A 56,882-nucleotide genomic window follows, 5' to 3' on the forward strand; every position below is an offset into this window, starting at 1 on the left:
TTCTTTTCAAGTCGATTAAGTTGTCCTTGAAAAATTTCTTTACGCTCATCGTAGTCTTCCTTTGTTTTCGACATAGTCATTGAATACCATGAAGAAGTTAGTGTGCTTGTAAATTCAATCCATGCTCTTATTTGAGCTTTTTTCAGAGGATCCTTTGGAAGGAATTCTCCTCCGGTGGTCTCATCTAAGTATTCATTAATGACGGAGCTCTCAAAGAGAATATCGTCACCAACTTTTAAGCAGGGTACTTTTCCTAGTGGAGAAATATTTAGAAACCACTGAGGCTTATTCTTTAAATCAATATTAGTGACCTTGTGATCCACTTGCTTTTTTAATAACGTTATTCTTGAACGTTGAACAAATGGACATAAGTCAAAGCTGATTAATTCTAAAGTTTTCATGTGACCTCCAAGTCATTTCCTAAATCCAGTATAGGCGAATCAATTTAAAAGATTGTTATGTCGAAGTGATTCGTTTGTTAAGATTGTGCAAAGTTTTTAATCAATGATACAAATAATCTATGAAGGCCCGTTTGACGCAAGGGGATATCTCAAAGCAACTCATAGATTTAGCAATTCCTATGATCTTGGGAGTCTTTTCAATCATTATTTTTAATATTGTTGATACTTACTTTATTGGTAAGTTGGGCACGCGCGAACTCGCCGCAATAGCATTCACTTTTCCTATTCCACTTATTGTTGGTTCTGTAGCATTTGGTATAGGAATCGCTGCTACATCCTTTGTTTCAATGGCCCTTGGGTCAGGAAGAGCGGACCAAGTTGCAAACTTCGCAACAGATAGCCTCTCGATGGTTGTTATATTAGGAATAATTCTACTTATAATTGGTGAGCTAACAATCAGACCACTATTTCTCTTTATGGGAGCAAGTGAAGACTTAATACCACTTATCAAAGAATATATGATGATTTGGTACGCTTCTATTCCTCTAATAGTTGTTCCAATGACAGGTAATAGTATTATTAGAGCAATGGGAAATACTAAATTTCCTGCAATTGTGATGACTGTGGCAGGCGTTGTTAACTTTATCTTTGATCCGCTTTTAATTTTTGGTATCGGACCATTTCCTGCTCTAGGACTTAAAGGTGCCGCCATTGCAACTGCAATAGCTCGCTTTTTTACTTTCTTAGCAGCAATGTATTTCTTGCACTACAAGTATAAGGTTCTTGTAAATCCATTTAGAGGTTTCAATAAAGTGATCGGCAACTGGATAAGAATTTCTCAAGTGGCCATACCAGCCTTTTTAAATAATTTGATAAATCCTATTGCGATGTTTGTTCTTACTAAGTTAGTGGCAAAGCATGGGGAAAATGTTGTTGCTGGTTTTGGAGTTGGAACTAAGGTTGAGTCTCTCTTTGCAATTGTTCTTATTGGAATTGCCGCCTCTCTTTCTCCATTTGTAGGGCAAAACTATGGTGCACGAAAATATTCACGTATAACTAAGGCACTATCTCTGGCCAATAAGTATTCGACTGCTTGGATTTTTATTTGCTCTGTTATGATGATTTTCTTTGCCGATAATGTCGCGGCGATCTTTAATGATGACCCTACGATAGTTAAGGTCGCAGGAACTTATTTGAAGATTATGATCTTCTCGATTATGGGGCTGGCCATATTACAAAATACTGTCTCTACACATAATGCCATAGGAAGATCTAAGACTTCTCTACTATTAAATATTTTAAGAATATTTATTATTCATATTCCTCTGGCCCTCATCTTAGGAGAGTTGTATTCCTACCAAGGAATTTATTGGGCAGGGTTTATTGCAAACTTCTTGGGGGGAGCAATTGGATTTTACTTTTTAAGAAAGCTCAATAAGAGCTTCCCTAAAGACGTGGAGAGTTCTTCTTAGTTCTTTCAAAACTCGAAAAAGAATTTCTAAAATTTTCTAAATTCTTAAACTCTTCCAGTGAAACCAATTCTCGATATGCAATCCAATCAAGTAGACAGAAAAGACAAACTTGAACATAATCCGACTCATCTAATTCAAAGAGAGTGATCTCTTTTTCAAAGAACCTTAGAGTGTCTTTGATTCTCTTATATTGATTGCGCATGAAAGTATTTTGAATATCATTAAAGCCAGATGAATTAAGAAGTCTTACGGAGACAAGAGAGTCGTTTACCTCATCGATGAAGGTAAGTAAGTTCTCTTGATGAATTGTAAGCGCTTTTAATGAGAGCTTCTTTGCCAGATAATTATAAATCTGTCTTGAGTCATAGATAATTGTGTCTTGGTCTTTTAGAATAGGAATTCTTCTTACTGGTGAAATCTTTAAGAGTTTCACTTGGTCCTCATTATTCATCAGATCAATAACTTCAAAGTGAAAATCAACGTCATGTAAAAGGATTCGAATTCTTCTTACATAAGGTGAAGGAATCGATCCGTAGAGTGTTAAGCTCATATAATTTGTCTCGAAAATGTTGCGCAACCTTGTGAACTGTTTAAGAAAACAGCTTTAGAACTTACTCATTCGTTGCTTCTAAAAATTCTTTCACGCTCAAAAGCAGATGGCAAATCTCAGAGTAATCTATAAGTGGTTGATTTTAAATATCTATAAATTATGTTTTCTATAGAAAAGTTACACTTTTAATGAAGATTTTTTTAAAACTGCTATAACTAGTGCCTTAACAGGGAAAACCTTTGAAATTAGTAATATTGCTCACATTTATTTTAGTATTAGCTTCTTGTGGATCCAAAAAAGAGGAAACTCATTCGAATGAATTATTTTCTGGTGGAATCTACGGAGGGGTTGAAGTTAGTGCAAATAAATGGAGCAATGTTATTGGTTTTGCAAAGAAAGACTCTGATGGAAAATTAGAAAGTACTTTCTGTAGTGGTACGCTAATCTCTAAGACACGAGTCCTCAGTGCTGCTCATTGTTTCAAAAAAAGTCCTTACTACTATATTAATAAAGTTGTTGTTACTAGGGACAGTATTAGCGCAGAAGCGCCACGAGTGAGAAAGATTAAATCTATTACTAAACACCCTTTCTATAAGGGAGCGGATAGTGGATTTGATTTTGCTGTTGTAGAGCTTGCTGGTGAATTTGATATTGAAGAAGATCAATTAGTTCCAAATTCTAAGATGACAAATTTCTCAATTGGTCAGGATGTTGAAATTGTTGGTTTTGGAAAAAGAGAAAATGGTGAATCTGGAATTAAGTATGAGGCGCTTACTCGAGTGAGAGAGAATCAGAAAATAGAGTTCGTTGCTGGTGGAGAAGGTAAAGATACTTGCTCTGGAGATTCAGGAGGCCCTGTCTTTACTAAGAATGAAGATGGTCGTTATGAATTTGTCGGTATCACTTCGAGAACTCCAGATGAGGCCACGGCCTATTGTGGAGATAAGACTATTTATGGAAAAGTTGCTGTTGCAATGAAATGGGTTAAGGCCTACGAGTTAAATCTTAAGGCCAAAGAGTTGAATAACCTTGAGTCCATTGAGATTTTAAAGCAGTCGCAATTACTTTTTAGCAATTATTACGATACATATATGTTGATAGGTAAAATATCTTTTGAAAATGATCTCTATGCTGAGGCGAAGAGGGCCTTTCAAACGGCGAATCAGTTAAGACCTAAGCTTAATACTCCTTTAGAATATTTGCTAAAGATCGTTCAAGCACAGGGAGATATTGATCATGAAAGACTTGTTCTAGGAAGGCTACTTGTTTTAAATCCTGCCCAGTACAAATACTTTGAAAGACTTAGTGAGATAAGCTCTACTGAAAGTGCTCTTTTAAATAGAGGTGTTGGATATTTCAAAAAGGATAGACTAGCATTTGCTTATCTTGATCTGGAAAACTTAGGGACAACTTCTGCAAAATTTCTTTTAAGTTTTATATCATTAAAAATGGAAAACCCTGAAGATGCACTTAAGCATATGATGTCTATTACAGATGATAATGTCATTATTGTTGATATAGCCGATAGAAATAATGATACTTACTTAATTGCCGCAATTTATAAGGGAAATCTTCAGCTTGTTAAAGAAGTTCTAAGACTGGGGGCCAATAGAAATGTCTTCGATGCTTATAATAATTCTCCAACGGCACTTGCGTGGTGGTCTCGAAATCTTGAGATCTTAGACTATCTTATTGAGCAGGGATTTGATTTCAAAGTTGAGGACTACTTCGAGCAGTTCCTAAGTCTTGTAAGCTCACAGAAGATTAAGGAAGTTCGATTTCTTCTTAAGCACGGAATGGACCCAACAATTGTTGGGCCAGATGGTGTTTCCGCAGTTGAACTGGCAAAAGAGACGCGAAATCAGGAACTTATAGACCTGATCAGTCTCTATACATCATTGAATTAATTACACTTTTGGCGATATTTATTCTGTATTCACGTATCTTAGTCATATGTATTTATTAAGAATTCTTATTCTATCTTTACTTTGCATAAGTAGCTTCAGTGCTGAAATTGATAGCTATACTTATATCTCCTCTCATAAAAGTAGTGGAGTTAGCTTCATGAATCGATCGATTAATAAATGGCTAGAAGAAGCGACTAATCAATTAAATGCACAAGAGATCTCATGTCCTGAGAATGTTGAACAAGCACAAGACTTTTATGAAATTGTTAGAAAGAGTATTTCAAGACCGTTTGTAGGTCATAGTGTTGCTGTCTATTTTGATGAAAACCTAGCTGAAAATCAAATTACGAGAACTCCTATGTGGAGGTCTATTTATAATCAAATGACTTGGTATGAGGGCTTCTCTTTAAACTTGAAAGGACTCTTAGGAGTTACTGTAGATCGAGGACGAAAAATTGGTGTAGATAAATTAGGACACTTCTTTGTAGAGGGGTGGGGATTTTATAAGAGGGCCTATTTAAAAGGTGAGAGTGGCGAAGTTAATATTGATAATGCTCTTAGATGGGGAAAGTTTACTGAGAGAACCTATTTTGGAATGACTACTACTGGAGTTTATTCAAATGCAGATCTCGTTGCAAATTATAATGGCATGAGATTTTGGAATCAGCTTCTACTCTTTAATCCAGATCCAGTATTTAATCGTGGATCGCAAGAAATCAAAAGCCCTCTTTTTAGTTGTAGGGAAGGTAAGTGGAAAAGAAATAGATACTTCAGTCTCTATCCTTATTTAGATAATGGTTGGGATGAACAACGAAATTGCAATAGCTATGATTCTTACGAAATAGAAGAGCATGTTAAAATTCAAGCTGCAATGAAAATGGGATTTCATGAATTATCAAAGAGAGAAGGAAGGATATGCCCTCTTAAAGCAAATGACTGCAGTTATGAAATCAGAAAGTACGGAAAGTATGCTAAAGATATTCTTCATGAATCGTGTTTTGATGACTCTAAAGCTTATATTGTTGAGGTTCCAGAAATTAATCCTATGCACATTTTAGGAAATGGCCTTATCGGTAACTCTCAAATTTTATCACTTGAGGAATTTATCCTTCAAGAGTCTTCAAGACCATCTCTATAAAGGAAGATTTCCCTGCTTGGTAAGCTTTCGGATCATCTTTGAATTTATCTCTTAATTCAATTTTTAACTTTTCATACTCTTTGGCAATTTTAGGTTCTGCTTTTAAGTAATCTCTAAAATCAAGATGATCGTTTATTCTTTCATTTCCTTTTTCAAAAATATGAATATGGCTTAGGTGAGTGAGCCCGTCTTTAGCCTTTCTTACAAAGTAGAGCCTTTGGGGAATACCAAATTCTCCCTTCCATTCAAGTCCAAGTCTTTCGAATTCATCTTTAAAATGAGAAATTTCATCTAAGGTATGAACAACGCAGAGAATATCAATTATTGGCTTGGCCATAATTGTAGGAATTGATGTGGAGCCGATATGATAGACTTCAATACAATTTGATCGAAGAACCTTTTCAAGGGCCTTACATTCCTTTAAATAGAACTCCTTATACATTGGGGTATAAGGCATCAACTCAATAGTTCTCTTCTGTTCACTCACTCAAGGCTCACTTTTTAATACCATTTTTACAAGTATCTTTAACTCTATCATCTTCAGGTGGAAAACATACATGAATATGATCATTATGTCCTTTCATATAAGTTGCCTTTGTTGTTTTTCTAATCTTCGGATCATTAAAGAATAAGTTCTTTCCTCCTGCTTTGCTTAGCAGTTCAATGAAGCGCTTGGTCTTATCTTCGCTATACCTTTCCCATCCATAGCGTAGACCATTGATCGTTTCATCATCATTACTTCTCATTGGTCTGATATCAATACATTCTCCGCTACCATGAGAGCTGTGGGCCCTCCAACTGACTGGGTGATAGAGATCTCCAAATTGAACTTGGCAGCCAACTTCTTTACATTCTTTTGACCACTGCTCTAGTACTTTGTTGAAAACACAAAGAGGTGTTGCCTTTAAGAACGCATCGGAGTGCGCTTTATCATCATTTCTATAGTGAAAGGAATTGAATGGTCCTTTGCCAGTTTCAAGATCAATAGGAACCTTTATCAATTCACTTCGTATAACTGTTTTATTAGAACCTCTCCAACTTTGATTTGGAGGAAGTCTTTCGAGATCATCGATATCTAAAGACGGATCATCTCTTTTTAGTGTTTGCAGTATTTCTGAGACGGCATCAATCGATTCATTAGAAATAGGAGTCAGGGAGCTTGTAAATGAACAGGCATTAATATTTACATAATTTCTATCAATTTCATTTCCATTTTCATCTTTTAAAATCATCTTATACTTTTCAATACAAATCTCTTCTCCAGGAGTTATATCTTCTGTGCAACAATTAGTTGCTTTGAATTTCTTTCCTTCCATATCGAGACTAATATAGTAATTCTTATCAACATGAACGTTTGGGGAGTCGTAAACCGCAGAGTCTTTTGTCACAGCAAAAGTGTATTTCCCAGCGGACTCAATGCTATGCTTATTTAACCAACCGATATCATCCTTCTTCACTCTTGGTTTTCCAGAAATTCCTGAAATAAGTGCTCTTAGTGAGTCTCTACTTCTTGATTTTGTTTTCTTTAATTGCTGCTCAGTAAGTTCGCTAGGGGTTTTTAATACACGAATAGGAAGTAGGTGATTCGAGGCATCTGATTGTTCATAAAGTTCTTCATCAACGAGAACAATAGATCCTCTGGGAATATATTTTTGATTAACATTTGGTTTTTCAAAACTTTTAAAGTTTTCCCATATCTTATCACCTTGGCGGTATTCATCACTAATATAAAAAGGAGGTTGGTCTAGGAGTACCTCACGACAGGTTAAATCCTCTGCCATAAGTGTCTGACTCGTTAGAAAAAGGGTTAGTAGTAATTTAATCTTCACCTTCTATCTCCATTTTATATTCACAAACTTCAGTATTCTTATTTCGTACTAGTTTTATTAAAAGAGTACCACCTTTAAAGGAATAGACCTCATCAAACCACTTCGTGAAATTGATCTTGGCAACACCTTTGTCAGTAAGTGTGGCCGAGATTTTTTGAACACCTTTTTTATCCTTATATATTAATTGAACCTCATCACTTGCTATGGCCTTTGTGAATTTCAAATTTAGATAATCTCCACTATTTGGAGAAAGCTCTTTAGGCATGACACTCCAGTGCTCAGTACTAACGACTAAATTATCAACTCTTTTTTTAGAAAAGCTCTGTGCCAATATATTTTCTAATGAGCACGGACTATCCTGCAAGGCCAGGAGTGAACCTGAGTAAAGTGTTGCTAGTATAGTCAAAAATAGTATTCTTCTCACATCTGTCTTATCGGCTAGAGGAAGCTAAATACTTAAAAATATCACAATGAAAGTAATTATATCAAGTACTTATTCTTATAGTTTTATTATATCAACTCATAAACTTATATTTCGAAAAGCCTAGTAGATGATTTATAAAAAAGAGATAGATTTATTGCCAAAGAGTTTAGTGAGAGTTTTTATGACTCTCTGTCTTATTCCAATATTTACATATCTCATGCCTCTTTCAGACAAGTTTCTTGAGCACTCTTTAACAGAGTTCTTAATGAATAATCTCTTTGATCTATTTGTCTTAGTCATTGGGGTAAGTACTTTTGTCATCTCAATTCTTAGCTTTATGGTAGAGAAAGACTTTAAGGTTCCAATCTTTGGTGGAATTATTTTCTTTTGCTCAATTCTTCATTTTACTGAGATTTTTCTGGTTGCCCACTCCAATAGAGATGCTGACTTTTCTCTGGCAATAGAAATATATTTTTGGACTATCAGTGGGATTTTTTCTTGTCTTACACTGAACTCCTTTCTATGTATTGAGTTCTTTGTTCGAGCTGAAAAGAGGGCTAAAAGAGCTATTCAACTTGGTGTGTTTTCTCTATTTGTCTTGGCCTTTCTTATTATTGGAGTTATTAATTTAGACACAGATAATATTCCTACCTTTATTACATGGAATGAATTAATTCTAAGACCATGGGATCTTGGTATATCAATGGTCTATTTACTATGTGCCACTGTTGCTGGATTTCTCTTTCAAAGAAAAAAATCTCCCTTTGTTCAGGGTGTAATCTTATATTGCCTTCCAAATATTTGCATGCACTTCTACTTGGCCATCAGTCTAGAAAGAGAGCTCTTTGTTCTTTTTGATATCGTCCTATTGCAGGTAAGCAGTTATTCAATTGCATTAATTTCTGTATCGTGGAGCTTTTTTAAAAACTATGGACTGTGGAATACCTATTATGGTGAACTAAATATTATTCAAGATGCTGTAAATGTCTCAGCATTAGTATCTGAAACAGATATTGATGGAAATATCATTTTTGCCAATGATCAATTTTGTAAGGTTTCACAATATACTAAAGAAGAGCTTATTGGAGAAAACCATCGCATCATTGCCTCTGGCGTTCACCCTAAGGGTGTCTTTGAAGGGATGTGGAAGACGATTAGTGCTGGACATATTTGGAAGGGCGAAATCTGTAATAAGGCCAAAGATGGGAGCTTCTATTGGGTGTCTTCGACAATATATCCAAGTCGAAATTCAGATGGTGAGATTTCAAAGTACGTCTCAATTCGATTTGATATTACAAAGCAAAAAGAACTGCAGGAAAAAGTAAAATCAGAAAAGAGAGTTTTTGAACTTGAGAGTATTTTCTTTAGAATTCTAGATCGTATTTCAAATGACTCTCTTTCTAATAATGAATTCTATCAAAAGTTCTTAGAAGAGTTTAAAATGACCTTTGGCTGGGATCTTGGCCATGTTCACTATGTTAATAGCGAAAAAGGTTATCTCTATTCATCTAGAGTGTTTCACTGTGAAGATGAGAATATTCTAGGGCAATTTAAAAAACTTCACTCTAATAGAGTTATCAAAAAAGGTGAGTCGATCAGTGGAAAGTATTACTTAGACCACCGAGTGAGGTGGATGGAAGATGTGAAGCTAGATAGGGAAGCTTGCCTAGATGATCTCCCATTTCAATCCTCTCTTTGTTTTGGAGCAAAAAACTCAAGCGATATTCTACTTGTTTTTGAGTTCTTCAGTGTGAAGAAGAAGACTGAAGATAAAGAATTTATGAGTGTTATTAAATTTCTAGAAGATAACCTTGGAAAGGTGATAGAAAAGAAGAAGCTCATAGCAGAAGTTATGAAAGAAAAAGACAAGGCCGAAAGACTCGCTGTCGTAAAGTCTGAATTCTTTGCCAATATGAGCCACGAAATACGTACGCCAATGAATGGAATCTTAGGAATGGTAAATCTTATTGGTGAGACACAGCTTAATATTGATCAAAAGAATATGCTTGAAACTGTTAAGGCATGCGGTGATAGCTTACTTACGATCATTAATGATATTTTAGATTTTTCTAAAATTGACTCTGGAAATTTCATTATAGAAAATCACGACTTCAATGTAAGAGAGATGATCTCTGCCGTTGTTAGTATCGCTGGAAGTTGTGCTGATAGTCGTGAAATTAAAATTGACCATGAAGTCGATAAGTTTATTCCAGAGCTTCTCAATGGAGATGATACTCGTATAAAGCAGATTCTTATTAATTTCATCTCTAATGCTCTTAAATTTACAGAAAAAGGTGGTATTAAAATTAATGTTCATCTAATGGGCATGGAAGAAGAAAATGACTTTAAGATTCTCTTTTCAATTAAAGATACAGGTATTGGTATAAGTGAAAAGAATCAATCAAAACTTTTTCAGGCATTCTCTCAAGCAGATACATCTATTACAAGAAGATTTGGTGGAACAGGTCTAGGACTTGCTATTTCTTCTAAGATCGCCGAGTTATTACAAGGAAGAGTGTGGTTTGAAAGTAAGTTAGGACAGGGCTCAACTTTCTTCTTAGAGGTTCCTCTTAAGAAGGCCCAGGAAGAGGAGCTTCCAGAGAAGACAAATGTCATCGAGTTTTCACAAAAAATTGATACTAGTGCTAGAGTACTTGTAGTTGAAGATAATAAGATTAATCAAAAAATTGCCAAAATGATGCTCAAGAAATTAGGGATTCAATGTGATATCGCAGAAAATGGTGTTGAGTGCTTAAATAAATTAGAACAAAGTCGCTATGATCTTATCTTTATGGATATGCAAATGCCTATTATGGATGGTGTTACTGCAACTATAGAGATCGTTAAAAAGTATGGAAAAGATCGTCCTAAGATAGTCGCGATGACTGCCAATGTCTTTGAAGAAGATAGAAAGAAGTGTCACAATGCAGGAATGGATGACTTTGTTGCAAAACCTATTTCAATCGAAGAAGTTAGCCGAGTATTCTATGATCTGGCCGCCTAAAAGGCCTTATCTTTAAATCCAACTCTACCAAAGAATGGAAGCTTCAGAGCTGGAGTCCAAAAATCTACCCCAAAGTGAAGACCTAATAAATTTATTTCAACGCCCTCTGCTGCACCTAGAGTAAGACCTAGGGCTCCAAATAGACTTAAGGTAAAACCAGTATTTGAAGCAGTGTTTGAGATGAATTTGGTCTTTCCAAAATAATCTTTTCCTATTCCATGGGCCGGAAGTTCAATATCGAGCTCATCAATATTTCTTATAAGATGAGAAACAAAAGTATTTGAGTTAGGGCCAGGCCATAGTGTGTAATTGTCTTTGTAAGGATAATCTTTTATTAGAGCTTTAAGCTTTTTTATAATCTTGGACGCCTTCTGTCCTCTTGCCTCAAAGAGTTGAGTAGGATCATTGTCATACCACTTACGATCTGGAAGATCTCTTTTTACACTAACCGTTGTGCCCTCTCTTCTTAGATTCCAAGAAGTCACTTGAGCTACAGTGTACTGGGAGTCTTCTTTTTTCTTCCAAGCAACCCATGGATGGATTCCAAAGTTTCCTCTCCAAGAAAAGGCGCGGGCATAATAGATAAGTACAATATCTTCTTTTAGATCGGCGGCAAGTGGAGCAATTCCAACACTCTGTCTCGAGGCCTCACGCCAACTCTTTGATGAGCACGAAAACAGAAGAAGACATAGTAGCAGAGCTAAGTATTTATTTATCATGGGTCTATTCTATAACAAGAGATATTGGTTTCGTAATAATTTTACTTAGACAATAAGCTCTAATAGATTGAGAGAAAATACTTAAATTTCAATGAGTTAGAGGGGTGTTCTATGTTTTGACATAGCTTGTAGGATTTACGGCCAAAGCATAAACCTTTTAAAAATAATTTATAATGAATGGATAATTTAGGAGTTTTTATGAAAAAAATGATCTTTCTGTTATTGATGAGTTCAATTTCGGCCAATGCAGATACTAACTTTATTAATCATGTTCTAAGTGGATATGAAGTAGGACAAAAATTTATATCAATTGAAAATGGAAAGACCACTAAAGATGGTGCCTTTGTCTGTGACTATAAGAGCGTTGAAGAGAAGTCTCTTCTTAGTATTATTGATGGAGTTTATACTTTCCATGTTAAGGAAACTTCTAATAGATACTGTGCTCATGAGGTTCGTGAATATATTGAAATTTCCACTCATGATATCTACACCAAAGACTTAGTTAAGTTCTTTGAGACTATGGAGTCCGAAGGCATTGATGTCTCTTTTGATAATTCAACTAAGTTTTTTACAATGAAAAATGATCAAGAGACTTTTGAAGTTGATTTTACGAAGGGAACAACTTTAGAAGCGGCTAACGCTCTAATGACTGTCTCTGGCGAGTCTTCTAATGGAGAGTTTGTTACAACTCATGGGAATATTGAATTTAGTAAACTAGAGAACACTGAATTACCTCTCATTAGAGATGATATTCAAGTTTGTGATGATAGACGAGATAGCGACCCAAATGATTCAACAACTTATTTTGATGAGATTTGTCACTAAAAGTTGAGGAGAATTTATGAAAAAAATAATACTATTTTTACTTTTATGCTTAGGCAGCTACGCCAATGCTTCTTTTGATGGACTATACTATTGCAAAGAAGATAAGAGGGAGTTTCACCTTAGTCTTGAACTTAGTGAGAGTTCTACACCTGCTGCGACTTTAGAAATTCTAGCTAAGGATAAAATGCTTAGACTAGTAGATGTCATTCTTTTTGATTACAAAGAGAGTGAATCTTTCTTTATTAAAATTTATAGAAATAATGAACTATTGATAAGTCGTTTTACTTTAAGTAATGATAACTTACTCATTACTGAAGATAATGGAGAGAACGACACAACTATTTGTAAAAGAGTTATTACGAGGGAGCAGGAAAGTTCTCGCAATTAATTTATAGAAATGTCAACACAATGCCTAAGATCGCTGGAATTGATTGAATAATGAAGATTCTCTTATTTACAGAGTATCCTCCATAGATTCCAGCAACGATCACACACCCGAGAAAGAAGGCACGAAAGTGTAAACCAACTTCTCCACCTAGAAGTATTCCGTAAATAAGTCCTGCTGCAAGAAATCCATTGTAGAGACCTTGATTGGCAGCAAGAACCTTCGTTTGCTTCGCCTTTTCTAGCGTATTATTGAAGACTTTAAGCCCCTTAGGTTTATCCCAAAGAAACATCTCTAGCACTAGAAAGTAGATATGAAGAAGGGCAACGATGGCACAGAGAATGATAGATGCAATTTGCATGGGAGTCCTTATTAAAACTTTATTATTCTCTCTATTATAGATCATGTTAAACAAAAATATAGTAAATTCTTTGTGGCAAAATTATAGACGGCCCTAAGAACTTCTTACATTGGCATTTATTGGGATATGGCCTTGGGGTATAAGTATTTATGAAAAAAATTCTACTTACTTTGATGGTTCCCTCTATCGCCTTTGCACTTCCTTGTCCTGAAATTAAGGTTCAATTTGATGATCTCAATTATAAGAAAGTCTTCACTTGTCTAGATGATTCACTCTTTGAACATAGAGAGTATAGTCCAAAGACGAAGAAGTTAGTTTCCTATGGTAAGTATGGCGAATATGGCCAGATCGAGCAGAAGTCCTGGAACTCTGAAGGTGTACATACTTACTATGCTCAGTTTCACTATCTTAATGAAGGGAGCTATATAAAAGAAGTTTTAGATATAGAGACAAAGAAGATTAAATCTAAGGAGCAGCACGATCTTATTGATGGTGAATTCACTCTTTCAAAAGAGTGGAAAATACATAGAGAGTCCCTTACTCAGCAAGCTATTTATCACTTTAGGCCCAATGAATATAATCCCTTTAAAGTCGATCATCTCGCAAAAGATGGAAGTATTATAAAGAGTTTTCTTGTTAAATTTAAAGAGGGCCTGGAGTTTGCAAAATATGTAACTTCTTTCACTACACTTTCACCAAGTAATGAAGTTCTTGGAAATTATGATGAATCTAAAAGCTTCGATATTGAAGAAATTCTATCCTCAAGAGGGGAGCTTTCTTTTTATAAGAAACAAAGAAGTCCTGTTGTTATTATTGATACAGGTTTTGATATCTTTCATAAGTCTCTTACTAAGTATCTATATAATTCCCCTTATGACATCCCTGAAGATGGGATCGATAACGATGGTAATGGACGAGTAGATGATTCTTACGGGTGGCATATTCAAGAGGATTCAGGGTTAGATCTTGATCGTGATGATAATAATATCAGAGAGACTCACTTTCTTTCTCACACGCCTTTTCCTGTTTCTCATGGGACTCATGTTGCAGCTAAGGCGCTGGAAGGGACTGAGGATTTTGGACTGGTTGGTTTTGCCGGTGACGTTGCTATTGCAAGACATCTTGCAGGAGCAAATCGATTTATTAAAGAGAAGAATGTGAAATTTGTTAATATGAGTTTTGCTATTGGTGCTCCTGGAATGCCAATGTCTGCTCCAAGATATTCTTTTACAGTTTTAGAACAAATCTTTAGAGATAATCCAAGTACTCTCTTCACTGTTGCCGCAGGTAATGGAAGAGTAGGACTCAATCTTGATTATCCTGGAAATTTTAGTTTTCCTGCTTCTCACTCATTTGAAAATATGCTCGTTGTTGGTGCACTTAATACAAGTGACTATGAAGTAGATAAAATGGGAACTTATAAGAGGGCCTCATTTTCAAAGTATGGAGTCACTAAGGTTGATATTTTTGCTCCAGGTACAGGAGTCATATCGGCGCATTCTGGAGGGGGAGAGCTTGCTCTAAATGGTACATCTATGGCCTCTCCATTTGCTTTAAATATAATTCTTAAGGCCTCACAAATTAATCCTAAACTTAGTCCACTTGAGTTAAAGAAAATTGTTATGGACACGGCATTTATTCCTACTCCAAGGCTTCCTTGTCTTTCTGGAGGAATGATTGACCCACTAAGAGTTTATAAAGCAGTAGAACTCTCAAAGAGTATGACTATTGAAGAGGCAATACTGAATTCTAAGTAACTAGTCTGGGAAAAACTTACAAGTCCCAGGCCTTTTATAACGGACTATTATATATAGGGAGCTATGATAAAGATTCTAATTCCACTCATATTTCAAATGATGAGCTTTGCTGCTAGTAGTACCAAAGTGATCTACGGACAAGATAATAGAATAAGCTATTCTCATGCCAGTTCTCACTATCAGGCGCTAGCAGATTCAACTGCTGGAATGGTTCATGATAGGCATATAAAGTTATCTGGTTCTAGCTATACTTTTAAGGCGTCTCGCTTTGGTGGAAGACTTATTGGAAACATGTTTGATAATGGCCCAATTTGTATGGATGAGAACTTTGCTGATGAGAAAACTCTTCCTGATTGTTCAGGCTTTCTTGTGGCCAAGGATATTCTTGTCACCGCAGGCCATTGCGTGAGAGATCAGAGTACATGTAACTCAATTAAGTGGGTCTTTGGATATACAAAAGAGATCGCGCAAAGAGGAAGAATCTCTAAAGAGAATGTATACTCATGTAAGAAAATTCTAAGTAGAGCAAATGCACCAAAGGACTTTACAATCTTAAAGCTTGATAGAAAAGTTGTGAATCGCTCTGCTTTAAGAGTATCTACTCAAAAAGTTAGAGTAGGTGATGAGGTTGTGGCCATTGGACACCCTTCAGGTCTTCCAACAAAGATCTCCGCTGGAGCTAGGGTTTTTAAGACAACTCAAAATACTTTTAAGACAAATCTAGACACTTTTAGCGGGAGTTCTGGCTCTGCCGTAATAGATGAGCGCACCTCACAGGTTGTGGGAATTTTGGTTAAAGGAGCTGAGGACTTTGTCAGAGATGGCCCAGGCGGATGCTTTAGGGTGAATCGCTGTAGCGAGGAGCTAGAGGGCAGTGGTTGTTCTGGGGAGAGTGTTTCTCGGATTTCAGAAATTGGACTGGGCAAGTACCTAAATAATTAATCTAAAATAAGTAAATGACGCAAGAAGCCTTATAGACTTTGTATCCACAAGCATGTTAAATTACATAATCAAAATTTTGTGGGGGTGCCCTGGTTTCGACGGGTTTCTGGAAGTTTTGTGGGCGTGCCCAGGTTGGTCTCCATGGTCCTGGTAAAAAGGAGTCCAAAACATAATTGCAAAATCTAACGATTACGCTATGCCAATGGCTGCTTAATTAGCAAAACCATAAAGCATGAGGGTCTTGCACCGATAACAAAAAGCAAGAAACCTTGTTAAGTCGGCAAATAAAAACGGGCTTGATGGAACTGCCATGCAAACCATCTTAAAAAACAATTGGGGTTTGCTGAGGTCGCGTATTTCAGACAGTCTTGTCTACTGACGATAACCGTAGACTACGCACGTAGTCCGCTCTATAGAAAGGAATTCGGACGCGGGTTCGATTCCCGCCACCTCCACCAATCGAAATGCTAGACGAACTCTCGTCCATAAAGAGTTCGGGACTAGCATTTTTTTTTGCCTTTTTTTCAGACCTACCACCACCAGACGCATTGGCCACGCCTAGTGTCCTTCCACTTCTATAAAAAGGGAGCACAACCCCCTTTTCTCCACCAGAATTCCTCTGATCTTTATTCCCATTTTCTTTTGTCCACACGTTAATTTGAATCAAATTGTCAGGGCCGATATGGATACTTTTCATGACGCTCTTGGCAATCATTCTCTTCTTTTGCAGTTTGAATTTTCTAAATTTCTCAGAGCTGAGTTTCTTAAGGTTCTCCAAAACAAACTCTGGGTGAATTGTTTCAGGCTCTTCATTAGCAGCTTTGATCTCAAGTTCAGCTATCTGCTCCTGAACTCTCTCAAGCTCTTTTTCAGAGTCTTTAAGGCGATTTACAATAGCATCAACACTTCCGGCCAAATCACTGCTAGAGATAACATCTATTAATTTGTTGATTTGTCCTTGGAGGCTTTTCTCTTCTCGCTTTTTAGCCTTTAGCTGCCCCTTGTATTCAGGGGAGGTATGCACAGAAAGCTCTTTAAGAATTTCAATGAAGTCATCTTTAAGTGCTTGATTGTTTAGGATACTAAAAAGATGTTTTTTGATCCTTTGTTCAAGCTCAATAGCGGGGTAGCGCTTTATCTGACACTCAGATTTCTTACTATGGCCATAATAATAGTGCTTGTTGGTTTTTCCAGTAGCTGACTGACCAAATAGAGGCTGACCACACTCATCACAAGTTAATAGACCTGAAAGAATGAAGTCATGAGTTGCCTCATGTCTTACAGCTTTATTTGAGTCTAGGATTTTAGCAGCTTTGTTAAAATCAACTTCGCTTACTATTTTTTCCCATGAGGCATCTACAAAGTGATACTTTTCAACGGTTTTTAGCTGACTTTGATCTAGCTCTTTATTTTCTTTATTGATTTCTCTTTTCCCCATATAAAATGGGTTCGTAAGAAGTCTATATAAAGATGAGTGAGTAAATGGTTTTCCACCGTAGTTGATCCCATTTTTAGAAGTCCATGCCTTGTTATTAATATTGTTATTTTTCAAATACTTCAAAACCTCAGAGACTTGAGCCGTCTCTAAAAACACCTTGAACATTTTTTTTACAATTCGAGCTTCATCTTTATTAATAACTAATGAACCTGATTGAGTAGGGTGCTTGTCAAAACCTAAAATGGGAATGCCACCATTTAAAAGTCCCCTCAATGCTCTTGCATGGAAATTGTTTTTAATTCTTTCAGCAGTTAGCTCTCTTTCAAATTGTGCCAACGCCATAATGATTGTCATAAAGACTTTTCCGGCAGGGCTTGTAGTATCAAAGTCATATTGCAAACAAATAAAATCTGCTCCTAAATCTTCAAGCTCTTGAACAAAACTAAGAAAATCGGTAACTGATCTACTTAATCTTGAAAGCTCTGTGACAATGACAGTATCAATTTTATTACGTCTTACATCATCCAATAGCTTTTGATATTCAGGACGATCAGTATTTTTACCAGAAAAAGCTTCGTCTTTATAAATGCCAACAAGCTTCCCCCATTTGTTATTTTCATACCTATTTTTTTCTTCAATTTTTAGTTTGAGTCGTTGCAACTGAGAAGTAATAGAGCCTTCTTTATTTTTGGCTTGCTCTTCTGTACTTACACGACAATATATTCCAACTTTTCTCATATCTTAATCCTATTTTTTTCTTTTAATAATCATATCAACTTTAAGTCCAATCCCGTTTGCAATTCTCACAAGCTGATTAATTGAAACACCTCTTTCTGTTCCCCGAAGGGTTTTATTGACATTTTTTCTATCCATACCGATTAAGCGTCCAACTTCTCCTTGAGAGAGGCCTTGCTTTTCCATTTCTGCAAGTATCTTTGTAGTAAGCTGCTCCTTTAATTTAGGAACTTCTGTTTCTTCCCAATCTACCACTGTCATAACTCCTTATCGGTATATTAAGAGACTAGCGTGAATTATCACGCTAGTCAATGGGTAATAAATAACAAGTAATTATAGTGGGTTATGAGGCTTGTGCAGAAAAATTGGGAAAAATTAACTGGCAAAGGTGTTTTATTCGCTCTTTGTTTTGATACTCAGAAATTTCAGCTTCCTTAATGATAATTTCAAACTCCTTTATCTTAATTTGTCTCTTCCGCATTTGTGTTGCCTTCTTAGCTTTCTTCTTTTGCATTTAAATCTTTATTTTTCCTAGACTTTAATTCGATCAGTGTTGTTTTTAAGATTTCTTCAATGCTGTCATGATCATTCATTTGAGATACAACCTTTTTAAGGTATTCCTTAGAATTAAAATGCTCCTTGGCAATTTTGCTTTTATATTGCTTATAGTAGCTTTGATGAAACTTTTGGATGATCCACGATGAAAGCTTGGCAGGAGTTATCTTTATACATGTTTCTTTTTTCAATTCATCATACATAGATGAAAGGGCCGTACTGGCCCCCTCATCTAATATAATTCTTCCTGATTTTAATTTACTCATTTAACCTCACTTGATTTTTTTGAAACTAACGTTAACCTTATAGGCTCGGCTTGCTTGGTTTTTACGGCTGCTACTTGCTGTTGATCCACCGTGATAAAATTTTCTTTTACCGTGGCCAAAACATGAGCCATAACCTAAAAATCCGATCCTGACATCACCGTGGTTGGTATCGGGGACAATGGAAAGATAAGCCTCGCTTGATTCCTGAATCATCTCTTCTGAGACCTTAAACTCTGTAGTCATCGAAATTGCAGAATAGTCTATGATTTTTCCTAATGGATATAGATTACCTCCAATTTTTACCCGTAGCTTAGTTTCATTCAGGTTATCGGAAAAAATAATGTCGTTCTCGTTCATGCCATCAAAATTTCTGTATTTTAAATTACAGCTTCCTGATCGCCTTCGATCCCAGCAAATCCGTCTTTTTAAAAAATCACAATGCCTACAAATCGGGCCGCGTATCTCACACTCTCTATCAGTCCAACCTGACGGGTAACTTCGTTGGTAAATGGGACTAAATAATTGAGTTGATACCTTTCCTGTAAAAGTGATGATCAGTGTCTCATTTGCCTTAAGTTCGGCAATATATTTATCTGATGTTACTAGCTCATTTTCTAATACTGGTTCGTAATAGACTGTAGGTGCCGGTTGTGGATTCTCAACAACCTCATCAGATTCTTTATCCCAGTTCTCACCACAGGAAACCAATAGACCAAGGCAGCCGACTATAAGTAATGACTTAAAGAGCATATTATTTTTTCTCCTTTTTCAATTCACTGTTTGGAATCCATTGGGGTTCTTCTGAAATAATCCAGACTCGATGACCTTCAACAAGCTTTTTGCCTTTGACCTGAGTATCCACCCACTCTGATTCAACTACCGGCATAGAAAGGCCCGGCCCATTACCTGTAGAATAATTTTTAGGATAATCAATTCCAAACTTATCAAGATTAAAAAGTGTTTCTCTTCTGGTCTTTTGATCTCGCTTCTTTAACCCCTTGTGGATGAAGTAGGACGCAATCCCACTTATAGCTCCACCGACGAGTGCTCCTTGTAGGGCACCTTTCCCGCTATTCTTGTTTAATGATGCTCCTGCTACTGCTCCGGTTGCTGCACCTGTTGATATTCCTAGTGTTAGTGATTCTCTCATTGTTGAACAGCCTGTAGTCATTATGGCGATGACCATAACTAAAATTGGTACTCTATGCATAAATGCTCCTATCTCTGATTGAGTCTCATTATTGAGTTCGTAAACTAAATAATTTCGACAAGTTGTAAGGATTTGCTTTACCTGTTGTAGGTAACAAACAGGTAAGGCAGAAGATGGCCATTAAAACTCTAGTTTTTGGCCCTTTCTGTTTTTGAAGATGATCTTATCTATCAATTTTAGTTCACTTTCTAATTTCAGAAAGTAAAACTTTGGTTCAAGATTTTGATAGTGAAGTTCTTCAAAATGTTTAATTTGTTTGATGATTGAATCGGTTTTACTGAAGTATAAAACCACATCAACTGCTGAGCTGATGTAATAATCAATCACTAATTGTTCATACCTTGTGGACTTTTTTTCACTCCGTTCAAATTCAATAGCCCCGTGATAGCGTTCATCGTCGAATTTTATCAGTGCATAACCATCACTATGAAGCTTTACGAACTGACTAGTTAAATCATCGTCAGTGAAATCTTCAAGACATTGAATTTGATTCTCAGAATAATACTGAAGCACATTTTTAGACTGCTTGAGGGACTCCCCAATATATATGAGGGGGAGATCATGCTCAATACTGTCACTTTTAAGTTGCTTGCGTATCAAGTCAAGTGGTCTTGATTCCCTTAATTTCTCAATGCCTTTGTCAGTTAAGTGAAAAATCTTTTGAAAACGCTTTCCATGATAGAAAGAAGAGAAATCTATAAAGTGATTATTTTCCAACTTTTTTAATCTTTTTCTTAGATTGCACTCTTCACTTGTGGGATAACAAAACTGTTTGATCTGGGTAACACTTGCGGCCTTATATTTAAATAAAAACAAAAATAGGCAGAAATCCCTATCCGTTAGTTTTATCTTCGCTACTGCCATTCTTTTTTTCTTTTTCGTTTTCAGATGCCTTCGTGATCACTTTCTTTTTTTCTCCTTCAACCTTTTCAAGGGCCACCATTGGGCCAAAAAAGGTTTTGGTTTTACTTTCGTACTCTTTTCCAAGCAGGGCCAATTCAGTTTCTAGTTCATCTTCTGATAAAAATGGTGCCTGAATTTCAGTAAATTTATTGCCACTGGCCCAGATGCCCCGGCCTTTAATATCAGGTAGATTTAGTGCCATTTTGTTTCCGAGTACTGTCATTGACCCCTGTAGGGTATTCATTTGAAAGCACATTCTCCCACCAATGTTTTCTTGAACTTTGGTATCAATTGTTTCCTTGGTAACTTTTTGTGTTGCTAAAATAAGATGTATTCCGGCAGCACGGGATAATTTTGAAAGTTCATCAGTTAGTTCTCGGGCCTCTGTAATGTATTTCTTCTTAGCAGAGTCTGACTTTACCTTTGTATAAAGAACAGATGCTTCATCAACTCCAATGATAATTTTATCCATCTTATCTCGTTTAGGGCTAATCTCTTTCAGTTTATTCTCTTCTAAGTAGTCAAAACGTCTGTCCATTTCATTCCTAAGATTTTTTAAAACATTAACGGCGTCCTTTTCCGTTTTGATGACTTTCACGTTGGGTAGGTCTTCAAAAGGCCTCATTTCAACACCTTTTTTTAAATCCAAAAGGTAAAGCTGAATGTTATTACTGCCCTTTAAAAGAGAGACCAGTGTTTGCTTGAAGAAAACACTTTTACCGCCACCTGTCGTTCCAGCAATCAACATGTGCGGCAAAGTTGAAATATCCTGAGTTAAAAAACCTCCTAGTGATTCACCAATTGAAAATGTGTAAGGACTATTTTTACTTTCAGGCATTTCATAGTAGCTGACTTTTTCAGCTAGTGATTTCTTTGTAAGGCTGAACTCTACAAACTTTGGGTTCTTGCAGGGTCTAATATCTTCTACAATTTGCCCAAGAGCGGTCGTGAGGTCGCTAACTTTAGATTGATAGCGATCAATTCCGATGCCTTCAGATTTTAAGAAGACCTTGGTTTTATAATCGTCAACCTCAATAACTCGAATAACTTTTGGAGCCGTTCCGTTGCCTGCTTTTAGCGAAAGAAAGTTAAAATCATTTTGATAAGATTTAATCTTTTTATACTCTCTTGCACCAATCAGAGGAAACGACAAAAACAATGCTCCTAATGAAAATAGGAGAAAGTATTTTACCCACGATAATTTTACAAAAAATTCTATTACTGTATCAGTAAAGGCAAACGGTAGTATCTTATTAAGAATTACCAAAAAATCATAATTGTAGGTTAAAGAGAAAATTATCATTAATGCCAATGTGATATAAAACCATGTCATGGCAGATTTAACTTTTATTTTCTTTATTCCATAATATGAAATATCAAAATAGATCATAAATAATTTTCCCAATGCGTCAAACAGCTTTCCGGCCGCTTCGTTACTTTTATCCTTCTTCATAAGTCTCCTTTTTTCATGTTGAGAGGTGCCATCAGTGAAATAATAAGATCAACTCCGGCATCTATTGTGACGTAGGGTTTTTCTGCTGATAGCTCCTGTGCTTGTCTAGCAGCCTCCATATCAGTTACTTTAGAAACCCCGTGGTAAAGTGCATTTTTCATTGTTGCCTTGGGTGTTACAGCACCACTTTCACCAAGGGCCTTCTTTTCGGTCAAGACCTCTGTCATTCCTGAAACCATACTCAATCCAAGGGTGGTGGCTATTCTGACTCCTGCCGTCCCGTGATAATCACCAAGTATTCCAGAGGAATAATCATCAGGATTGAGGGCCTGAGCGTTAATTTCAACTTCCATGCCTGTTGGCAGAATCGCTTTAGCAAACTGGACAAATACTTTTTTACCATGTCCTGAGTATTTTGCAGTTCCTAGAAGAATAGTGTCGTTTGGCAATTTGCTTCGGCCTTTAAATGAACCACCATAGGGGAGCAAAACTTTAATAAACTGGTTTTGTTCACGGGTATCAATTCTACTAATTAATTTTCCAATGAAGTTTGTCCCTGTAGGGATTGCGTCTTGATAAGTTGCCAAGTCGGAACGAGATATAATTTGTTTTGCCATAAGTTTAATATTTGGCATTCTTTTTATACTTCTCGTTTTAACTTTTGATCTACTTTGATCACCAGCCTTTATGCCGCCGCCAATCTTTTTACTGCCAGTGACTATCTGTTCTGCTTCTTGAAACCTATCCGTATTGATTAGAGATTTATCCACCTTCTTTACAATTGCAGTATTTTCAACCTTACCAAACACTTGAGCCAAGATAATTGCCGTAATTATAAAGAAAATACTAATAAAGCTTATATTCCTCTTGTTTAGAGTGGACTTACCATCAGATTCAATAATAAAGACAGACTTTAAACCTTCTTTTGCTTTTTTAATTATAAGAACTGCCTCGAAATGATTAATCTATTTACATCGTCCTTATTGAAAAATTGCAGGGTAAAACCTTCCTTTTTCTTTAGGTTAAAAAATATGCGCCCCTTTATCCCAAGATTCTTTTCAATCCTTTGGCCAGAAAAAATCAATCTTTGCTCTGGAAGTTTGATCTTCGAGCGAGTAAGAAACAGGTCAACGTCTTTTATGTTGATTGCGTTCTTGCTATTGTTGAAAAGGCTGAAATCAAGAACATAAAAATTGGGCTTGAGTTCCGTTACTTTCTCAAGAGAGCAGTTAAGCTTTGATTTTAGCTTAAGACTCTTATTGAGGGTTTTCGCTGACAGCTTAATTTTCTTAGGCTTACTCATCCTCGGTGATTTCCAAGATACGTTCACAAGATCGTCATAACCGGAGAAATTACCAGCATTTAAAATGAATCCAAAAGTATGGTATTCACCATAAACAAAGAGATTTGTTTTAACTGGCCCTTGAGGCTGTATGGTAATATCGTTTCCAATAAATTCCACATTGAAGTAATTTTGATTTCCAACCACAACCTTTTTGGGTGTTTCCTTAAATCTTAATACTGTTGACTGTCCCAACTTCAAATAGATTGTTCTCATCTCCTTTGAAGAAACTTGTATTGTTCTAATATTTCCTGCTAATGCAATTTCTACAGTAAAGAGCAAACCTAATAATAAGAATAGTTTCATTTATTTTACCTCGTGTTCTATAAGTCCATTGACGTAAAGCCCCAGTGGATTCCACTTGTTGGGTGAGTCCTTTATTATTTGCAATGAAATTTGGGTCACTGATATAAAAGGGACACCCTTTAGTCGAATAATCCTGTCAAATTGAGATACGACCTCTTTATCTGTTATTGACACCTTAATGTTGCCAACATATTGGCGATACTCAGGAGTTGGCTTTGAATCCTTCTTTGTTTTGCTTTTTATTAGATTTAAAAAATCAGCAGTTACAAAGGGGTGGATATTATTCATCATGATATCTTTATCTAGCTTTTCCCATTCGTAATTGGCTTTAATAAAAGCGATTACAAATTTTTCAATCTCATTTTTTCCAATATCGGTACTTTTTCTCGTTGAAGAGTACCTTTCAGTATTTTCACCACTCTTTTCTATGACCACAGGTGGAAGTGTTGCTACATAGGCCAAGATAGAAAGAGTTAAAAGAAGGCATCCAGCTAATGAAAAACATATTACTCTGTAGCTGTGTGTAATCCTATTGAGAGCAAGCCATTGTCCTCTTGCATTTAAATTACTCATCTTTTTTACTCCTATTTTTAAAATCAACTTTGACGACATTTTTTGGAAGCACAGTTGGTTTAGTATTCATTTTTTTTGAGAAATGTTCTCTTGCCCCAGTTAATCCAGATTTCATACCTGTTCCCATGCGATTAAATCCACTCGCAGTTCCCTGCATGGCACCTTTGCCAAGTTTTTTACCTTGTCTTTTAGAAAACTCGGTAACGACTTTTCCGGTTGCTAATGTCGGTGCTGCTGCAAGTGCAGATGCCGCACTAGACATTCCATCATTGATTAATGATTTAGTTGTAAAAGGAATAAAGAGCATTGAAAGACCAATGCAGAGATTTACAAGAATACTTGTAAGAAAATTATCCCAATCACCAACTGCAGGGCTGGTTGCAAGTTTAAGTAGCATTACACCTAAAATCGACCATAGTATTTTCCATGTAACCACATTAATAAGTCCTTTATAAAGATTGGACGTTACAAATGACGTTCTTCCAGAAATATACATAAGAATCATAAGTGGTGAGCAGACATATAGAACTGACCACACAAAATGAACTAGCACATTGGCCACAAATACACCGACATAGGCAATGATATAAGAGAGGAGATTTAAAATAAAAATCACGGCCTCTCTAAACTTTAACCAACTAACTTCTGATTCGTTGTAGTTTTGTTCCAAGTGTTTCATTAAATCACTAAGCTGAGTTAGCCCATTTATTTTGTTTGCCACCCCATCACCAACCATTGCAATTGCATTGATACATTGATCAAATGAAATCAATAGAATAATGGATATGACCACTCTTTTTAAAATAACTGAAACATTCGGATTTCCCTCTGGGAGCTTAAAAAACTCAAATATGATCGTTAAAAGCGTAAAGGGTACGATGAGTATCCAGTACAGCTCTTGCATATTTGTATTTAGCTCCTTACACACCTCGGGTAAGTATTCAAACATCAGAATTTCTGTAGTTTCATACTTCCGTCAAAATTTTTAAGGTTGCTTTTAATATCACTATTAATTTTATTAAAATGACCTACGCTATCTTTTCCTGCCTTATTATTCATAGCTAAGCTCTCACTTTGAAGCTTCAAAATCTGCCCATTGATACGGAGCAATTGATTTAGAGTATGAAGAATTTTAGAGTTTGTTTCAGCAGTCATTCTTGCAGCTCCTTTAGGAGAAGCACGTCTACTTTGTATTGAAATCTTGTTGGCATTTTCCTCCTGATTTTTTGCATACTTTTTGATATTGCTGGCCATTTTTATACTTTCAGCAACACTTTGGTCATGTAGCATTTGTAATGCGGCTTCATCAGATTTTGGAATGGCCCCATAAACCTCTTGAATAGTATTGAAAGCCTTTTGAAAATTATGAAGCTCTGATAAAATTCTCTCGTCCTTTATAGGAAGTGAGTTTAATAGACCCAGTGAATTTTCAAGACCTGAGTTAATAAGTCTTATATATTGATCTCTATTTCTTGCCGTATCCACCATTGATTTTAATTGCTGATAACGTTTGATATTTTCAGCTAATATTTTAACCAAATAGGGGATTTGTGCCCATCCCGCACCACCATCACCCCAAAAGGCATAAGAAGATGGGGCCTGAAGTATCAAGAGTGAGCTTACAATTAGTACTTTTAGTTTTTTTATGCTGCCTCCTTGTCGTTATAGGCAAGTTTTTTAAGAATTTCTATTGTCTTCAACTTTGGAAACTTCTTTTTCATTTCTTCGATTTGGGCCTTGTCGAAACCATCTGTTGTACAGACCCAATAGCTCAAGGGATCAGGTATAAGTCTAAGAACAATTTTTCTTTCATCTTGCATGTAGAGAAATTCAGAATATTCCCCTTTGACCAGTTCAAGGCTTTTAACTACTGCCGTTTCATCCCCCGTGAAATCCATAGTCTTTTGAAAATCTTCCCAATCGATCTTTCTTTGTCTTAAAATGAAGACACTACTTGTATTTGGGAAAACGGCATTTTTAATTTCTTGATTACTCAAAAAATCTTTGTAGTTTTGGCTTATGCACCAGATGCCCCCATTAAACTTTCTAAAGGTTCGATAAGCTTCCATTGTGAAACTCAACCCACTTTTTGTTTCAAAAAGCTTCCATGCTTCATCAATGATAAGAAGATAAGGTTTTGAAGTATCTTTAGCCGCTTCATTTTTAATGAAGTCAGTAAAGAGAAGAAGAAAAACATTTTGGAGATCCGAATAAGTATCAAGTCCTTTCATTTCAATAGTAATCAAATCTTTTGAAAGGGTGACATTACTTTGACCATCAAGCATCCTTCCGTAGGCCGTATTACCTGTCCATGAGTAAAGTATTTCGGCGTACTTATTTATTTCAGGATTACGATGCTTTTCTAAGACTTCTTTATAATCACTGAGAGTCGGCGTTTTCCCATACAACTTATCATAAGTCATAAAAATTGCTTCTTCTAGCAGCGCCTTATCTCTCTTGGGTAGGCCATTTGAATCTTCATCTTTTAGAATTGATTCCAGTGCAGCTAAAATAAGTTTTACCTTTGATGTTGACGGCGTTTTTTCACCATTAAGATCAAACATATTAAGACAAATTTTAGAATCAATATTTAGATCAATGAATTCACCACCAAGAACCTCTAATAATCTTTGAGAGGAAGCACCATTATCAATCCAAACAATTTTAGGAGTTGGGTTTTGTCCATAAAATTGGAGCATCAACTGACAGATCGTAAAACTTTTCCCAGCACCAGACCCACCAAATATTAAACCGTTCCAATTCGGTAGTTCCTTCGCAAAGGGATCAAGGGCAAATAGTGAATAGTCCCGAGAAGGTATTAAGCATACAGGCGTACTGTTGCCTTGCCAGTTTCCATATACTGGGCAAAGATGGCTTGCGTTAGAGCTTTTGACCTTTTTATCTCTAAGTCCTCTACAGATTCCTGGGGCTGAACCAATAAAGGCATCAAGAGAAGGAAAACTCTCAATAAGGCCTTCGCTCTGGTTTAATGCTTTAAATGCTTTCAAAAGGGTATCTGTCTTATTATCTAGCTCCTCAATGCTTTCGTCCCAAATGACTACACTTATATTCATAGAGACAAGTTTTTCCGAACCATCAAGGAGTTCCCTAATTAGCTCTTCGATTTGACCTAATTTGCTTTCAGATTCAAGATCGGACACGTTTTTACTACCAGATGCCATTGAATGGGCAATTCTTCTCTGAAGTTGCAGCCTCTCTAATTCTTTTTTCTGATCTTCAATTTTAATTCCTTGTGATAACCAGAAATGAAATGGAAGTTTCGTGAACTCATGAATCATAGCAGAATAGGTTACCCCTTCTGGAAGAATACCAAGAGTGATCACTCGAAATTTCTTATCCCCAATTTCAATGTATTGCTTTGAATATGAAGCATCAGTTAAAGCAATTTGTTCGCTAAAGTTTGGTGCCAAGTATAAAGATTCATCCCTATACTTAGGTACTCCTAACTTTTCCATGCGATCCAGATTAAAGTATTCAAAACATAAAGTGTGCCATTCTGATGATGCGAGAGTCGTGGGACTCAATGAACAGTGGTTAAGTGCATTCTCAATCTGACGACTTGATCTCAAAAACTTCTTTTTAAATGCATCATATTCAGTTTTTAATATTGGTTCATACTTTTTTAGTGATTCCCAAAACTTTTGCTTTGAATATTTATGCTTGCTACTTCTTACGAAGAGATAGACCTCGCTTTTAAAGTAATTCTGATATTCAATATTACTTTTGAAAAACTCTGTTCTTGCTTCTTGAATATCAAAATACACGCTGGGTGCTGATTTACTCACAGCTCTATGCGCATCAGTTTTTTCTCGGTAGTTTGAATTAACCTTATAAAAGAACTGTAAATTTAAACCCTCATCAATTCCGGTTAAAAGATGTTCAAGGCTTATGGAAAGCTGATTGATTTTTTCAGAATCGGTACAGTTGATGTCAAAACCTTCAAGCTTATAACCTTTGCCGAGGCTTCCATCCTCAAAGACCATAATTTCATTATCAAAATGCCAATAGGGCATCTTATCTTTTAAACTTAGACTCATTGATCCTCACTTGTTTTAAGGTTGAATGCTTCCCGTCCTCTCCTGCTGAAAATGCACCTGAACTGCTGAAATATTTAATGGCATGGACTAGAAAACCATCTGGTTTATTTCTTTTGGTAATAAATAGGATCGTTGCCATTATGGATGGAACCACAAAGACTAAATAAAACCCAATTGCTGTTTGGCCAAAAATTAAGTTCATGATTGCAGCAAAAAGAAGGACAAAAAGAAGATCGTGGACTTCTAGGCCCACGATCTTTAGTTTTGAATCTAATTTTCTATGCACGATAGATTGATTCAATTTCAATTTATTGTCCTGCTGCTGATTGAAACCAGCCGATAATATGTGGTGCCATAAAGCCAACGATACTACATACAATGACCATGATGATTCGCCCTTTTGCTGCGCCATCTCCAGTTAGTGCCAAGATAACGGCATAAACTAAACCAAGCACACTGACTAAAGGCAGAATAACGGTGATCAGCTTTGTTGTTAGCCCTTGCATTTTGGATTCAAATCCACCGCCAATTACTTGAGCGAATGCTGAATCTGGATAGAACGCCAATAACGTAATAAGCCCAACCATTAAACCAAGTGATAAAAGATTTGATTTATTAATCATGTTTTACTCCCAATAGTAATTTTTTAGTGTAAGGCCCAAGCGTCATAATGATGTCTCCATTAGTCTCAGTATTACTAATGCCTTCTCCTATAAGTTTGCGTTGATGGAACTTTCCATTTCTTTTGATGACGACTTCAACTCTAAAGTTGATTTGATCATCAGTAGAATTTAGAGGCCTTAGGTAGTATTGATTTTCTGGATGCATATCAATCTTAAGGCGATATTCACCATATTTTTCATCGTGAAAGGCCACTCCTGCCGGAAAGTATTTATTTGTTTGCTGATCTAGCCACCAGAGCTGCAAAGTTTCATTCTTCTGTTCATTATTTTTATTCATATTAATCTCCAAAAATTAATCTTATATTTTCACCACCCAAGTTCATTCCAAATATTTTTCTATGCTATACAAAGCTCCTGTTTTTGATCTGTCTTCATTAACTCCCTTAGATGTATAAGGGCAGATTCTTTTACTTTTAATACTCGTGCTGCTGTTGAGCAGATTGATTTTGCGATTTCGTACTCACAGAGGTTTTCCCAGAATGATAAATAAATAACCACGAGTTCCTCTGAGGGAAGTTGAGTTACTTTTTCTCTAACCAAGTCTTGTTCTTCCACACTGTATTTTCTAAAGGCGGAAGGGACAGAGTTCATCTTTTCTAGGTATTCCTTTTCTTGTCTCACGTCTGATAGCTTTTCTAATCTTCTTGGTTCCATTGTTATTTCTTTAACGTACACGGCAATCTCCTTATTTAATGAATGGATAGTGGTAGTGAAGCTTTGCTTTTTCTGCTTCAATTTCTTTAAGTCGTTCTGTGTTGACCGGCCGATTAAGAAAATCAATGAATCGCTTTGCTTTAGTTTTTAAAAATGATTTCTTGCGACCTTTTTTTCTTTTGAACTTTTCAATTTTGCTTTTTGATAAAACCATATTTCCCCCTGAGTTTCTCAGTTAGTTTCTGGTTTTATGTATTGCTGGTGTTGTGCCAACTTTAAGAAAAAGATTTTTTCTTAAGAAAATAGACACTTAGAGGATTAAAGATAATTATTGAGTGCAGAAAAATATCGCATAAAAATGTCGCGCGATATTTAAGTGTCGCAGTTGTGCGATATTAAATTTCAGGAAAAAACATTTTCATTGTGAAATCATGAAAATTAGAATCGTAATATTCTCTACAGGTACATTCGCTATGACATGATCTTTTTATTATTGGAGCGTCTATTTTACCCTCTGTCATTGCCATTTTAAGAGCACCATAGGCAGTGCTATATAGGTCAACTTTTTCATCAGATAGATTTATAAACGGATCATCTAAGATTATTTTATTAATGTGGTTTTTAATGTCCAATGCGCCGCCGCAATGTCTGAAAATTATCATCTGGTCAAAGCGACCCCTTAGAAAGTGTTCTTTGACATCATCTTTCCCAGTAAACCATCTTTCAGAATACGATTTCCCTGCCCATTTTGTAGGGTTTAGTTTTGAAACCCATACTTTTCCAGTATTCTTGCTTTTTAAAATTTTTAAATCAATATCAAATAGTACTGGGCCATAGTTGTTTATTCTTTTAGCTCTCTTATGAATATCTACGGAGTCAGTAAAGACATCGAACCAGACATCATATCTTTTGTCATCAGAGTCTGAATATTGTGAAGTTTGTATTCCATTGTCTCTCTCTAGAGTTCCTCTTGAGATCAACTGGGCACTTCGTAAAAATGAGCAGGAGGTCACCACTGAGTTAGCGTGATGTAATGAAGTAATTCCTTTCTCGCTTAATATGTCATATAGAGCTTTAGGTGAAATGTGCATTTATAACTCCCTGTACACCAGTTGTATTAAGGTTAAATTAAAAGAAGTATCCGTCCCAAAAATCTTGGTCACTAGGATCAAATGCGTCATCATACTCTTTTTCATACCAATCACAGAACTTTTCATCTTCTTCTAATTTACCTAGAGAAGCGAGTGATTCCTCTAATTCTCTATTGTCTTTCTTGCTTCCTGATTCCCAATCTTCTGTTAAGTACTTTCTTGAAATAGCATCATTTATTTCATCTTCTTCACCAAACTGTAGTTTTGGATGTGGATGATCGTAAAAGTTTCTAAGAAGCATTCTTTTAACAAGATTAGAAAATACCCCAAGGTTATGTTTTACATCTTTGACTTTTTCATCAAGAAGCTGTTGGTATGTTGCTACACCTGTTGCTTTCTTTGCTTCCTGAACATCTATTTTATCTTTTTTGCTTTCAAGCTCATTTATGTATTTGTCTTTTTTATCAATTTCATCCACCATTTCATTTATTTCGTCTTGAAGGCTCTCTTTTTCATTTGTGAGAGAATTAAACTTTTCAAAAGGAACGGTGTTTATATCTGGCTGCTTAATTTTAATTTTTTTGGCAGTTTCAATATATTTTTCTACAATACTTTTCCATCTGCCATCGCCAGTGGGGTTAATTGTACTTTTTTCTTTTATTGTTTTTCTAATATTGTATATGGAGTTATCATCTAAGATTTTCTCACAATGATTTTGAACATTAAGTGGACCTACTGATTGAAATGAAACAGGTTCAATTAAAATGGGAATAACATGACAATCAGCTAACCAAGATGCACCCATTTCATTTAAGCAAATTTCACTACATTTATAATTTTCTGAAATCATTAGAAAGGAAATTTCAGCAGGCTTAAGTGCATTTTTTATTTCTGTTACAAAATTATCGCCTGACAGGTTTCCAAGCCCCTGCATGGAAGAACAGTATATTTCATCATCGTTTATTCTAAGTCCTTTAACCAAAATATCATCAACAAAGAGTGATACAATTTTTTCATCTAATGACGAATGGCTGACGAAAAACCGCTTTTGAGTTTTTGACATAATTTACCTCTGAAATTGAATTGTGTGCTTTTCGTATTATCGGATAAATGGAGGGAAATATTAGTTATTTATGGTGTGGACTCGATTGGTCTAGTATTCTATTTTCATCTTTAGCTCTTAAGATGAACAACAATATCGAAATAAGGTAGATATTAATATTAAATTTATTAACCAGTAACCATCCTAGTTGTGCAATACCATAGCCTAGGTACATAGGGTGATTGAAAAAGCGGTACATTCCTTGTGTTTGTTTTTCGCCACGCTTTGCGGGGGAAACTCCTAGCTTCGTTCCTAAGTCAATAGTGGCCCAAGTGACGATCAGGAAACCTATTATTGTTAAAAGATCAGCTCCAAGCCTGTATATTCTTAACTCTAGTCCGTAAGGTGCTGATAAATAAATGAGAGGAAGACCACTAGAGATATAAGCAATCATTGACATCATTTTGGTAGATTTTATTTCTGCACTCTCTCTTTTCGCTAAAAAGTAGGAAGCGATCAAATCCCTAAATGAGAGGACTAGAAAAAATAATTCACCTGATTGTGTCCATCTTGTAATAGAAATAGAAGCAAAGCCAAACATTATAAGGCTTCCTATATATTTTTTGTAATCAGGTTTGATCGCTTCAGTTGTTTGCATATTAGATTCCAGGGTTTTGTCTTCCCTCTAAAATTCCTCTAATGTCTAGGTCAGGAAACTGCTGTCTTTGCAATTCTTCTAGCATGATTTCCTTTCCTTCGATTAATCTTATGTAGTGGATCATATTTTTGATTATTAATTCCTTTTTTTCTTCTTCAGTTAAAATTACTTGTGGCTCGTTTTCTTCTCTTATTTCTGCTTTGGAATTATATAGAAGATTCACTAGTACGGCCTCTTGTTCAGAAATTAATTCTGGTAAACTAGCAACATCATCGGCATAGCTTTTAATAGTTTGTGCTGATGCACTAATCGCAAGCATAATTGCAATGGCTTTCAAAGTCGTTTTCATTTGGTCACTCCCTCTTTGGATAGAAAATTGATTATTGTTTGAATTGTTTCGTTTGGACATTCGTAATGTGCAAAATGTCCTGCACTTTTTATAATTTCAAGGTCAAATCCTCCCGTTTCGGCTTCATGTTTTGCAGAATGTGGTGGTAGCACTTGATCAAGTTCACCAGTGATAAAAAGTTTTGGAATATTTAATGCTTTTAAAGATTCTAGGCAATGTTCTTTTGTGGAGCTTTCGGTAATTGCGAGGCTGTAGCTTTTGACACATACTCTATCATCAGTAATTACTTTGATTCCATCGCTTGAAGTTTCTGGATTAAAATAAAAATCCCTGTAAGCATAAAACCATTCTTTGTAAATTTCATCAGTCGGCGATATTTCAAGTTTTTTTGAAATATCAATGTGCTTTTGTGATAAATCAAGATCAAAGTTTTGATTCATTACTCTAAATGCATTTGCCGTAACAGGTGAACCAATGACAATTAATCCTACAATATTCGGCTTCTTGTCGCTTGTAATATCTATTGCTTGTATTCCGCCAAAAGAGTGACCACAGAGGACAACATTCGGAATATCATTAATATATTCTTCAATTTCTTTAAGTAGATTTGAATAAGTTGGCTCTATGTTCAGTTTAGAAGTCGTTCCCATAGGGTCTAAAAAATGTAAATTAAATCTTTCGCTCAGCTCTAACAACGGTTTGAAGGATAGGGAACTAAGACCTGGCCCACCCGAGACAAATACCAAGTTGATACTTGAGTTACTATTCTTAATTATGTTCGCCTCCATTATATACCCACCTGATTTGATGACGGCCTACCTCTACTGATATGCGGAATTAACTCTTCAAGATCATATCTTTTTATCCATCTGTGAAGTGTTGAAATATGAACTCCTAATACTTTTGCTCCTTCGACTTTATTACCTTTTACTGTATTCAGAGCATCAATGATGTTTGATTTTATTTCTGCTTCTTTAAGTTTTTCATAGTGAAATTTTGGCTTTATCTCTTCGAGCATTTTAGGTGCAGATATATTCAGAGCCTTATATACTATGACATCATCAATTGTTCGCCTATCTGTAAATACAAGAGCACGCTCAATAATATTTCTAAGCTCCCTTACATTTCCCGGCCAGTGATACTCTTTAAGCGCACGGTATGCTGAAGGTACTACGTTGTAGTAATCGCCATTTGAAAGTTCATTTATAAACATCGTGGCATAATAATCGATATCCTCATGTCTATTCCTCAAGGCTGGAAGTTTAAATATGAATGTATTTAATCTTTGTTGTAGGTCGAGGCGAAACTCGCCCTCAGCTACAAGATTGTCTAGGTCGTGGTGAGTTGCCGCTATAAACCTGAGATTAACCTTTCTGGGGACAGTTGAACCAACAGGCATGACTTCCTTCTCTTGAATCGCTCTAAGAAGTTTAGATTGAATTTCTGGTGAGCAATCCCCAATTTCATCTAAGAAGAAAACGCCATTATGGGCCTGCTCAAGTAAACCTATTTTGTTAGATGTAGCGCCAGTAAAAGCACCTTTTGTATGCCCAAATAATTCTGATTCAGCAGTCTCTTTCGGAATACTCGCCATGTTGGCAGCGACAAGACGCTTTCCAAGGAAGTTAGAAATATATTTTGCCATATATTCTTTGCCTGTCCCAGACTCACCATTTATTAATATGGATGCATTACTATTACTCTGAAGAAGTTTATCAATGCTTCTGAAAATTTTCTTGATTTCTTTAGATTTCGTTTTGAATTGAAAGCCTTTAATTTTTTGTGCCTCCAATTCTTTTCTCTTTAAAATTCCTTTTCTGATAGCAATCCTAAGAGTTTCATCATGATCACCATCTTTTGTTACAAATTCAACCAAAGGTCTTTTCGTTGCTTCTACAACTCTTTTTGTATCTTTATCACCACTTAATACAATGAAAGGGATCTGATGGTGCTCTTTGGTCATGTGATCTATGAGAGATAATCCGTCCTGTTCGTGACCTTCAAAATTAAGATCAACGACTGCAATTTGTATATTATCTTCTTTGAGGCGATTTTTTGCTTCTGATACGCTTGATGCTGTACAGATTTCAAACTCATCAGAAAGAAGGATTTCACTGCTTTCTAAAATGCCTCTGTCATCATCGACTAGTAAAATTAGTTCTTTTTCCATGTTTACCCCTGTAGTCTTATATCAAAGCAAGCGCCACCTAAATGTGATTTTCTATATATGATTTTTCCACCATGAAGTCTCACAATGTGATTAGCACTTGATAATCCGATACCTAGACCGTTTTTCTTTTTTGATTTTCCTCTGCCCTGTAAAAAAAGTGAGACCATTTCTTCTTGGATACCATCACCATCATCTGATACAGAAATAGAAATTTCCTTTTCAAGTTTTTGGACAGCAACTTCAACAATGTTTTTGCTCGCTTCAATTGCATTAACAACTAGATTACTTATTGCTCTTCCAAGCATCATATTGTCATGAGCAACATTTGTTAAAATGGACTCATATCGCTCTACTATTTCAATGTTTTCGTAGTCGGCCATTGCCATTTGAGCTTGGCCAGCCGCTTTTTTAACAGATTCATTTATATTTAAATCGTTTGGATTGATTTCAACCTTGAGATTTCCTTTTGAAGCTTTGACCTGAAAAAGAATTTGCTCCGCGATCTCTGCGACCCTGTGCTTGGCAAAATCTTTTTTATCTTCAGATATGCCGTCCTTATTTATCACCTTGATCATTTGTTTTAAAGCAGCAACGGGAGTGTGCAAATCGTGAATAAGTTTTTTATATGCTTCAACAGCAAGCTCTCTACCTTTGGACTCAGCAAGATGATTATTACTTATTTTAAGCTGCGAATTTGTTGTCAGAATAGCATTATAAATATTTTCTAGTTCTTCAATTCTTAAGTATCCTTCAAGGTTTACTTCACCAAACTTCTTGAGGTCATATATGCTTTTCTCTAAGTCTTTTATTGGTTCAATTGACTTCTGTGCAGTGGATATGATTTTTGTAGCTAAAACATTTAACAAAATAAAACTAAGTAAAAATACAATAATTGCGACACCAAGAACCATTGAGAATAAATCGAGAGTAGGATTTAAAAGGTAAATTGTTCCCTTTGATGTTAACGGGCCTCCATCTCTTTTTATCTCCGTTTTAGAAACAATATATTGTGTTGATAATCCGCTTTCAATTCCCAAAACCTTAATCCCATCTAAATGATAGGGTTTACCGATTAGTGTATTATCAGAACTAGACGCAATGATCTCTTTGTTTTTTGTAATATTTAAAATGACATTTTTTTCTTCAGCAACTGAGGTGATAAATCTTTGTAGCTCTGGGCCATCTTGAGTTTCAACCAGCGTTGAAATATGTGGAGCAATGGCTCTAACGAATGATCTATCATTTTCAGAGTAAAAGACTAGTATGGCATAGGCAGCGAATAATGCAGTCAATATTGATAAAGATATTGGTAATGCTATTTTATACGGCAAAAGTTTTTTAGATAAATATTCCTTGAAGGTTAAAGTTTTATTTGTCACTTTTCACCTCCAAGTATGCATTGAACGTCAAAGCCAACCTTTCTATAATCGATATAAGCAACAGCTAATAAATTTGGCTGGAAATTCTTAACACATTTATGAATCCAGTAATGAGGTCTTGAATGAAACAAATTTGCTGATAGTGAAAGTTCATTAACTCTTTTGGCTAATTTTTCATAAACTTTATAACGCTTAATACGATCTTGAAGACTTCTTGCTTTAACAAGAAGACTATCAATTAGTGTGTCCTTAACGCCACTATAGTTATCGGGATTATTAGAAGCGAAATTATTTAATAGGAACTCTGTATCAGGATAATCAACAATCATTGAAACAAGAAAAGTCTGAAGAGTTTTATTTTCATATTTCTTCATCATTTCAGACCATTTCAAAATTTCAGTTTTTATATTCCAACCTTTATTTCTTAGATCATCTTCAAAAAACTTTGCAATTTCCTCACTTTTTTCAAGTCCAAAAGGAATGGTAATTTTAATTTGTGAATGTGGTGGGATGAAAATCTTCTCATTTAATTTTGTCTTTTCTTGAACGTGGCCCGGAAATCCTTGTGGTACATAGCCAAAAGCAGGAGCCGCACTTGGATAGAATTTATGTCTAAATTTTTCATTATCAATACTTGTTTTAAGTGCCTTTCTTACTTTTAGATCATTAAGTGGTGGAATCCTAGAATTAAACCCAATAATCCAAGTATCGGCCACAACTGTGCTAATATCTTGTCCGTGTTCAAAGACATCTTCCATACCACTAAGTGGCCAACTTGATAAATCATGAACCTTTCCTAATTTTGCTTCCTTCATTGCAGTATCTTGATCTACGGCCCTGAGTATTAGTGTTTTTAATTTAGGAGTCGCTCCATGATATTTTTCAAATCTCTCTAATATAATGTCATTTTCGCTTTGTGATATTAATTTGAAAGGCCCTGATCCGATTGGAGCCTTGAAAAACCCTTTCTCATTTACTTGATTAGCTGGAAGAATTTTTGCTGTTCCCCCTGCGAGGACATAAAGAATTGGTGGAAATGGACTTTTAAGTTCTATCTTAACGATATTACTACCAACGGTTTTTATACCCTGAAGTTCTTTTGATTTTGCTGAATGATATTCATCAGCACCTTTAATCATATCGTAATATTTAAAGACCTTGCTTTCAGGGGCAAGCATTCGACTTAAAGAGACAACGACGTCATTTGAGGTGATTTTCTCTCCATTATGAAATGTTGCTTTTGAGTTAATTTTGAAAGTAATAGTTTTCCCGTCTTCGCTGGTTTCCCAAGATTCAGCAATGCCGGCCTGAACTCCATAATTTTCTGTAAAGCGGAGCAATCCTTCGTAAACAAGTTCTGAAAAAATTAGTGATGCGCCATCATTCATCTGTGCCGGATCATAAGTCACAGGTTTAGAATACACTGCCTTGATGTAGGGAATTTCTACATGCTTGGTATTCGACTTATTTTGAAAGTGGTATGTTCCTCCAATCAAAATTAGTGCTGTGAATGTTGTTCCAAGAACAATCTTTTTCAACTAATCCCCCCTCGTGGATTTAAAAGTTCTGCACATTCCTAAGGCAAAGGTCGTGCCAAAGTCTGAAGACGTGACTCGGCAGGTTATACAAGCGTTATTTAGGTGGATAGACAATTAGCTCTGTAATAATTTCAGGCTTTTGATGCACATAAGGTCAAAACGATACTGTTTTGCTAAGTAGCCAGTCCCAAATTTGAGAAATAAATATCGCACGACTGCTATATTTAAAAATATCGCGTGCGATATTTTATGCGATATTTTTCTCACCAATTCTTTTGCGAAATTTTCTTAACTCTCTAAAATTTCTAGCTCAATTGGAAATGCCAAAGTTGGTATTGTGATTGCGTAGCTCATAAGTGGGAGAAGACTAAAGTATAGCTTATCACTCTTGTTTATATTGGTAATAGCTTGTCATAGCTTATTATAACTGGTTGAATATATGTATTAAATTATTGCATTTATTAAGGGGTTAAAGGTGACTGAACCTGAACGATGGTACTCCGTCGAGGAAATCGCATTACATTTAGGAGTTTCTAAAGAAACGATCTATCGCTGGGTAGAAAAGGAAAAGATTCCTGCTCATAAGGTTGGTCGACAATGGAAATTTAAGGTCAGTGAAGTTGATGAGTGGGTTACTTCTGGTGGAGCAAAGGAAAAGGGGAAAATATGAGTGAGAAAATAACTTTAGGTCAATTAGAACAATTCTTATGGGGTGCCGCTGATATTCTTCGTGGAAGTATGGATGCTTCTGAATATAAAGATTATGTTTTTGGATTTTTGTTTTTAAAAAGACTGTCGGATCAATTTGATGAAGAACGTGAATCAATAGCTGCTTCGTGGAAGAAAAAGGGTAAAACTCAAGGGCAAATTGATAAACTTCTTGAAGAAGAAGATGAATATGACTCTTTTTTTATTCCACCACGGGCGCGTTGGGAAAATATTAAGGATTTGAAAAAAGATATTGGTTCGGAATTAAACAAAGCATCTGAAGCAATAGAAGAATACAATGAAGCAATTGAAGGGGTTCTTCAGGCCATTGACTTTAATAATAAAAACAAACTTTCAGATAAAAAACTTCGTGATTTACTATCTCATTTTTCAAAGCATCGACTCAGGAATATTGATTTTGAAAGTTCCGATCTACTAGGGTCAGCTTACGAGTATTTGATAAAACAGTTTGCTGACTCAGCGGGGAAAAAGGGTGGAGAATTTTATACACCATCAGAAGTCGTACGTTTAATTGTAGAATTAATTAAACCAAAAGCTGGAATGAAGATATACGATCCAACTTGCGGCTCAGGAGGAATGCTTCTTCAAGCTCGGCATTATTTAGAAGAGCATGGGGAAGACCCTGAAAATATGGTACTTGCTGGACAGGAACTAAATTTATCAACATGGGCCATTTGTAAAATGAATATGTTTTTACATGGTGTTTATAGTGCAGATATTAGAAAAGGAGATACCCTATCTACGCCACAACATACAGAAAATGGAGAGCTTAAAACATATGATCGTGTTGTCGCCAATCCACCTTTCTCTTGGGCATGGGACCCAAACTCTGTTGAAGATGATACTTATGGGCGATTTCCATTTGGGATACCAAGTAAGTCTGCGGCTGACTTGGCGTTTGTTCAACATATGCTAGCCTCTTTGAATGGCGAAGGGATGATGGGGGTGGTAATGCCTCATGGAGTATTGTTTAGAGGTTCAAAAGAAAGAGACATTCGAAAAGGTATCATTGAAGCTGAACGATTGGAAGCGGTTATCGGACTACCTTCAGGGCTTTTTTATGGAACAGGGATTCCTGCATCAATTTTAATTTTAAATAAAAAGAAACCTGAAGATAGAATAGGCAAAGTTTTATTTATAAATGCTGAATTGGACTATGAGTTAGGAAAGAATCAAAATAAGTTAAGAGACCAAGATATTTCAAAAATAGTAAAGGCATTTACTGATTTTAAAACTTACAGCTTGTACAATCATGATGAAAAACATTTTAGTAGAGTTGTTACGGTTAAAGAAATTGAAGGAAATGATTTTAATCTAAATATTCGACGTTATGCTGATACTTCTGCGCCTCCAGAAATATTTGACGTTAAAGCTATATTAAGTGGGGGAATTCCAAAGTATGAAGTCGAAGATGGATATATACAAGATATCCTCAATGGTTTTGATATTATTACTGTCTTTGATGAAAGAGATACAGATTACTATATTTTTAAGAGAGAAATAGATTCAAAAGAGAAAATTCGAGAAGTCACAGGTGACATTGATCAAAATATAATTTTTCAGCTTGAAAGATGGTGGGATAAATATTCGTTTTCTTTAAGAGAGATAGAAAGTCAATGTATTGAAGTTGAAAAAGAGATGAATCTATTTCTTAAGGAATTGAGCTATGAGTAAGTTTCCGGCGGATTGGAATCAAGAGAGTTTAAAGAATTTTACAACTGAAAGAACAACGGGGGCAAATTTTAAGCCATCTGAATTTACAGAAAGTGGTAAAGAGGTAATTCCGAAGAAGGGAATAAATGAAAATGGGATATTGTTCATTCCTAATGGAAACAAGGCTTATGTCTCAAATGAAATAGCTAAAAGTTATAAAAAAGCTAATATTGATGGATCATTCTTGGTGACTGTTTTTAGGGATTTGGTACCGACTGGTCCCTCTCTTGGAAGAATAGTAAAAATAAATAGCGACAAGAAATACATTTTGGCTCAAGGAACTGGGGCTTTTAAAACTAACAGTGCGATAGATACAGATTATTTAATTCAATTCTCTAATAGTGATTATTTCCGTAGAGAAATGGGACTCATTACGGTTGGTAGCACACAAGTATTTGTTAAAGGTGAAGATTATTATTCGGTCCCAATATTCTATCCCTCGATAAGCGAACAGAAAAAAATAGGAAAAATTCTAACAACAGTAGATAGGGCTATCTTATTAGCCGAAAATGAAATTGATAAACTTAAAAACTTGAAAAAAGGGATGATGCAAGACCTTTTTACCAAAGGCATTGGGCATACTCAGTTTAAGAATAGCCCAATAGGTAAGATTCCTGCAACATGGGATGCACACATTGGAAAAAAATTTTTAATTTTAGGAGGAGGACCTTCTCCTTCGAGCGTGAACTTTAAGAATCATGGCGACACGCTTTATATAAAAGTTGATGACTTTAATTCTGATGGTAACGAAGACTTTATTGAAAAATCTTTTCTGTCTTTTGATCGTAATGAAAATGATTCTATAAATATTTATGACAAGGGAACGTTAGTAATTGCGAAGCGTGGCGCAGCCATATTAAAAAACAGAGTAAGGCAATTAACTAGAAAAACATCAATCGATACTAACCTTATGGCAATAACTTGTAAGAAGTATATGTCAGAAAGGTTTTTAAAATATTATTTGGAGTTGAGTCGACTTGATAAACTTGCAGATACTACCTCTATTCCACAGATAAATAACCCACATTTAAATGAAATCTTTTATCCTTGCCCACCTAAAGTGGAACAAGAGAAAATTATAAGAATCCTTGATTCCGCTGGAGTTATAATAAAAGAAAAGTTGTTAAGGATAAGGAAATTAAAAAATTTAAAAAAAGGCTTAATGCAAGACCTCCTCACTGGAAGAGTCAGAGTCAGGGTTTAACAAATATATGAAATCATTTGAGGAATATATTCATGAAAGGATAAGTATCGAGATAGTAGATTCATTCTTTTCCATTAATGATTTTTATTTTTATCCAAGTGAAATTTTAAAGTCTATAGCTCCAAAAGAGTTCGAATCAATATGCTACGACTTAGACATCAATCTCGATTCGAATAACATTGAGTTAAGAGAAAATCTTGATCCTGAGTTATCATTAAACTTTTCAAAGGATCATATTGATATTTCAGGTAATAGATTTTCAATATTGGAGGTAATAAAAGAAGGCTATCCAGAGATGCTTGATGTCCTTAAAGCAGGATTTGAAGATTATAAGAAAGAAGAGCTAGGGAAAAATGAACAAACTTTAAAAGTTATCAAAGAAGAGAAGGCCTCAGGTATCCATGCATTAAAAAGTGAGATCGTTCTGTCTTATCCTTCGCCAATCTCCTTTTCATTTCACAATTATCTGTATGCCTCATCTAGTGAAAGTGAAAGATACTCATATTTGAAAGATTGCTGGGAATCAATCATCTATGTATTGTTCTCGATTGTATTGTCTGAATATCTTCAAAATAAAGTCTGGCGCGCTTTTAAAGATATAAAAATAAGTGATATTTATGACTTTAGCATCAGTAAGAAATTGGGAGTGATGAAAAAGTTGATTGAGTTTCAAGACCCATTGACAACAGACTTTATTTCCAATGAGGTTTTGTCCCTAACGATTATTGAAAAATTGATTAAATTAAATAAAGACAGGAATAATGCATTTCACAATCAAACACAGTCAGAGGCTATCCTAAAAAGAAGAAATAGTGAGAATTTAAATAAGATAATAGATATTGTTAGAGAATTAACTTTTTTGAAGGATCTTAAATATTCTCTTTTTCAAGGAGTTGATAAACTTTTTAGTAATAAAATATTTTTTGATGAGTTCGTAGGTCACTCGTGGAACAAAAAGATAATAAAAAAGCAATTTAAGAAAAAAGTCACACCTCCTCTCGTTGGATGTAATGTTTTGCTGCGCTACAAACAGCAAGTATTATGCGTTTCACCATTCCTACACTTTAAACTAAGGGAAGGTTTCAATGAACATCGCTTGGCTTATTTAAAATCCAAAAAAAATGGAATTCTATCATTTGAAATAGTTGGAGCTTCTGGTGAAAGTGCTCAGTTTAATGAGAAATCATCTTCTTTTTCAATTATAGAAAAACTAGAGCGTGAAAAAAATAGAATATCGACAGGGAAGGTATAGTTATGGCACAGGAAGCCTATAATGAAAAAAATATTGTTCAAGACCCATCAATAGAAGAGCTTGTAAAACTTGGTTATACACATATAGATGGATCAACGATTTCTACGAATATAGATGATGGAGATAGGAAAACTGAAAGAGATGTTATTCTTCATAAAGTATTGTCAGAGTCTATAAGAAGAATAAACCCTTGGATTACCGATGAAAATCAGGAAAAAGTTGTCAGAGAAATCAGTAACATTCAAAAGCCTACATTAATAGAAGCGAACGAGCTATTTTGGAAAATGCTTGTTCGCTATATTTCAGTTGATCAAGACCTAGGACAAGGTCGAAAAGGGCAAACTGTTAAGGTTGTTGATTTTGAGAATCTAAATAATAATGTTTTTCATGTGGTTGATGAGTTAGCAATCCGAGGTGATGGGCCACGTCCGATAAGAACGGATATATTACTTTATGTAAACGGAATACCCCTTGTAGTCATTGAGTGTAAATCACCAACAATCTCGGACCCGATAGATGAGGCGATAGATCAACTAAGGTATTATGCAAATACACGTGGATCAGCAGAGCCAGAAGGCGCTCAAAAGTTATTTTTTTATAATGCTATCATGATTGCTGACTGTCGAGATCATTGTTATCTGGGGACGATTACCAGCTCACCTAAATACTTTTTACCATGGAAGGATACTTTTCCTTATTATAAAAATGAACTTGGAAATGATCCTAAAGCTCAAAAAATTGTTAATCATTGTGTGTTAAGGCCAGAGGCTTTACTAGACATTATTCAAAATTTTACTGTTTTTGATCGAGAAGATGGAACAATCATTAAAAAGATTCCGCGCTATCAGCAATATCGTGCAGTAATGAAATCTGTTGATAGAGTTTTGACAGGCGAGGACCGTTTAGCTAAAGGTGGTGTGGTCTGGCATACTCAAGGTTCTGGAAAATCCTTAACAATGGTATTTCTTGCTCAAAAATTTAGATCACATAAAGAACTACAAAAATATAAGATGGTTTTTATCACTGATAGAACTTCACTTGATGATCAACTCTCAGGGACAATGGAGCGGTGTCAGGACGAAACAGTACTTAGAGCAAAATCGGTTAAAGACTTAAAAGAACTTCTGAAAAAGGATGCGAGTGATTTAATTACTGGTATGCTTCAGAAGTTTCAAGAAAATGATTTTGAAGAGATGCAAGAGTTAAATACATCGGATAAAATTTTAATTTTAGTTGATGAAGCACACCGTGGACAATTCAAATCTCTAGCTTCAAATATGAGAGTAGCACTTCCAAATGCTCCTATTATTGGATTCACAGGAACACCTCTTGTTAAAGATGATAAACAACGAAATATAATGGGGGAATACATAGATGTTTATACAATCGAACAGGCTGTTGGGGATGGGGCAACTGTTCAAATAATATATGAAGGACGAGAATCTAAAACGAAAGTAACTGGCGATAATTTAGAAACATTATTTGAAATGCATTTTTCAGATCGAACGCCTGAAGAACGTGATGCTATAGTAAAAAAATATGGCAGAGAGCAAGCTGTACTAGAGGCACCTTCTCGTATTGAAGAGATATGCAAAGATATTATTGAACACTATAATTCAAAAATTAAACCTGATGGTTTTAAGGCACAACTTGTTGTTGGTTCACGTCGAGCAGCCGTTCTATATCATCAAGCGATGAACAGATTAAAAGGCCCTGAGTCAGCAGTTATAATTTCTGGAAATCACAAGGATGATGCTTTTTATACTCCTTATACCGATAGTGTGAAGCAAAAAGAGCAAATTAGAAAATTTAAAGAACCATTAGATAAAGATACATTAAGCTTTCTAATTGTGAAAGATAAGCTGTTGACAGGATTTGATGCCCCTATTGAACAAGTTATGTATATAGATCGTAAGCTTAGAGAGCATAGTTTGTTGCAGGCAATTGCAAGGGTTAATCGAACAAGAAAAGGGAAACATTGCGGTTACATTGTAGATTATTATGGCCTCACTGATTACTTGGAAGATGCCTTGAGAATGTTTTCTAGTGAAGATATCCGAGGAGCACTAGTTCCTTTAAAAGAAGAGATTCCTAAGCTAGAAACTCGCCATCGTAGAGTATTGTCATATTTCAATGATACTGATTTGGCAGATATAGATGGATGTGTTTTACGATTAAAAGACGAGAAAATAAGGGCAGAGTTTGAAAGGGACTTTAAAAAGTTCTTATCAAGTATGAATATTATCTTGCCTGATCCATCTGCAAGTTCGTTTATTTCAGACATGAAAAAATTAGGTAAGATAAACCTATCTGCAAGAAATCGCTACAGAGTCCCTCAGTTAGGCATAAAAGATGCTGGTGAAAAAGTTCGAGAAATCATTGATCAGCATATAATTTCCGAAGGGGTTGATCCTAAAATTCCACCTGTTGAGTTATTTTCCTCAGACTTTGTAAAGTCATTAGATAATATTAAAGACCCAGAGTCTAAGGCTTGTGAGATCGAATTTGCAATTAGATCACATATTAGAAGTAATTTTGAAGACGATCCTGCTTATTACAGGAAGTTGAGTGAGAAATTAAAAGAAATCCTTGAAAAACGACGCGGTCATTGGGATGAGCTGCTTGAGTTGTTAAAAGAGTTAAGAAATGGAATTGAAACAGATCGAACGCAATTGGCAGATGATTTGGGGCTTAGTGAGTTGGAATTGCCATTTTATAATGCGCTTGAAGAATTGATTTTAAAAAAATATCCAGAAAAATCAGAAAATGTGAAATTAAAGGCAGAACTCGTTTCAATTACGACAAAGTTAGTACAGGTTCTACAAGATGCATCGAAAATTGTTGGTTTTATTGGTAAACCAGAAAAAGTAAAAAAGGCGAAAAGAGAGATTAAACATGCTTTGATGGCCGCTCAAGAGTTTAATGGTGAAGATCGACTTTTAATTACAAGGATCACTGAAGAATTTATGAATCTAGTGAAAAGGAAATTTACCAAGTGATAGAAGGCATTGAAACTAAAATAGAGAGAACGAAGAGAAGAAAAACTATTGGATTTGAAATCCAGCCGGGCAATATTGTTCGCATTTTGGTCCCTGTATCTATTGATGATAGTTATGTTGAAAAAATTTTAGAAAAGAAAGCCGTATGGATTCAGCAAAAGGTAGATGAGGCAAACAAAATCTTAATTACACAACGTAAGAGAGAATTTGTTGCTGGGGAATCATTCCCGCTTTTGGGTAAAGAGTATAGGTTAAAGGTTTCAAAAGGTATCAATGCCCCTGCCATTATTCAGGGAAATTCTTTAATCGTTTCGATTCCAAAAAGAATAGAAACTGAAGATATTGAAGTTGTGATTAAGTCTCAATTAAAAGCTTTTTACAAAGCTCAGGCATTAATTAAATTTGAAGAAATGATTAACCGTTTTTCCATGAATCTTGGGGTTCGTCCTGCTGCTTTCGACATTAGAGATTATAAAAACTCTTGGGGGGTATGCACTTCAAAAGGAGAGGTTTTTATTAATTGGTGCTTGGTTATGGCTCCAATCTCTGTAATAAATTATGTTATTGTTCATGAGTTATGTCATTTAGTATACCCAAATCACTCTAAAAGTTTTTGGAATTTAGTGGCATCACAAATTAACGATATTGAAGAAAGCAAAAGATGGTTAAAATATAATCAATTAAGTTTGGGGTTTTAGAAAGGATATGCTGAACAAATTTAACTTAAATTATTTATTTAACTCTTCACTTCGCGAAGTTCCTGACGATGTCCAAGGCATGAAGAATTATATTTCAAGACAAGTGAATGGGCTTGAGAAAATCCTAGAACCAATAGCTCGCGTTAAGGTACTTGGAGAAATTGGAAGTTATTCTAGAATGCTTGAAAACTTGAATCAAGCAGAAGAATTTTTAAATGAAGCTATGGCCCTGATTGATAAGCATGATTTGGGGATAAAATATTGGGTGCAAAATGGAATTCGCTTGGCCCACATATATCAATGGCAGGGTCGTTACGACATTGCCGAAGAGATGTTTTATGATCTTGAAGAAATGTGCGAGTTAAAAAGGGAAGTTTCCGACTACTTGCATTTTGTAATCCAACATATTGGTAAATTTAACTTCCAAATTTGTTCTTTTGAAGTGGCTTTGGAATGTTTTGAAGAAGCTTTGGCGATAAGAGAAAAACTAGGAGATCAGTCTTTAATTGATAGTTCAAAATATGCAATTGCGATGACTAAGGTGGCGATTGAAGAGGAGGAGGACAATCTTATTGATTTTCCAGACAAAAGAAATTTTGAAAGTAGTGATATAAAGTCTGCATCAGATTTCACTAGTATGGTAAAACAGCACTTTGAAGGTGGGGAATTCTCATCTATTGATGAAATGAATGCCGAGCTTGGGGCCATTACAGCTAATCAAAACAGTATGGGACTTGGCCCTTTTTTAGGTTTATCTCCTAATGATATGCAGGGTGTTTTATATTCACCCTTTAGCTTAGAAAATCATATTTTTAAATTTGAGAGTAAAGACATTAATGAGATCAAAGGTGTGCCTTTTATTGCTCAAGCCATTTATTTTATGAGTAAGATTAAAGCAGACGGTTTTATTAAGGCCACTCAAAAGGGAAACTTATCAAAAGCTTTTGTTCTTGAAATCTATCATGAGTATTTTTCTAAGGAGAAATATGCTCGTCTACCAAATAAGGAAGATGATCTACCCCAGTTAACAAGACTGAAACATATTTTAGATATGTCAGGGCTAATAAAAAAGCGAAGTGGTAAATTTTCATTAACTAAAAAGGGTGAAAAGATCACTGAGAAAGAAAACTACCTAGAGTTATTTAAAATATTGGTGGGGACTCTCTTTAATGATTGGAATTGGGGATATAGTGACGGTTATTCAGACCTCACTCTGATTCAGCAAAGTGCCATTTTTAATATACATCTACTTAATAAGAAGGCTCATGACTGGACTTTGGATAAGGAGCTTGGGAAATATTATCTTGAAGCTTTCCCGATGTTAGTTAATGAGGTCGAGGCCAGTTACTTCGGCCCTGAAGAAGAAATTGTTAATTCTTTTTGCACTCGGTTTTTGAGCCGTATTTGTCTTCCTTTAGGATTTCTTGAGGCTAAAGAAGAGGGCAAGGGCTTCGACAGAAAAGAATTTTATCGGGTGACTCCACTTTTCAAGAAAATATTAAAATTTAATCTATAATTATTAAGGATGGTGTTATGCCGAGCGGATTTTCTCATATTATTTTAGCAAGAACTTTAGATGAAGAGAATGAAGACGTTTTGAACTCCGATTTGGTAATGTTCTTATCGGCAGGATTAAATTATTTCCAAGTAGGGGCATTAGGCCCTGACCTACCTTATTCGCAGCAACCTAACATTCTAAATTCTGAACAGACAGTTGCTGACAAATATCATTGGCACGATTCAACTCAAATAGTTTCAAAAGCAATGGATGAAATTAGAGGTGAGAAAAATGAAGAAGTGAAAGATAAACTTTTTTGTTTTTTCTTAGGGTTCATGTCCCATATTGTTGCAGATGGAATTATTCACCCATTTATAAGAGATAAGGTGGGCAATTATAAAGGTAATGAAAAAGAACATAGAGTATTAGAAATGAAGCTTGATTCATTATTTTTTCATGCAATAACGCGAGATGATTTAAACAGTTCCGAAGCTCAAGATGGTATTAGCAATATATTAGAAGAAGGAATTGATGAAGTGGCCATCATGTTATCTAGATTAACAAATGAAGCATATAAAACCTCAATAACTCCAAATGACATAGCGCAATGGATAGAATGGATGGAAGGTATTTTTAGTTTCGCAGCAAATAATGGTGACAATTTTTATGCAAACTTTCCGGGGTTAAAAGATTATTTGTTTCCTCCATTCAAAAAACTATTAGCAGAAAAAAATAAATTAGCATTACTTACTAATAAAAATGTCAAAGGAAGGCCTGAGAGCTTCTTGGGTCGAGATGTCCATTTCTTCAAGGATTGTTTACCAAAATATTATGAAGTCTTTGGAAAAATTTCTCTTCGATTGTTTGAATATGTTTATAATAATGGGCCTCGACCAAATTTAATACCTATCAATTTAGATACAGGAAGAAGTTTAGAGAACGGTTCTGACGGCAATAATTTGGATATGCCTGCGGCGTATTGGGAGTACATATGAAAATTGCAATACTTTTCTTAATAGCGTTATTTTTAAGTTCGTGTACAGCTCTTCCACTTAAGGAAGATTCTAAGAAAGCTTTTAGAGAGGAGTTCACTACAATAAATAAAAGGCTTGCAGGAAAATTATGGAAAGGTAAATATGAGAGGAATCTATCAACTCTTACCAGTGATGACTATCTTATTCAATTACGTGCAGAATTACTTGGAGGAGAAGAAACTCTTAAGCTTGTTTTAGATGAAGGTAATCCCCGGGTTGCACTTAAGGGAGTTAATAGAGACTTTTATGTTTGCCTAAGGTCTGTTAAAGCTGATGTTTATTCATGCGATCAGGCGATACCCTACGGAGTTGAAATTCAATCGGTTAGTCAGCAGAAGTCATTATCTGAAGCATTGTTAGAATTTGTTGACTCGAAATAAAAAAATAGTGATTAAATGAACAAAGTATATTTTCTAAAATGAAGATGATCAAAATGGAAGAATATTTAAAGGAAAGTGAATTTGCAATTAATGCTATACTCGCGGCTATTTGGCATGAACACGCAGAGTTGGAGTCTATAAAAGTCGAAATGTCTCAACTTTTTAAGGTGAATTGGGAAAGTCAGGGCGTTGTTTTTCCTGATAATCTCAGTACCGGAAAGATTGTGGTGACAGGTAAGCGACCCGTTACATTTTATTCTCAGGAAGAAGAATTACTTTATGATAAAAGAGATGAAGCGAGAGATTTCGAGTATAGAATCATTGCAAGACAATTTTCAGTTGATGCACTATCAGGGACACTTCTTCAATTTGCAAAGCAAGGTATCAGTGTTGTACATAATGGTGTTAAATCTTGTCCTGACGGTAGACGTTTAGGCTCGCAATCACTTAAGACAATTATTTGGGAAGGGAGAAACCAATCTCTTCACTGGGAGGGGGAGACTCACAAACCAGTTAGAATGTGTTTTAAGAATCTTGTTAGAGAGTTTGGGCTTCAATTTGCTCATTATAATGCAAAAAATCTTGGCTTTGCGGTAATAAATTTTCTTAATTGGAGAAAATTCTCAGACTTTGAAGCAGATATGCTCTCTTTAAAATAATTTATTATTTAGAACAACAACCCTACTGTTTAGCTTTTAATACCCGTTAAAACTTTTATTAAATATTTCCATTCCTCCTCGGGTAAAATATCAATTAGTGGTTTCATGTATTTCCAGTGGCAATCTTCATATGGTCGATGACTTCCACAGGGGCAATTCCATCCTCTTGGAGGAGTTCTGTAAGGATAAGCAATTAGTAATTGTTTTAGTTTTTGTATAGAAGAAATATTAAGGCGTTCAAAATAAAATTGAACAACACCAACATCCCCATGCAACCATTCCCCGAAAGGCCATTCACCTGTTCGGTTAAAATAAGCTTGGGAAAAGAAAAATTGCTTTACAGCACCGGATAGAAGCACATCTATACCTGTGCCCAAAGGCCATTGCTCCCATCTTTCAGGAGGAGCAAATAAACAGCATGTATTATCATAATTGATATGCCTGTCAGGGATTCTCGGTATTTTCCCCTCAAGCTCGTAAACCAAAGGGACTGATTTCGGATAGTCGTCAGGTATTTCAATTTTTATGGAGTATTTTGTAATCAGCTTGGACTCACCAAAAACCGGCCAGAGTCCTCTTATAATATTTTTCCCATTCTCTAAATTTAATTCGAGAAAAGGAAAGGCTGCCAGTTCGTTTTTAAAACTGGCATATAATTGTGAATCCTCTTTCCACCATTTCATACTTTTGCGTGGGGCCTTGCTGGTTTACTGAATGATGGAATCGCAGTGTTCATATCTGAAACTTGGACGCGAATACTTTCGTTGCTATCGGAGTTCGATTTTTTAAGAGATGTTGGAAAAGATTCTCCAAATTGCTCTGAAAGAATTAAAGCAGCATCTTCGTCGTCTAAATTTTTGGCTTTTTTAAGATCAGTGAGCAAATTTCCATAGCGTTTAATTAGTTTTTCCATCGCAGCGTCATTAATTTTTGCATAAATATCTTCATACTCAGGAGTAGGTTTTTTTATTGATACTCTATAACTTTTTGACTCTACATACTCCGCGACGGAAATGAGAGCCTCAATGTCTGAAGGTAAATTTTCATTGTCAAACTTTGGTGATTTAAGGCTTTCGATAACAAGTAAAAGAGTAGCAAGACCAGAGGGCTTATCATCAGATTCGTTAGGAATCGCTTCATCGTTCCACCTTTTAAGAAATCGAGTGACTCTTTGAAGTTGGTCCGATCCAGATGAGTCCTTTGTATCCTTAAATGATTCTCTTGCATCTGATATGAATTTTTTTAAATCTTTTGGCGCAGTATTTTTCCAACTATTATCTTTGAAAGCAAGTTGATAGTCTTCGATATCTTGGCTATTAGAATGTCTCGCATAAACAACAAGGTCTACATGATAACCTTTGGCATAACGAACTCGAATACAGGGGCCACGATCTTCTACATTTTTAGTATGACCATTAATAGCTTCATAAACCCATTTTCTTACTTCTGCTGCCTTATAGTCATTTGATAAAATATTGAAGTCTAGTCCTACGTCAATATCGTATTCCTCATCATTTAAGGGCTTTATACCGACTCCATAAATGTAACTTCCTTGGTTTAAGGGAGTAGGTACTGGATGACCATCAGATTTCAGAGATGCTTTAATTTTATCAACGATGATGTCGCGCTTCTCTCGAAGCTCTTCTGTTTCAACTTTTATTTCTTTATGAAATTTAGTGAAATAACTTTGAATACTCATTTATCCTCCGAATGAAATTTAGGTATATTTTTAAAAATTTGTTCTAATGTTTTATAATCTCCATCTTGTCGAGTCGCTTTCCCATAAATCTCTAGTCCATCGGAATGACCAAGTTGTATTAGAGTGGAGCAAGCTTTTTGGCTGGCATTATCGAGCGATAGTAAATTTGCTTGTTCAGCGGATGGTGAAGATTGATCAAGTCTAATAATTTTTATTTTCTTACCGAGTTTTGATAAGCTACTAGCTAGAAAATTGGCAATAAAAAGGCTTCCACTTGCTTGAGCATCCATGGATAACTCTAAAGCCTTTAACCCGAAGCTCCAATCAACAATTCCACGATTGGCTTCTTTTGGAATTAGAGAACTTCCACTTGGGGGAGGGCACGTTCCTATAGATATAATTTGAATTTCTTGATCCGGTTCTGCAATAGATAATGCCTCAACAAGTGTTATTAAGATGGGATTATTGGCCCAAAGACCGCCATCAACAAAATGCGATAATTCACCATCTGTTAATGGGTCCGGTACACCCGCGATTGGAAGAATTATTGGTGCTGCTGAGGTTGCAAGGCATATATCTCTTAATAGGCGTTGGTCGTCAGCACTTTTTTCAGGGTCATGAGATGTTTTGAATACCCTTGGTTTATGGGTGGCAATATTAACACTGGCCACACATAAAGGTATTTTTCTTCTGTTAAAGAGTTCTCCAATCGTTTCGGTTTTGAATATATTTGTTAATGCAGAAGATAGGTTTTCATTGCCATTAGCTGGCTTACTAAGATTCCCTAAACCCCACATGATCTTTTTAAATTTTGTTTGAGGAATAGGATTAGAGAAAATTGTTGGCCCCTGATCTTTATAAAGTTTAATGACTTCTTTAACCGGAACTCCTGATGCAATTGCTGTAGCGAGAATTGCCCCAGTACTTGTACCACTGATTAAGTCGAACCCTTTTCCTATATCCAATGCTGAACCATTACCAAATCTTTCAGAAAGAGAATTGAGAACCGCTGCTGTGTACAGACCTCTCATTCCCCCACCATCTAAAGATAGTGCTCTAAATGGTTTATGTTGCTTGCCCTCTGATACCATAATCTCTCCGTGAACTAAGTGTTAACAGAATGATAACGTCATGAGTGGTCCTATGTCAACCATACTGTTAAGTAAAACTATCCTTTCTGTTAAGTGCATGATATAACAACCTATAACTAGGGGATTTTATGAGAAGTATGAAGAAAGATGAAATCGCTCAACGCGTAGCGGATAGAATCAAGAGTATTAGAGAAAATTTAGGACTCACTCAGGCTCGTCTAGCATCTGATGCTGGAATAACTCCGGCGGCAATTTCACAAATAGAGGCAGCTGAACGTGTTCCATCTACTCCAGTTTTAAGAAGATTGGCCTCGGTGTTAAGGGTATCAACGGACTATCTTCTTGGTAATTCAGATGATTCTGAGCTAAGCGATCTTCTCCAAGATGAAAATATTCAATCTTTTTTTAGAGACTATAAAAATCTTAGTCCCGAAGATCAAAATCAAATGAAATCAATTGTTGAAATATTGAAGGCGAAGAAAAAATCATGAGTATTGATAAGGATGTTAAATACTTGCTTGAAGACTTTGGACTATATCAAGTTCCGGTTGACCCGGTTAAAGTTGCTGAAGCTCTCGGTGTTGTATACGTCGAGAAAAAGCACGAAGGATTTGAAGGCACACTTGTTGTCATGGGAAACGATGCTGTAATTAGTGTGAATTCAAATATGAAAGATGAAGGAAGAAAGGCTTTTACTTGTGCTCACGAACTTGGACATTATCAATATGATATAAATTCTCAAAAGAGTTTTCAATGTACCCGTGAAGATACAACTTTCGAGGCATCAAAAAATAAATTAGCTCCGATGGAAATACGTGCCAATGAATTTGCATCTGAATTGCTTATGCCACGAGAATTCTTTTTGAAAGAGATTGGTCAAAAAGAACCATCATGGGAACTGATTAAGGACTTATCTAAAAAATTTGGAGCGTCTTTGCAGGCTACGGCAAGTAGATATGTTAAATTATCGTCTCACACATGCTGGTTAGTTGTAACCAAGAATAGCAAGCTTCATCGTTACACCAAGGCTGAGTATAATGACTTTCATATCAATTTGGACTCAACTCTGAGATCAATAAAAGGGGTTCAGGGGTGGCAAGAGTCTTCAGCACATCTTTGGTTGTATGACCACTGGAAAATAAGAAATAAACAACTATTGTATTGGCAACTTGGTGAAAACCAATATGGAGATAATCTTGTCTTGCTTTGGGATGAAGGCAATAGTCTTTTAGAAGATTCTTTTGAACTAAGTGAAGATGATCAAAATGATTCAGGTGAGTTTGGGGCTATGTATTGGGGAAAAAAATAGTTTATTCATTTTTTTTTTGAAAAATGGTTCTAGAATTTTTTCCGTCGAATAAAACAAAGAATAGTTCGCCCAGAAGCATTTAAAGCAGGAATAAGGAGCTAATTCTTATTGGAAGGTAATGTTTTGCAGGAAGTTAATCCAGAATATATTAAACGAATTGACCGGGTTATTAATTACATAGGTGACAATCTTGATCAATCACTTAGTATTAAAGAGCTGGCCAAAATAGCCTGTCTTTCAGAGTTTCATTTTCATCGTATTTTCGGGGCGATTAAGGGAGAAACCTTAAATAGTTTTAGTAATCGACTAAGATTAGAAAAAGCAGCTCGATTATTGCGTGATTCTACTCAAAGTATTGTCGATATCTCATTAGAGTGTGGATTTTCTTCTTCTTCAACATTTTCAAGATCATTTAAGAATAATTATGAGAATTCTCCAAATGATTATCGAAAGACAGGAAAATTTAAAAATAGCAAGATTTGCAAAGAATTATTCCCAGAACATGAGTACATTATTCCTATGACAATTGAAGAAAAAGAAAAACTTTTTCCGGTAGAGATTAGAAAATTGCCTGAGTGGAATACTGCGTACATTAGAGTTTCCAACTCCTATGAAGGAGACAGAGTTCTTAAAGCTTTTTCTAAGATCATAGATTGGGCAAAAAAGTCAGGTGTTTTTCATAATGGAATCTTGTTTGGTATGTCACTCAACGACCCTACCATCACGCCAAAAAATCTTTGCACTTATGAAGTTGGATTTGCTTGTGAAGGAGACTTTGAAAATAATAATGAATTATCAGTAACAAGAATCCCTTCTCGAAGCTATGCAGTAACTAAGGTTAATGGTGATATAAAACTTGTTGCAACAGCATGGGAATATCTTTTTCGTAACTGGTTAATTCAAAGTAAGTATGAACCAGAACATGCACCTGCATTTGAAATATTTTTAAATAAAGAAAAGGCATTAGATTGGTCTAACTTTAAGTTAGAGCTATGTCTACCAGTGAAACTTATTAATTAAAAGAATGGAGGAAGAATGAAATTGGGAGCATTTTCAGTTAGTTTGAGTGTTAAAGACCTAGAGGCCTCAAAAGTATTCTATGAAAGACTAGGGTTTGAAGTATTTCATGGTGATGCGACTCAAAACTGGTTAATTATGAGAAATGACAAAGTGACCATAGGATTATTTCAGGGAATGTTTGAAAAAAATATTCTAACATTTAACCCCGGGTGGAATGAAAACGCGAGTAAGCTGGACTCGTTTACTGATGTGCGTGAAATTCAAAAATCATTAATCTCCCATGGATTGTCATTGGAGAGCAAGGTTGAAGAAGATAGTTCCGGGCCAGGGAGTTTTACTTTAGAAGACCCTGATGGAAATATGATAATGTTTGATCAGCATGTATAGAAAGTATACTTTTACAAAGCATTAAATATATTAACTTGATAAATAAAGAGATGATTATTTTTTAGTCGTTATCTTTTTTGAAAACTGCTCTAACGATGGAAGTCCCTTTTGAACTTTTATAAGAGCCTCTCTCTTAACTTTGTTATTAATAATATGGAGTGATCCTGAGCCAAGGATTACAGAAAAAATTATTGCAAGAAATATTTCAATTATTGCACGCATGATTACACCTTCCTTTTTTGTTTTCGTTTAATGATTTCTTTGACTGTGGATGGGTGCCATGACCCACCACGTTTTGTTGGAATATTTTTGTTATTTAAATATTTTGAGATTTGAGAGAAATTTTGTCCTTGATCTAGTAAGGCCATCATCTTTTCAATGATCTTTTGTTCACCTTTATGAACAACTCGCGTATTCCCAATGAGCTTCTCACCATAAGAGAGGATAGGTGCTTTTCTGCTTGCTTTTGCAATTCCAAGTGATCGGAGAGCATCGCTTATTGAAGTGCGAGACCAATTAGTTTTTTTGTGAATTTCATAGCTAGAAAGATCGTTTTCTAGGTACAGCTTCCGCAAAAGTCCGCTGTTTTGAATAGGCTTATTGAAGAAATGAGTAATGATAATAGGAACATACGGTTCAGCGTTACAGAGTTCGTCTAGCGGTTCAGATCGTCCACCATTGATAGTGGCGAACAGCTGGACGAACTTTGTTACTGTAAATGATTAATAATACAGGAAAAAGAAAAGTTCGTTTAGCAATTCACCACTATGAGCAGTATGACTTAGTCGAACTTTTCTCGAATTAATTAGAAAGGGCCTTGGAAATTTCACTTCTAAATTGAGTGTGGCAAGCAACGCAATTATTCATAATGACCTTATGTCTTTTTAGAATATTGTCCATATCTCTTTTCTTAGCAAACTCTACGATTTCCATGGCCGAATCATGAACTTTAGAATCAAAGGATTTAAACTTAGGCATTCTTATATTGAGAGTTTTGATTACTGTAGGTAATTGAGATTTAGGCTTTGGATGATTTGCCACTTTATAGGCGGCTTTTTCGATGATTTTAAAATCTTCATAAAAAATGCCTCGA

At 35.6% G+C, this 56,882-nt stretch carries 61 protein-coding genes, 1 other RNA gene and 1 pseudogene (2 of these 63 cut by a window edge); 23 read left to right on the plus strand and 40 right to left on the minus strand.

What is annotated here, in order from left to right:
- Positions 1-401, minus strand: partial view of a glutathione S-transferase family protein gene (locus DPQ89_RS16810; RefSeq protein ID WP_127718195.1) — the 5' portion only. Its footprint begins 250 nt before the window's first position; 401 of the gene's 651 nt are visible here — the first part of the coding sequence; it begins with the start codon at positions 399-401; its stop codon lies off the left edge, out of view.
- 119 nt (positions 402-520) lie between these two features.
- Between DPQ89_RS16810 and DPQ89_RS16815 the strand changes: the two genes are divergently transcribed.
- Positions 521-1,873, plus strand: coding sequence for an MATE family efflux transporter (locus DPQ89_RS16815; RefSeq protein ID WP_127718196.1), 1,353 nt, complete (start codon positions 521-523; stop codon positions 1,871-1,873).
- Here DPQ89_RS16815 and DPQ89_RS16820 read toward each other — a convergent pair.
- Positions 1,848-2,423 carry a glutathione S-transferase family protein gene (locus DPQ89_RS16820; protein WP_127718197.1) on the minus strand — a complete coding sequence of 192 codons (576 nt, stop codon included), beginning with the start codon at positions 2,421-2,423 and terminating at the stop codon, positions 1,848-1,850. The genes DPQ89_RS16815 and DPQ89_RS16820 overlap by 26 nt on opposite strands.
- Before the next feature lie 239 nt (positions 2,424-2,662).
- On the opposite strand from DPQ89_RS16820, the gene DPQ89_RS16825 reads away from it, so the two are divergent.
- Positions 2,663-4,330, plus strand: a complete 1,668-nt coding sequence (locus DPQ89_RS16825; protein WP_127718198.1) for a trypsin-like serine protease — start codon at positions 2,663-2,665, stop codon at positions 4,328-4,330.
- A 46-nt stretch (positions 4,331-4,376) separates the two neighbouring features.
- Positions 4,377-5,468, plus strand: coding sequence for a hypothetical protein (locus DPQ89_RS16830; RefSeq protein WP_127718199.1), 1,092 nt, complete (start codon positions 4,377-4,379; stop codon positions 5,466-5,468).
- Here the strand turns inward: DPQ89_RS16830 and DPQ89_RS16835 are convergent.
- The 3 genes from DPQ89_RS16835 to DPQ89_RS16845 are packed head-to-tail and all read right to left on the minus strand — an operon-like array spanning position 5,434 to position 7,721.
- Complete coding sequence (locus DPQ89_RS16835) at positions 5,434-5,955, minus strand: GrpB family protein (RefSeq protein ID WP_127718200.1); 522 nt, start codon at positions 5,953-5,955, stop codon at positions 5,434-5,436. The two genes, DPQ89_RS16830 and DPQ89_RS16835, sit on opposite strands and share 35 nt — an antisense overlap.
- 7 nt (positions 5,956-5,962) lie before the next feature.
- Complete coding sequence (locus tag DPQ89_RS16840) at positions 5,963-7,297, minus strand: hypothetical protein (protein WP_127718201.1); 1,335 nt, start codon at positions 7,295-7,297, stop codon at positions 5,963-5,965.
- Complete coding sequence (locus tag DPQ89_RS16845; RefSeq protein ID WP_127718202.1) at positions 7,287-7,721, minus strand: hypothetical protein; 435 nt, start codon at positions 7,719-7,721, stop codon at positions 7,287-7,289. The genes DPQ89_RS16840 and DPQ89_RS16845 overlap by 11 nt, the downstream gene beginning before the upstream one ends.
- A 181-nt stretch (positions 7,722-7,902) precedes the next feature.
- Here DPQ89_RS16845 and DPQ89_RS16850 point away from each other — a divergent pair, with 181 nt between their 5' ends.
- The gene (locus DPQ89_RS16850) at positions 7,903-10,725 is read left to right on the plus strand and encodes a PAS domain-containing hybrid sensor histidine kinase/response regulator (protein ID WP_164848495.1); all 2,823 of its coding nucleotides are present in this window, start codon (positions 7,903-7,905) and stop codon (positions 10,723-10,725) included.
- Here the strand turns inward: DPQ89_RS16850 and DPQ89_RS16855 are convergent.
- Positions 10,722-11,444 carry a DUF3750 domain-containing protein gene (locus tag DPQ89_RS16855; RefSeq protein WP_127718204.1) on the minus strand — a complete coding sequence of 241 codons (723 nt, stop codon included), beginning with the start codon at positions 11,442-11,444 and terminating at the stop codon, positions 10,722-10,724. The genes DPQ89_RS16850 and DPQ89_RS16855 overlap by 4 nt on opposite strands.
- Before the next feature lie 198 nt (positions 11,445-11,642).
- On the opposite strand from DPQ89_RS16855, the gene DPQ89_RS16860 reads away from it, so the two are divergent.
- Together DPQ89_RS16860 and DPQ89_RS16865 are read left to right on the plus strand one after the other, a co-directional pair.
- Positions 11,643-12,269 carry a hypothetical protein gene (locus DPQ89_RS16860; protein WP_127718205.1) on the plus strand — a complete coding sequence of 209 codons (627 nt, stop codon included), beginning with the start codon at positions 11,643-11,645 and terminating at the stop codon, positions 12,267-12,269.
- Positions 12,270-12,285: 16 nt separating this feature from the next.
- Positions 12,286-12,657, plus strand: a complete 372-nt coding sequence (locus tag DPQ89_RS16865; RefSeq protein WP_127718206.1) for a hypothetical protein — start codon at positions 12,286-12,288, stop codon at positions 12,655-12,657.
- Position 12,658: 1 nt separating this feature from the next.
- Here the strand turns inward: DPQ89_RS16865 and DPQ89_RS16870 are convergent, their stop codons facing one another.
- Positions 12,659-13,015, minus strand: a complete 357-nt coding sequence (locus DPQ89_RS16870) for a DUF1304 domain-containing protein (RefSeq protein ID WP_127718207.1) — start codon at positions 13,013-13,015, stop codon at positions 12,659-12,661.
- A gap of 149 nt (positions 13,016-13,164) precedes the next feature.
- On the opposite strand from DPQ89_RS16870, the gene DPQ89_RS16875 reads away from it, so the two are divergent.
- From DPQ89_RS16875 to ssrA, 3 genes are all read left to right on the plus strand, one after another.
- The gene (locus DPQ89_RS16875) at positions 13,165-14,772 is read left to right on the plus strand and encodes a S8 family serine peptidase (RefSeq protein WP_127718208.1); all 1,608 of its coding nucleotides are present in this window, start codon (positions 13,165-13,167) and stop codon (positions 14,770-14,772) included.
- 63 nt (positions 14,773-14,835) lie between these two features.
- Positions 14,836-15,714, plus strand: a complete 879-nt coding sequence (locus tag DPQ89_RS16880) for a serine protease (protein ID WP_127718209.1) — start codon at positions 14,836-14,838, stop codon at positions 15,712-15,714.
- Positions 15,715-15,794: 80 nt separating this feature from the next.
- Positions 15,795-16,172: a transfer-messenger RNA gene (gene ssrA / locus DPQ89_RS16885) on the plus strand.
- Between the two features lie 641 nt (positions 16,173-16,813).
- On the opposite strand, the pseudogene DPQ89_RS18850 reads toward ssrA, so the two are convergent.
- The 27 genes and pseudogenes from DPQ89_RS18850 to DPQ89_RS17020 form a co-directional block, all read right to left on the minus strand.
- A pseudogene (locus tag DPQ89_RS18850) lies at positions 16,814-17,890 on the minus strand (recombinase family protein); the annotation flags it as partial.
- A 9-nt stretch (positions 17,891-17,899) separates the two neighbouring features.
- Entirely contained in the window at positions 17,900-18,148 is a 249-nt protein-coding gene (locus DPQ89_RS16900; RefSeq protein WP_127718210.1) for an XRE family transcriptional regulator, read from the minus strand.
- An 82-nt stretch (positions 18,149-18,230) separates the two neighbouring features.
- A complete protein-coding gene (locus DPQ89_RS18555; RefSeq protein WP_164848497.1) occupies positions 18,231-18,401 on the minus strand; it encodes a hypothetical protein in 171 nt (56 codons plus the stop codon).
- Positions 18,382-18,708, minus strand: a complete 327-nt coding sequence (locus DPQ89_RS16905) for a hypothetical protein (protein WP_127718211.1) — start codon at positions 18,706-18,708, stop codon at positions 18,382-18,384. Before DPQ89_RS16905 ends, DPQ89_RS18555 begins: the two co-directional genes overlap by 20 nt.
- Before the next feature lie 6 nt (positions 18,709-18,714).
- Entirely contained in the window at positions 18,715-19,458 is a 744-nt protein-coding gene (locus DPQ89_RS16910; RefSeq protein ID WP_127718212.1) for a hypothetical protein, read from the minus strand.
- Position 19,459: 1 nt separating this feature from the next.
- Positions 19,460-19,918 (minus strand): hypothetical protein, encoded by a 459-nt coding sequence (locus DPQ89_RS16915; protein ID WP_127718213.1) that lies wholly within the window; start codon positions 19,916-19,918, stop codon positions 19,460-19,462.
- A gap of 120 nt (positions 19,919-20,038) precedes the next feature.
- Positions 20,039-20,782: a hypothetical protein gene (locus DPQ89_RS16920; protein ID WP_127718214.1), complete on the minus strand. Its 744-nt coding sequence runs from the start codon at positions 20,780-20,782 to the stop codon at positions 20,039-20,041.
- Positions 20,751-22,274, minus strand: coding sequence for an FtsK/SpoIIIE domain-containing protein (locus DPQ89_RS16925; RefSeq protein WP_127718215.1), 1,524 nt, complete (start codon positions 22,272-22,274; stop codon positions 20,751-20,753). Before DPQ89_RS16925 ends, DPQ89_RS16920 begins: the two co-directional genes overlap by 32 nt.
- The gene (locus DPQ89_RS16930; RefSeq protein WP_127718216.1) at positions 22,271-23,083 is read right to left on the minus strand and encodes a TrbI/VirB10 family protein; all 813 of its coding nucleotides are present in this window, start codon (positions 23,081-23,083) and stop codon (positions 22,271-22,273) included. The genes DPQ89_RS16925 and DPQ89_RS16930 overlap by 4 nt, the downstream gene beginning before the upstream one ends.
- A gap of 128 nt (positions 23,084-23,211) precedes the next feature.
- Entirely contained in the window at positions 23,212-23,922 is a 711-nt protein-coding gene (locus tag DPQ89_RS16935; protein WP_127718217.1) for a pilus assembly protein N-terminal domain-containing protein, read from the minus strand.
- Entirely contained in the window at positions 23,923-24,495 is a 573-nt protein-coding gene (locus tag DPQ89_RS16940) for a hypothetical protein (RefSeq protein WP_127718218.1), read from the minus strand.
- On the minus strand, positions 24,488-25,399 hold the full coding sequence (locus tag DPQ89_RS16945) for a hypothetical protein (protein ID WP_127718219.1): 912 nt from the start codon (positions 25,397-25,399) through the stop codon (positions 24,488-24,490). Before DPQ89_RS16945 ends, DPQ89_RS16940 begins: the two co-directional genes overlap by 8 nt.
- A 44-nt stretch (positions 25,400-25,443) precedes the next feature.
- On the minus strand, positions 25,444-26,034 hold the full coding sequence (locus DPQ89_RS16950) for a hypothetical protein (RefSeq protein ID WP_127718220.1): 591 nt from the start codon (positions 26,032-26,034) through the stop codon (positions 25,444-25,446).
- Positions 26,035-26,138: 104 nt separating this feature from the next.
- On the minus strand, positions 26,139-28,553 hold the full coding sequence (locus DPQ89_RS16955; protein ID WP_127718221.1) for a VirB4 family type IV secretion system protein: 2,415 nt from the start codon (positions 28,551-28,553) through the stop codon (positions 26,139-26,141).
- Complete coding sequence (locus tag DPQ89_RS16960) at positions 28,531-28,860, minus strand: hypothetical protein (protein WP_127718222.1); 330 nt, start codon at positions 28,858-28,860, stop codon at positions 28,531-28,533. The genes DPQ89_RS16955 and DPQ89_RS16960 overlap by 23 nt, the downstream gene beginning before the upstream one ends.
- A gap of 1 nt (position 28,861) precedes the next feature.
- Complete coding sequence (locus DPQ89_RS16965) at positions 28,862-29,176, minus strand: TrbC/VirB2 family protein (RefSeq protein ID WP_127718223.1); 315 nt, start codon at positions 29,174-29,176, stop codon at positions 28,862-28,864.
- Positions 29,169-29,513 carry a hypothetical protein gene (locus tag DPQ89_RS16970; RefSeq protein WP_127718224.1) on the minus strand — a complete coding sequence of 115 codons (345 nt, stop codon included), beginning with the start codon at positions 29,511-29,513 and terminating at the stop codon, positions 29,169-29,171. Before DPQ89_RS16970 ends, DPQ89_RS16965 begins: the two co-directional genes overlap by 8 nt.
- 59 nt (positions 29,514-29,572) lie before the next feature.
- Positions 29,573-29,911 (minus strand): hypothetical protein, encoded by a 339-nt coding sequence (locus DPQ89_RS16975; RefSeq protein WP_127718225.1) that lies wholly within the window; start codon positions 29,909-29,911, stop codon positions 29,573-29,575.
- 10 nt (positions 29,912-29,921) lie between these two features.
- The gene (locus DPQ89_RS16980; RefSeq protein WP_127718226.1) at positions 29,922-30,104 is read right to left on the minus strand and encodes a hypothetical protein; all 183 of its coding nucleotides are present in this window, start codon (positions 30,102-30,104) and stop codon (positions 29,922-29,924) included.
- 181 nt (positions 30,105-30,285) lie between these two features.
- Positions 30,286-30,981 carry a hypothetical protein gene (locus DPQ89_RS16985; protein WP_127718227.1) on the minus strand — a complete coding sequence of 232 codons (696 nt, stop codon included), beginning with the start codon at positions 30,979-30,981 and terminating at the stop codon, positions 30,286-30,288.
- Positions 30,982-31,018: 37 nt separating this feature from the next.
- A complete protein-coding gene (locus tag DPQ89_RS16990; RefSeq protein WP_127718228.1) occupies positions 31,019-32,044 on the minus strand; it encodes a toll/interleukin-1 receptor domain-containing protein in 1,026 nt (341 codons plus the stop codon).
- Between the two features lie 64 nt (positions 32,045-32,108).
- Entirely contained in the window at positions 32,109-32,681 is a 573-nt protein-coding gene (locus DPQ89_RS16995; protein ID WP_127718229.1) for an isoprenylcysteine carboxylmethyltransferase family protein, read from the minus strand.
- A 1-nt stretch (position 32,682) separates the two neighbouring features.
- Positions 32,683-33,030: a hypothetical protein gene (locus DPQ89_RS17000; protein ID WP_127718230.1), complete on the minus strand. Its 348-nt coding sequence runs from the start codon at positions 33,028-33,030 to the stop codon at positions 32,683-32,685.
- Complete coding sequence (locus DPQ89_RS17005) at positions 33,027-33,818, minus strand: alpha/beta fold hydrolase (RefSeq protein ID WP_127718231.1); 792 nt, start codon at positions 33,816-33,818, stop codon at positions 33,027-33,029. Before DPQ89_RS17005 ends, DPQ89_RS17000 begins: the two co-directional genes overlap by 4 nt.
- Complete coding sequence (locus DPQ89_RS17010) at positions 33,818-35,200, minus strand: sigma-54 dependent transcriptional regulator (RefSeq protein ID WP_127718232.1); 1,383 nt, start codon at positions 35,198-35,200, stop codon at positions 33,818-33,820. The genes DPQ89_RS17005 and DPQ89_RS17010 overlap by 1 nt, the downstream gene beginning before the upstream one ends.
- Positions 35,201-35,202: 2 nt before the next feature.
- On the minus strand, positions 35,203-36,579 hold the full coding sequence (locus DPQ89_RS17015) for a HAMP domain-containing sensor histidine kinase (protein ID WP_127718233.1): 1,377 nt from the start codon (positions 36,577-36,579) through the stop codon (positions 35,203-35,205).
- Complete coding sequence (locus DPQ89_RS17020; protein WP_127718234.1) at positions 36,576-38,117, minus strand: ABC transporter substrate-binding protein; 1,542 nt, start codon at positions 38,115-38,117, stop codon at positions 36,576-36,578. The genes DPQ89_RS17015 and DPQ89_RS17020 overlap by 4 nt, the downstream gene beginning before the upstream one ends.
- Positions 38,118-38,592: 475 nt before the next feature.
- Here DPQ89_RS17020 and DPQ89_RS17025 point away from each other — a divergent pair, with 475 nt between their 5' ends.
- From DPQ89_RS17025 to DPQ89_RS17070, 10 genes are read left to right on the plus strand one after another with little or no spacing between them, the layout of a single operon-like run.
- Complete coding sequence (locus tag DPQ89_RS17025; RefSeq protein ID WP_127718235.1) at positions 38,593-38,787, plus strand: helix-turn-helix domain-containing protein; 195 nt, start codon at positions 38,593-38,595, stop codon at positions 38,785-38,787.
- Positions 38,784-40,520, plus strand: coding sequence for a type I restriction-modification system subunit M (locus DPQ89_RS17030; RefSeq protein WP_127718236.1), 1,737 nt, complete (start codon positions 38,784-38,786; stop codon positions 40,518-40,520). Before DPQ89_RS17025 ends, DPQ89_RS17030 begins: the two co-directional genes overlap by 4 nt.
- Complete coding sequence (locus DPQ89_RS17035) at positions 40,513-41,763, plus strand: restriction endonuclease subunit S (protein WP_127718237.1); 1,251 nt, start codon at positions 40,513-40,515, stop codon at positions 41,761-41,763. The genes DPQ89_RS17030 and DPQ89_RS17035 overlap by 8 nt, the downstream gene beginning before the upstream one ends.
- Positions 41,764-41,770: 7 nt before the next feature.
- Positions 41,771-43,015 (plus strand): hypothetical protein, encoded by a 1,245-nt coding sequence (locus DPQ89_RS17040; RefSeq protein ID WP_127718238.1) that lies wholly within the window; start codon positions 41,771-41,773, stop codon positions 43,013-43,015.
- 2 nt (positions 43,016-43,017) lie between these two features.
- Positions 43,018-46,014: a type I restriction endonuclease subunit R gene (locus DPQ89_RS17045; RefSeq protein WP_127718239.1), complete on the plus strand. Its 2,997-nt coding sequence runs from the start codon at positions 43,018-43,020 to the stop codon at positions 46,012-46,014.
- The gene (locus tag DPQ89_RS17050) at positions 46,011-46,712 is read left to right on the plus strand and encodes a M48 family metallopeptidase (protein ID WP_164848498.1); all 702 of its coding nucleotides are present in this window, start codon (positions 46,011-46,013) and stop codon (positions 46,710-46,712) included. The genes DPQ89_RS17045 and DPQ89_RS17050 overlap by 4 nt, the downstream gene beginning before the upstream one ends.
- Before the next feature lie 7 nt (positions 46,713-46,719).
- A complete protein-coding gene (locus DPQ89_RS17055; protein WP_127718241.1) occupies positions 46,720-48,228 on the plus strand; it encodes a tetratricopeptide repeat protein in 1,509 nt (502 codons plus the stop codon).
- A gap of 17 nt (positions 48,229-48,245) precedes the next feature.
- Complete coding sequence (locus DPQ89_RS17060; RefSeq protein ID WP_127718242.1) at positions 48,246-49,205, plus strand: zinc dependent phospholipase C family protein; 960 nt, start codon at positions 48,246-48,248, stop codon at positions 49,203-49,205.
- Positions 49,202-49,624 (plus strand): hypothetical protein, encoded by a 423-nt coding sequence (locus tag DPQ89_RS17065; protein WP_127718243.1) that lies wholly within the window; start codon positions 49,202-49,204, stop codon positions 49,622-49,624. Before DPQ89_RS17060 ends, DPQ89_RS17065 begins: the two co-directional genes overlap by 4 nt.
- A 38-nt stretch (positions 49,625-49,662) precedes the next feature.
- Positions 49,663-50,283 carry a hypothetical protein gene (locus DPQ89_RS17070; RefSeq protein ID WP_127718244.1) on the plus strand — a complete coding sequence of 207 codons (621 nt, stop codon included), beginning with the start codon at positions 49,663-49,665 and terminating at the stop codon, positions 50,281-50,283.
- Positions 50,284-50,312: 29 nt separating this feature from the next.
- On the opposite strand, the gene DPQ89_RS17075 is transcribed toward DPQ89_RS17070, so the two are convergent.
- From DPQ89_RS17075 to DPQ89_RS17085, 3 genes are read right to left on the minus strand one after another with little or no spacing between them, the layout of a single operon-like run.
- Positions 50,313-50,966, minus strand: coding sequence for a hypothetical protein (locus DPQ89_RS17075; RefSeq protein WP_127718245.1), 654 nt, complete (start codon positions 50,964-50,966; stop codon positions 50,313-50,315).
- Positions 50,963-51,982 (minus strand): nucleotidyltransferase, encoded by a 1,020-nt coding sequence (locus tag DPQ89_RS17080; protein ID WP_127718246.1) that lies wholly within the window; start codon positions 51,980-51,982, stop codon positions 50,963-50,965. Before DPQ89_RS17080 ends, DPQ89_RS17075 begins: the two co-directional genes overlap by 4 nt.
- Positions 51,979-53,073 (minus strand): CBASS cGAMP-activated phospholipase, encoded by a 1,095-nt coding sequence (locus DPQ89_RS17085; RefSeq protein ID WP_127718247.1) that lies wholly within the window; start codon positions 53,071-53,073, stop codon positions 51,979-51,981. Before DPQ89_RS17085 ends, DPQ89_RS17080 begins: the two co-directional genes overlap by 4 nt.
- 128 nt (positions 53,074-53,201) lie before the next feature.
- On the opposite strand from DPQ89_RS17085, the gene DPQ89_RS17090 reads away from it, so the two are divergent.
- The 4 genes from DPQ89_RS17090 (at position 53,202) to DPQ89_RS17105 (ending at position 55,789) form a co-directional block, all read left to right on the plus strand.
- Positions 53,202-53,564, plus strand: coding sequence for a helix-turn-helix domain-containing protein (locus DPQ89_RS17090; protein WP_127718248.1), 363 nt, complete (start codon positions 53,202-53,204; stop codon positions 53,562-53,564).
- Positions 53,561-54,382 carry an ImmA/IrrE family metallo-endopeptidase gene (locus DPQ89_RS17095; protein WP_127718249.1) on the plus strand — a complete coding sequence of 274 codons (822 nt, stop codon included), beginning with the start codon at positions 53,561-53,563 and terminating at the stop codon, positions 54,380-54,382. The genes DPQ89_RS17090 and DPQ89_RS17095 overlap by 4 nt, the downstream gene beginning before the upstream one ends.
- A 108-nt stretch (positions 54,383-54,490) precedes the next feature.
- Positions 54,491-55,402: a GyrI-like domain-containing protein gene (locus DPQ89_RS17100; RefSeq protein ID WP_127718250.1), complete on the plus strand. Its 912-nt coding sequence runs from the start codon at positions 54,491-54,493 to the stop codon at positions 55,400-55,402.
- A gap of 15 nt (positions 55,403-55,417) precedes the next feature.
- Positions 55,418-55,789 (plus strand): VOC family protein, encoded by a 372-nt coding sequence (locus tag DPQ89_RS17105; protein ID WP_127718251.1) that lies wholly within the window; start codon positions 55,418-55,420, stop codon positions 55,787-55,789.
- A gap of 54 nt (positions 55,790-55,843) precedes the next feature.
- Here DPQ89_RS17105 and DPQ89_RS18560 read toward each other — a convergent pair whose 3' ends face one another.
- From DPQ89_RS18560 to DPQ89_RS17115, 3 genes are all read right to left on the minus strand, one after another.
- Positions 55,844-56,011: a hypothetical protein gene (locus DPQ89_RS18560; RefSeq protein ID WP_164848500.1), complete on the minus strand. Its 168-nt coding sequence runs from the start codon at positions 56,009-56,011 to the stop codon at positions 55,844-55,846.
- Positions 56,012-56,013: 2 nt separating this feature from the next.
- Positions 56,014-56,364: a recombinase family protein gene (locus tag DPQ89_RS17110; RefSeq protein WP_127718252.1), complete on the minus strand. Its 351-nt coding sequence runs from the start codon at positions 56,362-56,364 to the stop codon at positions 56,014-56,016.
- A gap of 226 nt (positions 56,365-56,590) precedes the next feature.
- Positions 56,591-56,882: the 3' portion of a cytochrome c gene (locus DPQ89_RS17115; protein WP_127718253.1), read on the minus strand. The gene runs 122 nt beyond the window's last position; only the last 292 of its 414 coding nucleotides appear in the window; its start codon lies off the right edge, out of view; its stop codon occupies positions 56,591-56,593.

The sequence above is a fragment of the Halobacteriovorax sp. HLS genome (genome assembly GCF_004006665.1).
Classification (GTDB): domain Bacteria; phylum Bdellovibrionota; class Bacteriovoracia; order Bacteriovoracales; family Bacteriovoracaceae; genus Halobacteriovorax.

What these genes read in the sequence shown, in the direction of transcription:
- DPQ89_RS16815 (WP_127718196.1), top strand. Translation starts at nt 521, where the DNA reads ATGAAGGCCCGTTTGACGCAAGGGGATATCTCAAAGCAACTCATAGAT.
- DPQ89_RS16820 (WP_127718197.1), bottom strand. Translation starts at nt 2,423, where the DNA reads ATGAGCTTAACACTCTACGGATCGATTCCTTCACCTTATGTAAGAAGA.
- DPQ89_RS16830 (WP_127718199.1), top strand. Translation starts at nt 4,377, where the DNA reads ATGTATTTATTAAGAATTCTTATTCTATCTTTACTTTGCATAAGTAGC.
- DPQ89_RS16850 (WP_164848495.1), top strand. Translation starts at nt 7,903, where the DNA reads ATGACTCTCTGTCTTATTCCAATATTTACATATCTCATGCCTCTTTCA.
- DPQ89_RS16855 (WP_127718204.1), bottom strand. Translation starts at nt 11,444, where the DNA reads ATGATAAATAAATACTTAGCTCTGCTACTATGTCTTCTTCTGTTTTCG.
- DPQ89_RS16860 (WP_127718205.1), top strand. Translation starts at nt 11,643, where the DNA reads ATGAAAAAAATGATCTTTCTGTTATTGATGAGTTCAATTTCGGCCAAT.
- DPQ89_RS16865 (WP_127718206.1), top strand. Translation starts at nt 12,286, where the DNA reads ATGAAAAAAATAATACTATTTTTACTTTTATGCTTAGGCAGCTACGCC.
- DPQ89_RS16870 (WP_127718207.1), bottom strand. Translation starts at nt 13,015, where the DNA reads ATGCAAATTGCATCTATCATTCTCTGTGCCATCGTTGCCCTTCTTCAT.
- DPQ89_RS16875 (WP_127718208.1), top strand. Translation starts at nt 13,165, where the DNA reads ATGAAAAAAATTCTACTTACTTTGATGGTTCCCTCTATCGCCTTTGCA.
- DPQ89_RS16880 (WP_127718209.1), top strand. Translation starts at nt 14,836, where the DNA reads ATGATAAAGATTCTAATTCCACTCATATTTCAAATGATGAGCTTTGCT.
- DPQ89_RS16900 (WP_127718210.1), bottom strand. Translation starts at nt 18,148, where the DNA reads ATGACAGTGGTAGATTGGGAAGAAACAGAAGTTCCTAAATTAAAGGAG.
- DPQ89_RS18555 (WP_164848497.1), bottom strand. Translation starts at nt 18,401, where the DNA reads ATGCAAAAGAAGAAAGCTAAGAAGGCAACACAAATGCGGAAGAGACAA.
- DPQ89_RS16905 (WP_127718211.1), bottom strand. Translation starts at nt 18,708, where the DNA reads ATGAGTAAATTAAAATCAGGAAGAATTATATTAGATGAGGGGGCCAGT.
- DPQ89_RS16910 (WP_127718212.1), bottom strand. Translation starts at nt 19,458, where the DNA reads ATGCTCTTTAAGTCATTACTTATAGTCGGCTGCCTTGGTCTATTGGTT.
- DPQ89_RS16915 (WP_127718213.1), bottom strand. Translation starts at nt 19,918, where the DNA reads ATGCATAGAGTACCAATTTTAGTTATGGTCATCGCCATAATGACTACA.
- DPQ89_RS16920 (WP_127718214.1), bottom strand. Translation starts at nt 20,782, where the DNA reads ATGGCAGTAGCGAAGATAAAACTAACGGATAGGGATTTCTGCCTATTT.
- DPQ89_RS16925 (WP_127718215.1), bottom strand. Translation starts at nt 22,274, where the DNA reads ATGAAGAAGGATAAAAGTAACGAAGCGGCCGGAAAGCTGTTTGACGCA.
- DPQ89_RS16935 (WP_127718217.1), bottom strand. Translation starts at nt 23,922, where the DNA reads ATGAAACTATTCTTATTATTAGGTTTGCTCTTTACTGTAGAAATTGCA.
- DPQ89_RS16940 (WP_127718218.1), bottom strand. Translation starts at nt 24,495, where the DNA reads ATGAGTAATTTAAATGCAAGAGGACAATGGCTTGCTCTCAATAGGATT.
- DPQ89_RS16945 (WP_127718219.1), bottom strand. Translation starts at nt 25,399, where the DNA reads ATGCAAGAGCTGTACTGGATACTCATCGTACCCTTTACGCTTTTAACG.
- DPQ89_RS16955 (WP_127718221.1), bottom strand. Translation starts at nt 28,553, where the DNA reads ATGAGTCTAAGTTTAAAAGATAAGATGCCCTATTGGCATTTTGATAAT.
- DPQ89_RS16965 (WP_127718223.1), bottom strand. Translation starts at nt 29,176, where the DNA reads ATGATTAATAAATCAAATCTTTTATCACTTGGTTTAATGGTTGGGCTT.
- DPQ89_RS16970 (WP_127718224.1), bottom strand. Translation starts at nt 29,513, where the DNA reads ATGAATAAAAATAATGAACAGAAGAATGAAACTTTGCAGCTCTGGTGG.
- DPQ89_RS16980 (WP_127718226.1), bottom strand. Translation starts at nt 30,104, where the DNA reads ATGGTTTTATCAAAAAGCAAAATTGAAAAGTTCAAAAGAAAAAAAGGT.
- DPQ89_RS16985 (WP_127718227.1), bottom strand. Translation starts at nt 30,981, where the DNA reads ATGCACATTTCACCTAAAGCTCTATATGACATATTAAGCGAGAAAGGA.
- DPQ89_RS16990 (WP_127718228.1), bottom strand. Translation starts at nt 32,044, where the DNA reads ATGTCAAAAACTCAAAAGCGGTTTTTCGTCAGCCATTCGTCATTAGAT.
- DPQ89_RS16995 (WP_127718229.1), bottom strand. Translation starts at nt 32,681, where the DNA reads ATGCAAACAACTGAAGCGATCAAACCTGATTACAAAAAATATATAGGA.
- DPQ89_RS17000 (WP_127718230.1), bottom strand. Translation starts at nt 33,030, where the DNA reads ATGAAAACGACTTTGAAAGCCATTGCAATTATGCTTGCGATTAGTGCA.
- DPQ89_RS17005 (WP_127718231.1), bottom strand. Translation starts at nt 33,818, where the DNA reads ATGGAGGCGAACATAATTAAGAATAGTAACTCAAGTATCAACTTGGTA.
- DPQ89_RS17010 (WP_127718232.1), bottom strand. Translation starts at nt 35,200, where the DNA reads ATGGAAAAAGAACTAATTTTACTAGTCGATGATGACAGAGGCATTTTA.
- DPQ89_RS17030 (WP_127718236.1), top strand. Translation starts at nt 38,784, where the DNA reads ATGAGTGAGAAAATAACTTTAGGTCAATTAGAACAATTCTTATGGGGT.
- DPQ89_RS17035 (WP_127718237.1), top strand. Translation starts at nt 40,513, where the DNA reads ATGAGTAAGTTTCCGGCGGATTGGAATCAAGAGAGTTTAAAGAATTTT.
- DPQ89_RS17040 (WP_127718238.1), top strand. Translation starts at nt 41,771, where the DNA reads ATGAAATCATTTGAGGAATATATTCATGAAAGGATAAGTATCGAGATA.
- DPQ89_RS17045 (WP_127718239.1), top strand. Translation starts at nt 43,018, where the DNA reads ATGGCACAGGAAGCCTATAATGAAAAAAATATTGTTCAAGACCCATCA.
- DPQ89_RS17055 (WP_127718241.1), top strand. Translation starts at nt 46,720, where the DNA reads ATGCTGAACAAATTTAACTTAAATTATTTATTTAACTCTTCACTTCGC.
- DPQ89_RS17060 (WP_127718242.1), top strand. Translation starts at nt 48,246, where the DNA reads ATGCCGAGCGGATTTTCTCATATTATTTTAGCAAGAACTTTAGATGAA.
- DPQ89_RS17065 (WP_127718243.1), top strand. Translation starts at nt 49,202, where the DNA reads ATGAAAATTGCAATACTTTTCTTAATAGCGTTATTTTTAAGTTCGTGT.
- DPQ89_RS17070 (WP_127718244.1), top strand. Translation starts at nt 49,663, where the DNA reads ATGAAGATGATCAAAATGGAAGAATATTTAAAGGAAAGTGAATTTGCA.
- DPQ89_RS17075 (WP_127718245.1), bottom strand. Translation starts at nt 50,966, where the DNA reads ATGAAATGGTGGAAAGAGGATTCACAATTATATGCCAGTTTTAAAAAC.
- DPQ89_RS17080 (WP_127718246.1), bottom strand. Translation starts at nt 51,982, where the DNA reads ATGAGTATTCAAAGTTATTTCACTAAATTTCATAAAGAAATAAAAGTT.
- DPQ89_RS17085 (WP_127718247.1), bottom strand. Translation starts at nt 53,073, where the DNA reads ATGGTATCAGAGGGCAAGCAACATAAACCATTTAGAGCACTATCTTTA.
- DPQ89_RS17090 (WP_127718248.1), top strand. Translation starts at nt 53,202, where the DNA reads ATGAGAAGTATGAAGAAAGATGAAATCGCTCAACGCGTAGCGGATAGA.
- DPQ89_RS17095 (WP_127718249.1), top strand. Translation starts at nt 53,561, where the DNA reads ATGAGTATTGATAAGGATGTTAAATACTTGCTTGAAGACTTTGGACTA.
- DPQ89_RS17105 (WP_127718251.1), top strand. Translation starts at nt 55,418, where the DNA reads ATGAAATTGGGAGCATTTTCAGTTAGTTTGAGTGTTAAAGACCTAGAG.
- DPQ89_RS18560 (WP_164848500.1), bottom strand. Translation starts at nt 56,011, where the DNA reads ATGCGTGCAATAATTGAAATATTTCTTGCAATAATTTTTTCTGTAATC.